The 57,671-nt window shown below is 37.4% G+C and carries 52 protein-coding genes and 1 pseudogene (1 of these 53 running past the window's edge); 43 read left to right on the top strand and 10 right to left on the bottom strand.

What is annotated here, in order from left to right; genetic code table 11:
* The 6 genes in view from G580_RS0104300 to G580_RS0104275 are tightly spaced (at most 18 nt apart) and all read left to right on the top strand, a layout consistent with a single transcriptional unit that may run on beyond the window.
* A protein-coding gene (locus G580_RS0104300; RefSeq protein WP_028841184.1) for a TldD/PmbA family protein crosses the window boundary here: on the top strand, positions 1-132 show its 3' portion. It extends 1,191 nt beyond the left edge of the window; the window shows 132 of its 1,323 coding nt (coding positions 1,192-1,323); the start codon falls outside the window, past its left edge; its stop codon occupies positions 130-132.
* Between the two features lie 18 nt (positions 133-150).
* Positions 151-1,527, top strand: a complete 1,377-nt coding sequence (gene purF, locus G580_RS0104295) for an amidophosphoribosyltransferase (protein WP_028841183.1) — start codon at positions 151-153, stop codon at positions 1,525-1,527.
* Position 1,528: 1 nt separating this feature from the next.
* A complete protein-coding gene (locus tag G580_RS0104290; protein ID WP_028841182.1) occupies positions 1,529-2,995 on the top strand; it encodes a menaquinone biosynthesis decarboxylase in 1,467 nt (488 codons plus the stop codon).
* Position 2,996: 1 nt separating this feature from the next.
* Complete coding sequence (locus G580_RS0104285) at positions 2,997-3,488, top strand: metallophosphoesterase (protein WP_028841181.1); 492 nt, start codon at positions 2,997-2,999, stop codon at positions 3,486-3,488.
* 14 nt (positions 3,489-3,502) lie between these two features.
* Entirely contained in the window at positions 3,503-5,200 is a 1,698-nt protein-coding gene (locus tag G580_RS0104280) for a proline--tRNA ligase (RefSeq protein ID WP_028841180.1), read from the top strand.
* Positions 5,201-7,000, top strand: a complete 1,800-nt coding sequence (locus G580_RS0104275) for a KUP/HAK/KT family potassium transporter (RefSeq protein WP_028841179.1) — start codon at positions 5,201-5,203, stop codon at positions 6,998-7,000. It begins immediately after the preceding gene.
* 4 nt (positions 7,001-7,004) lie between these two features.
* Here G580_RS0104275 and G580_RS0104270 read toward each other — a convergent pair whose 3' ends face one another.
* Together G580_RS0104270 and G580_RS0104265 are read right to left on the bottom strand one after the other, a co-directional pair.
* Positions 7,005-9,677, bottom strand: a complete 2,673-nt coding sequence (locus G580_RS0104270; protein ID WP_028841178.1) for a cytochrome ubiquinol oxidase subunit I — start codon at positions 9,675-9,677, stop codon at positions 7,005-7,007.
* Positions 9,674-10,717: a hypothetical protein gene (locus G580_RS0104265; protein ID WP_038041547.1), complete on the bottom strand. Its 1,044-nt coding sequence runs from the start codon at positions 10,715-10,717 to the stop codon at positions 9,674-9,676. Before G580_RS0104265 ends, G580_RS0104270 begins: the two co-directional genes overlap by 4 nt.
* A 295-nt stretch (positions 10,718-11,012) precedes the next feature.
* On the opposite strand from G580_RS0104265, the gene G580_RS0104260 reads away from it, so the two are divergent.
* From G580_RS0104260 to G580_RS0104215, 10 genes are all read left to right on the top strand, one after another.
* Positions 11,013-11,627, top strand: coding sequence for a prepilin-type N-terminal cleavage/methylation domain-containing protein (locus G580_RS0104260; protein ID WP_038041546.1), 615 nt, complete (start codon positions 11,013-11,015; stop codon positions 11,625-11,627).
* Positions 11,628-11,675: 48 nt separating this feature from the next.
* The gene (locus tag G580_RS0104255; protein WP_028841175.1) at positions 11,676-13,460 is read left to right on the top strand and encodes a prepilin-type N-terminal cleavage/methylation domain-containing protein; all 1,785 of its coding nucleotides are present in this window, start codon (positions 11,676-11,678) and stop codon (positions 13,458-13,460) included.
* Between the two features lie 14 nt (positions 13,461-13,474).
* Positions 13,475-15,115, top strand: a complete 1,641-nt coding sequence (locus G580_RS0104250) for a GspE/PulE family protein (RefSeq protein WP_028841174.1) — start codon at positions 13,475-13,477, stop codon at positions 15,113-15,115.
* Positions 15,115-16,314: a type II secretion system F family protein gene (locus tag G580_RS0104245; RefSeq protein WP_028841173.1), complete on the top strand. Its 1,200-nt coding sequence runs from the start codon at positions 15,115-15,117 to the stop codon at positions 16,312-16,314. The genes G580_RS0104250 and G580_RS0104245 overlap by 1 nt, the downstream gene beginning before the upstream one ends.
* Positions 16,315-16,495: 181 nt before the next feature.
* Positions 16,496-17,386 (top strand): ExeA family protein, encoded by an 891-nt coding sequence (locus G580_RS09945; protein WP_051173077.1) that lies wholly within the window; start codon positions 16,496-16,498, stop codon positions 17,384-17,386.
* The gene (locus tag G580_RS0104235; protein ID WP_028841172.1) at positions 17,383-18,696 is read left to right on the top strand and encodes a hypothetical protein; all 1,314 of its coding nucleotides are present in this window, start codon (positions 17,383-17,385) and stop codon (positions 18,694-18,696) included. Before G580_RS09945 ends, G580_RS0104235 begins: the two co-directional genes overlap by 4 nt.
* The gene (locus tag G580_RS0104230) at positions 18,693-19,127 is read left to right on the top strand and encodes a hypothetical protein (protein WP_028841171.1); all 435 of its coding nucleotides are present in this window, start codon (positions 18,693-18,695) and stop codon (positions 19,125-19,127) included. The genes G580_RS0104235 and G580_RS0104230 overlap by 4 nt, the downstream gene beginning before the upstream one ends.
* 3 nt (positions 19,128-19,130) lie before the next feature.
* On the top strand, positions 19,131-19,619 hold the full coding sequence (locus tag G580_RS11615; RefSeq protein ID WP_028841170.1) for a hypothetical protein: 489 nt from the start codon (positions 19,131-19,133) through the stop codon (positions 19,617-19,619).
* The gene (locus tag G580_RS0104220) at positions 19,555-21,141 is read left to right on the top strand and encodes a hypothetical protein (RefSeq protein ID WP_028841169.1); all 1,587 of its coding nucleotides are present in this window, start codon (positions 19,555-19,557) and stop codon (positions 21,139-21,141) included. The genes G580_RS11615 and G580_RS0104220 overlap by 65 nt, the downstream gene beginning before the upstream one ends.
* Before the next feature lie 3 nt (positions 21,142-21,144).
* Entirely contained in the window at positions 21,145-21,981 is an 837-nt protein-coding gene (locus G580_RS0104215) for a tetratricopeptide repeat protein (protein ID WP_028841168.1), read from the top strand.
* A 6-nt stretch (positions 21,982-21,987) separates the two neighbouring features.
* Here G580_RS0104215 and G580_RS0104210 read toward each other — a convergent pair whose 3' ends face one another.
* The 8 genes from G580_RS0104210 to fdnG all read right to left on the bottom strand — a co-directional run bounded on the left by G580_RS0104210 (position 21,988) and on the right by fdnG (position 32,192).
* Positions 21,988-22,419, bottom strand: coding sequence for an ACT domain-containing protein (locus tag G580_RS0104210; protein WP_028841167.1), 432 nt, complete (start codon positions 22,417-22,419; stop codon positions 21,988-21,990).
* Positions 22,420-22,434: 15 nt separating this feature from the next.
* Positions 22,435-23,739, bottom strand: a complete 1,305-nt coding sequence (locus G580_RS0104205; protein WP_028841166.1) for a phenylacetate--CoA ligase family protein — start codon at positions 23,737-23,739, stop codon at positions 22,435-22,437.
* 36 nt (positions 23,740-23,775) lie between these two features.
* Entirely contained in the window at positions 23,776-24,195 is a 420-nt protein-coding gene (locus tag G580_RS0104200; protein ID WP_028841165.1) for an ACT domain-containing protein, read from the bottom strand.
* Positions 24,196-24,220: 25 nt separating this feature from the next.
* Entirely contained in the window at positions 24,221-25,486 is a 1,266-nt protein-coding gene (locus tag G580_RS0104195) for a phenylacetate--CoA ligase family protein (protein ID WP_051173087.1), read from the bottom strand.
* Positions 25,487-25,550: 64 nt separating this feature from the next.
* Complete coding sequence (locus G580_RS0104190; RefSeq protein WP_028841163.1) at positions 25,551-27,482, bottom strand: molybdopterin biosynthesis protein; 1,932 nt, start codon at positions 27,480-27,482, stop codon at positions 25,551-25,553.
* Positions 27,482-28,234: a formate dehydrogenase accessory protein FdhE domain-containing protein gene (locus tag G580_RS0104185; protein ID WP_028841162.1), complete on the bottom strand. Its 753-nt coding sequence runs from the start codon at positions 28,232-28,234 to the stop codon at positions 27,482-27,484. The genes G580_RS0104190 and G580_RS0104185 overlap by 1 nt, the downstream gene beginning before the upstream one ends.
* 128 nt (positions 28,235-28,362) lie before the next feature.
* Complete coding sequence (locus tag G580_RS0104180) at positions 28,363-29,091, bottom strand: 4Fe-4S dicluster domain-containing protein (RefSeq protein WP_028841161.1); 729 nt, start codon at positions 29,089-29,091, stop codon at positions 28,363-28,365.
* Between the two features lie 59 nt (positions 29,092-29,150).
* Positions 29,151-32,192, bottom strand: a complete 3,042-nt coding sequence (gene fdnG / locus G580_RS0104175; RefSeq protein WP_083960796.1) for a formate dehydrogenase-N subunit alpha — start codon at positions 32,190-32,192, stop codon at positions 29,151-29,153.
* Positions 32,193-32,491: 299 nt separating this feature from the next.
* On the opposite strand from fdnG, the gene G580_RS0104165 reads away from it, so the two are divergent.
* From G580_RS0104165 to G580_RS09915, 27 genes and pseudogenes are all read left to right on the top strand, one after another.
* Entirely contained in the window at positions 32,492-32,788 is a 297-nt protein-coding gene (locus G580_RS0104165) for a ferritin family protein (protein WP_028841158.1), read from the top strand.
* Positions 32,789-32,953: 165 nt separating this feature from the next.
* Entirely contained in the window at positions 32,954-35,002 is a 2,049-nt protein-coding gene (locus G580_RS0104160) for an LPS-assembly protein LptD (RefSeq protein ID WP_169357072.1), read from the top strand.
* Entirely contained in the window at positions 34,966-35,457 is a 492-nt protein-coding gene (locus G580_RS11265) for a 23S rRNA (pseudouridine(1915)-N(3))-methyltransferase RlmH (RefSeq protein WP_083960795.1), read from the top strand. Before G580_RS0104160 ends, G580_RS11265 begins: the two co-directional genes overlap by 37 nt.
* A gap of 98 nt (positions 35,458-35,555) precedes the next feature.
* Positions 35,556-36,758, top strand: coding sequence for a TolB-like translocation protein (locus tag G580_RS0104145; protein ID WP_028841156.1), 1,203 nt, complete (start codon positions 35,556-35,558; stop codon positions 36,756-36,758).
* Between the two features lie 44 nt (positions 36,759-36,802).
* Positions 36,803-37,420 (top strand): respiratory nitrate reductase subunit gamma, encoded by a 618-nt coding sequence (locus tag G580_RS0104140; RefSeq protein ID WP_245542839.1) that lies wholly within the window; start codon positions 36,803-36,805, stop codon positions 37,418-37,420.
* Positions 37,421-37,428: 8 nt separating this feature from the next.
* A complete protein-coding gene (locus G580_RS0104135) occupies positions 37,429-38,757 on the top strand; it encodes a (Fe-S)-binding protein (RefSeq protein WP_028841154.1) in 1,329 nt (442 codons plus the stop codon).
* Position 38,758: 1 nt separating this feature from the next.
* Positions 38,759-40,369 carry a sulfate respiration complex hexadecaheme cytochrome HmcA gene (hmcA, locus tag G580_RS0104130; RefSeq protein ID WP_028841153.1) on the top strand — a complete coding sequence of 537 codons (1,611 nt, stop codon included), beginning with the start codon at positions 38,759-38,761 and terminating at the stop codon, positions 40,367-40,369.
* 153 nt (positions 40,370-40,522) lie between these two features.
* Positions 40,523-41,464: a 4Fe-4S dicluster domain-containing protein gene (locus tag G580_RS09935; RefSeq protein ID WP_245542838.1), complete on the top strand. Its 942-nt coding sequence runs from the start codon at positions 40,523-40,525 to the stop codon at positions 41,462-41,464.
* 2 nt (positions 41,465-41,466) lie between these two features.
* Positions 41,467-42,663, top strand: coding sequence for an NrfD/PsrC family molybdoenzyme membrane anchor subunit (gene nrfD / locus G580_RS0104115; protein WP_028841152.1), 1,197 nt, complete (start codon positions 41,467-41,469; stop codon positions 42,661-42,663).
* Positions 42,664-42,820: 157 nt separating this feature from the next.
* Positions 42,821-44,908, top strand: coding sequence for a molybdopterin-dependent oxidoreductase (locus tag G580_RS0104110; RefSeq protein ID WP_028841151.1), 2,088 nt, complete (start codon positions 42,821-42,823; stop codon positions 44,906-44,908).
* A gap of 14 nt (positions 44,909-44,922) precedes the next feature.
* Positions 44,923-45,429 (top strand): 4Fe-4S dicluster domain-containing protein, encoded by a 507-nt coding sequence (locus G580_RS0104105; protein ID WP_028841150.1) that lies wholly within the window; start codon positions 44,923-44,925, stop codon positions 45,427-45,429.
* Positions 45,413-45,928 carry an NADH-quinone oxidoreductase subunit NuoB gene (locus G580_RS0104100; protein ID WP_028841149.1) on the top strand — a complete coding sequence of 172 codons (516 nt, stop codon included), beginning with the start codon at positions 45,413-45,415 and terminating at the stop codon, positions 45,926-45,928. The genes G580_RS0104105 and G580_RS0104100 overlap by 17 nt, the downstream gene beginning before the upstream one ends.
* Positions 45,925-47,130 carry an NADH-quinone oxidoreductase subunit D gene (locus G580_RS0104095; RefSeq protein WP_022855753.1) on the top strand — a complete coding sequence of 402 codons (1,206 nt, stop codon included), beginning with the start codon at positions 45,925-45,927 and terminating at the stop codon, positions 47,128-47,130. The genes G580_RS0104100 and G580_RS0104095 overlap by 4 nt, the downstream gene beginning before the upstream one ends.
* Positions 47,127-47,687 carry an NADH-quinone oxidoreductase subunit NuoI gene (gene nuoI / locus G580_RS09930; RefSeq protein WP_028841148.1) on the top strand — a complete coding sequence of 187 codons (561 nt, stop codon included), beginning with the start codon at positions 47,127-47,129 and terminating at the stop codon, positions 47,685-47,687. The genes G580_RS0104095 and nuoI overlap by 4 nt, the downstream gene beginning before the upstream one ends.
* A 3-nt stretch (positions 47,688-47,690) precedes the next feature.
* On the top strand, positions 47,691-48,074 hold the full coding sequence (locus tag G580_RS0104085) for an NADH-quinone oxidoreductase subunit A (protein ID WP_028841147.1): 384 nt from the start codon (positions 47,691-47,693) through the stop codon (positions 48,072-48,074).
* On the top strand, positions 48,056-48,538 hold the full coding sequence (locus tag G580_RS0104080; protein ID WP_028841146.1) for an NADH-quinone oxidoreductase subunit C: 483 nt from the start codon (positions 48,056-48,058) through the stop codon (positions 48,536-48,538). Before G580_RS0104085 ends, G580_RS0104080 begins: the two co-directional genes overlap by 19 nt.
* Before the next feature lie 21 nt (positions 48,539-48,559).
* Entirely contained in the window at positions 48,560-49,573 is a 1,014-nt protein-coding gene (nuoH, locus tag G580_RS0104075) for an NADH-quinone oxidoreductase subunit NuoH (RefSeq protein WP_028841145.1), read from the top strand.
* 9 nt (positions 49,574-49,582) lie between these two features.
* Positions 49,583-50,104: an NADH-quinone oxidoreductase subunit J family protein gene (locus tag G580_RS09925; protein ID WP_022855748.1), complete on the top strand. Its 522-nt coding sequence runs from the start codon at positions 49,583-49,585 to the stop codon at positions 50,102-50,104.
* Positions 50,091-50,396, top strand: coding sequence for an NADH-quinone oxidoreductase subunit NuoK (gene nuoK / locus G580_RS0104065; protein WP_028841144.1), 306 nt, complete (start codon positions 50,091-50,093; stop codon positions 50,394-50,396). The genes G580_RS09925 and nuoK overlap by 14 nt, the downstream gene beginning before the upstream one ends.
* Position 50,397: 1 nt before the next feature.
* Entirely contained in the window at positions 50,398-51,879 is a 1,482-nt protein-coding gene (locus G580_RS0104060; RefSeq protein WP_028841143.1) for a monovalent cation/H+ antiporter subunit D family protein, read from the top strand.
* Positions 51,876-52,025 carry a hypothetical protein gene (locus G580_RS11440; protein ID WP_156874783.1) on the top strand — a complete coding sequence of 50 codons (150 nt, stop codon included), beginning with the start codon at positions 51,876-51,878 and terminating at the stop codon, positions 52,023-52,025. Before G580_RS0104060 ends, G580_RS11440 begins: the two co-directional genes overlap by 4 nt.
* A gap of 14 nt (positions 52,026-52,039) precedes the next feature.
* A complete protein-coding gene (locus tag G580_RS0104050; RefSeq protein ID WP_028841142.1) occupies positions 52,040-52,291 on the top strand; it encodes a hypothetical protein in 252 nt (83 codons plus the stop codon).
* Positions 52,281-54,059, top strand: coding sequence for a Na(+)/H(+) antiporter subunit D (locus tag G580_RS0104045; protein ID WP_028841141.1), 1,779 nt, complete (start codon positions 52,281-52,283; stop codon positions 54,057-54,059). Before G580_RS0104050 ends, G580_RS0104045 begins: the two co-directional genes overlap by 11 nt.
* A 12-nt stretch (positions 54,060-54,071) precedes the next feature.
* Complete coding sequence (locus G580_RS09920) at positions 54,072-55,538, top strand: NADH-quinone oxidoreductase subunit M (protein WP_038041545.1); 1,467 nt, start codon at positions 54,072-54,074, stop codon at positions 55,536-55,538.
* A gap of 30 nt (positions 55,539-55,568) precedes the next feature.
* Positions 55,569-56,933, top strand: coding sequence for an NADH-quinone oxidoreductase subunit N (locus G580_RS0104035; RefSeq protein WP_028841140.1), 1,365 nt, complete (start codon positions 55,569-55,571; stop codon positions 56,931-56,933).
* A gap of 186 nt (positions 56,934-57,119) precedes the next feature.
* Complete coding sequence (locus G580_RS0104025) at positions 57,120-57,365, top strand: hypothetical protein (protein WP_028841139.1); 246 nt, start codon at positions 57,120-57,122, stop codon at positions 57,363-57,365.
* A 110-nt stretch (positions 57,366-57,475) separates the two neighbouring features.
* Positions 57,476-57,671, top strand: a pseudogene (locus G580_RS09915) (IS256 family transposase); the annotation flags it as partial.

The following is a 57,671-nucleotide window of genomic DNA, read 5'->3' as shown; positions in this document are numbered from 1 at the left end:
ATAGACATGGTAGGAGAGGATTTGCATTTTGAGCCTGGGGTTTGTGGAAAAGACGGCCAAGGGGTTCCTGTTTCAGACGGGCAACCTACCTTAAGAATCCCTGAGTTGACTGTCGGAGGTATAGTAGAGTAATAAGAGAGGTGAACAAAGATGTGTGGACTTTTTGGGATTTTTGGTGTAGAGGAAGCTGCTAACTATACATATTTTGGGCTTTATTCGCTTCAACACAGAGGTCAAGAAAGTGCTGGGATTGCGGTTTATGATGGAGAAACCGTAAGAGAGTGGAAGGCCTTAGGGTTGGTAAGTGAAGTTTTTAACGAAGAGGTGTTAAGAAGACTTAAAGGTAAAATAGCTATTGGTCACGTAAGGTATTCCACTACAGGTTCCAGTATTGTTCAAAACGCTCAGCCTTTTTGTATTAGTTTTGCTAAAAAAAAGATAGCTATTGCTCACAACGGAAATTTGGTTAATGCCTATCAGATCAGGTGTTCCCTCGAGGAAGAAGGACATATCTTTCAAACTACGATGGATAGTGAAGTTATTATTCATTTAATCGTGAGAAACCTTAAAAAAGGACTGGTAGAGGCTATTTCTGAGACGATGAGAAAGATAAAGGGGGCTTATTCTATTCTTCTTCTTTATGATGACACTTTAGTTGCCTTCAGAGATCCCTGGGGTTTTCGGCCTCTTAGTTTAGGGATGATTAACGGAGGTTATGTAATAGCCTCTGAGACCTGCGCGTTTGATCTTATCGGGGCTCAGTATTTAAGAGAGGTAGCTCCAGGGGAGATTTTGGTCATAACTCAAGAAGGGCCCAAGTCTTATTTTCCCTTTAAAAAAGAAAAGTTTCCCAAGAGCCACTGTGTTTTTGAGTTTATCTATTTTGCCAGGCCTGATAGCCATATCTTTGGCAAAACTGTATATCCTGTAAGAAAACAGTTAGGTAAAAATCTTTATAAAGAATGTCCTTTAGAGGCAGATTTTGTGATGCCCTTTCCTGATTCAGGTACTTATGCAGCCATCGGATATTCACAGGCAAGTGGTATCCCTCTTGAGTTTGGAATGATAAGGAATCATTACATAGGAAGGACTTTTATACAACCTTCGCAGCGTCTTAGGGATCTTTCTGTAAAGATGAAATTAAACCCGGTAAAGGAACTTATCAAAAATAGAGAAATTATTATAGTAGACGATTCATTAGTAAGAGGAACAACCAGTAAAAACCGGTTTAGAGGAATAAAGGAGCTTGGACCTAAAAAGGTCCATTTTTTGCTTTCTTGCCCTCCGATAAGGTTTCCCTGCTTTTTTGGGATAGATTTTCCTTCGAGGTCAGAGCTTATCGCAGCTAAACATAGTGTGGAAGAGATAAGAAAGTTCTTAGACATAGATACCCTTTATTACCTTAGCATAGAAGGGTTGGTTGATGCTTTAGGTGATCTAAGAAACAAGCTGTGCTTAGCCTGTTTTACCGGAGAGTATCCGATAGAGGTTGATTTTAGTTTTAAAAAAGACATCGCAGAGGTATAAAATGGCAAGTTTTAAAAGTTTACAAGAGTTTTTACAGGTGCTGGAACAGGAAAAGGAGTTGATAAAGGTTAAAGAAGAGGTTTCTCCTGAGCTTGAGATAACAGAGATTACCGACAGGGTTTGTAAAAAATTTGGCCCAGCCCTTTTGTTCGAAAAAGTAAAGGGCTATAAAATCCCTGTGGTTACCAACCTTATGGGAAGTTATAAAAGGATATGTTTAGCCCTGAGGGTAAAGGATCTTGATGAGCTTGGAAAAGAGGTTGCCGAGTTTATAGAGGTAACAAAACCTGGGTCTTTTTTTGAGAAATTAAAGCTTGTCCCGAAGCTTTTACGTGCCTCCAATCTTTTTCCTAAAAGGGTTGAAAAAGCTCCCTGTCAGGAGATAGTTTGGGAAGGAGATGAGGTAAATTTTTATAAACTTCCTATTCTAAAATGTTGGCCTAAGGACGGAGGTCCTTTTATAACACTTCCTTGTGTGATCACCAAGGATCCTGAAACCGGAACTTATAACGTAGGTATGTACCGGATGCAGGTGTTTAGTAAGAATGAAACCGGTATGCACTGGCAAATACATAAGACCGGGGCTAAGCACTATAGAAAAGCAGAAAGAAAAGGAGAAAAGTTGCCGGTAGCCGTAGCTATAGGCCCCGATCCTGCAATTATCTATGCGGCCACAGCTCCTTTACCTGAAGACATAGACGAGTTTTTGTTAGCAGGATTTTTAAGAAGGTCCCCGGTTGAACTGGTAAAATGTTTGACTGTGCCTCTTGAGGTGCCTGCAGAAAGTCAGATCGTCCTTGAAGGATATGTAGAACCTTTTGAAAGAAGACTTGAAGGACCTTTTGGGGATCACACCGGTTACTATACCCCTCCAGACTACTATCCAGTGTTTAGAGTGACCTGTATTACCTTAAGAAAAGATGCTATCTATCCGGCTACCATCGTAGGTAAACCTCCTCAAGAGGATTGCTTTCTTGGTAAAGCTACAGAAAGGTTGTTTTTACCTCTGCTAAAAAAGATCCTTCCCGAAATAATAGATATTCATCTTCCTTGGGAGGGGGTTTTTCATAACTTAGCCTTTGTGTCTATAGATAAAAGATATCCGGGTCATGCCTTTAAAGTAGCCTCAGCCTTATGGGGCCTTGGGCAGATGATGTTTACCAAAATAATCGTGGTGGTTGACAAAGAAGTAAACGTTCAGAACATAAGTGAGGTGCTGTTTTACATGTCAGGCAACGTAGACCCAGAAAGGGATGTCATGGTAGTTAAAGGACCTGTTGATGCCCTTGATCATGCAAGTCCTTATCCAGCCTATGGTTCGAAGATGTGTATCGATGCTACCAGAAAATGGAGAGAAGAGGGATATTTAAGGGAATGGCCAGAAGAGGCGGTTATGTCTGATGAAATCAAAACCAAGGTTGAAAAAGTTTGGAAAAAAATCGAGGAACAGATGAGGAGGATAAAGTAAGATGTTGGTCGGGGTTATCAGTGATACCCATGATAACATTTTTAACACAGAAAAGGCTATAAAGGTTGCTCAACAAAAAGGCTGTGAAATCCTTTTCCACTGTGGAGACCTGATTTCTCCTTTTATGATACCTCTGTTGGGTTCTTTTCAGAAAGAGGTGCATTTTATCGTTGGGAATAACAGAGGTGATATAGCCTTGATGTATGAACATCTAAAAAAATATCCGTGGATCAATTTTCACGGAGAACAAGTGTTTTTAGAGATAAAGGGTTTTAATATAGCGATGGTGCATTATCCTAAACTTGCCTATGTTTTAGCAAAAAGTCATGAGTTTGATTATGTTTTTTGTGGTCATACCCATAAGTTTGAAGTAAAAGAGATAGGAAGGGCCTTGGTAGTTAACCCAGGAGAGGTTTTGGGAAAAGAGGGAATTCCTACGATGGTAGTCCTTGATTTAACTTCTAAGACCTGGGAAAAAATAGACCTTCTGTAAGGAGGGCGTAAACCATGAGATTAAGCCGATATTTTATGCCTACCCTTCGCGAAGACCCTTCAGAGGCTGAAACTGTTAGTCATAAGTTGCTTTTAAGGGCCGGAATGATAAGAAAGTTAGCCTCTGGAATTTATAACTTTTTACCTTTAGGTTTTAAGGCCTTAAAGAAGATAGAACAAATAGTGAGAGAGGAAATGAATAAGGCAGGTGCTCTTGAAATACTTATGCCTTTGGTCCAGCCTGCTGAACTTTGGCAAGAAACAGGTAGATGGGAGCTTTATGGCAAGGAACTTTTAAGGATAAAAGACAGAAAGGACCATGATTTTTGTCTTGGGCCTACCCATGAAGAGGTAGTAACCGATATCGTGAGAAGGGATGTGAAGTCTTATAAGGACCTACCTTTAATCCTTTATCAGATCGCGGTTAAGTTTAGAGATGAAATACGCCCCAGGTTTGGTATCATGAGGGCACGAGAGTTTATCATGAAAGATGCCTACAGTTTTGATGCTAACGAAGAAGGTTTAGAAAAAAGTTATCAGAAAATGTACGAAACCTATCATCGTATCTTTGAAAACTGTGGTCTTAAGTTTAAGGCTGTAGAGGCTCATACCGGAGCTATAGGAGGGGATGTTTCTCATGAGTTTATGGTACTTGCAGAAACTGGAGAAGATACCATAGCCTTTTGTGAAGCCTGTGGTTATGCTTCAAACATAGAGTTAACCCCTGCCGAAACTTTAGAAACCTACCCTCAAGAATCACCTAAGCCTTTAGAGAGGGTTTATACCCCAGGGGTAAGGACAGCTAAGGAGGTAGCAGATTTCTTAGGTTTACCTGTGGCTAAAATTACCAAAACCTTAATCTATATCGTAGAAGAAAACGAGGCTGTAGCAGTTTGTATAAGAGGAGACCATGAGGTAAACGAAGTAAAACTTGAGAAGATTTTAGGTGGTAAACCCTTTAGGATGGCAAAGGATGAAGAAATAAGAAAGATAGCAGGAGCCAACCCAGGTTTTATCGGCCCTAAAGGGTTAAAGATAAAGATAATTGCCGATAAAAGTTTAGTTGGATATCCTAACTTTGTTATAGGTGCTAACGAAGACGAATATCACTATATTAACGCTAACCTTGGAGAAACCTTTACTCCAGACATAATAGCTGATGTCAGAAAAGCAACGGAAGGAGACCTTTGCCCTCGTTGTAGAAAGCCATTAAGTTTTTTGAAAGGGATTGAAGTAGGACATATTTTTAAGCTTGGCACTAAATACAGCCTTCCTATGAAAGCCATGTTTCTTGATAAAGACGGCCAGATGAAACCTTTTATCATGGGGTGTTATGGTATAGGGGTTAGCAGGGTGCTTGCGGCAACCATAGAACAGAACCATGACGAAAAAGGTATCATTTTCCCCTGGCAAATAGCACCTGTTCAAATAGGAATTATACCTTTAAAAGATAGTTTTAAAGAAAAGGCAGAAAGTTTATACCAGGGTTTAAGTCAAAAGTGGGATGTTTTGCTTGATGACAGAGATGAACGCCCAGGGGTAAAGTTTAACGACCTTGATCTCATAGGGGTGCCTCTGCAAATCATCTTAGGTAAGGCTTTTGAAGAAAAAGGAGAGGTAGAAATCAAGCAAAGGAAGACAGGAGAAAGGGTATATCTTAAGCCTGAGGAAATAGAAAACTACGTCCAAGGGTTTGCGAAAAAGGGAGCTTAGATGAGCCAAAAAATTGTTAAGGCTATAGGGCTTGTTTTTGGAGACATAGGAACAAGTCCTATCTATACCTTACCTGTTATTTTCCTTTTTCTGCCACCCACGAAAGAAAATGTTTTAGGCGTATTATCCTTGATCTTTTGGACTTTGATTATCATCCCTACCATTCAATACACCGTCTTAGCTATGAGTCTTAGTTTGCGAGGAGAAGGAGGCACTTTAATTCTTTCTGAGATTTTGCGTACTTTATTAAGAGGTCGTAAGAGATTTTTAGGCTCGGTGGTTTTTTTGTCTTTTATAGGTATTTCCTTTCTTATGGGAGATGGGGTTATCACCCCTGCCATAAGTATAATGAGTGCTGTAGAAGGAATTTCTTATATCCCTGGGTTAAGACCTTTAGAAAAAACAGAGGTAGTTTTACTCAGTGTGTTAATTGCTTTAGGTTTGTTTTATTTTCAGAAAAGAGGGACAGAAAAGGTTTCAGGGGCTTTTGGCCCTATCATGAGCCTTTGGTTTTTAAATCTTTTTATCCTTGGGTTTTTAAACTTGTTTTTGAGTCCTGAAGTTATCTTAGCGATAAACCCTTGGTATGCCTTAGAGTTTTTCAAACAAAACGGGTGGAAGGCCTACCTGATCTTAGGAGAGGTTATCCTTTGTGCTACAGGTAGTGAAGCTATGTATGCTGACATGGGGCATCTTGGGGCAAAACCCATAAAAAGAGCTTGGTATTTAGTTCTAACAGCCCTGGTGGTGAACTATTTTGGCCAAGGGGCTTTTCTTTTAAGACATCCGGAGTCGAAAAGCATTCTTTTTGAGATGTGTTTAAATACCTTTGCCCCAGCTTATGTGCCTTTTTTGTGTTTAGCGTTGATGGCAACGGTGATCGCCTCTCAAGCTATGATCAGCTGTATGTTTAGTGTGGTTTATCAGGCGATGTCTGCCAGATATTTGCCTTTAATGAGAGTAAAGTATACTTCTCCTGAGCTACATTCTCAGATTTACATAGGAACGATCAATTGGTTTCTTTTCTTAGCCGTGGTTTTTATCATGTTTGAGTTTCAAACCTCTACCAATTTGGCAGCAGCTTACGGTCTTGCAGTTACAGGAAATATGACCATTACAGGGATTTTTCTCATCACGATTTTTTATCTAAAAAAACGATATCCTTTTTTATTCCTTGCAGTCTTAACCACTTCTACCACCTTTTTATACTTTACTTCAACCCTTTTTAAGCTTCCTCACGGAGGATTTTGGGCTCTGGTACTTGCTGTAATTCCTTTTTCCATAATACTTCTTTATACCCAAGGACAAAAAAGACTATATAAAAGCCTGAGGTTTTTCAATCAGAAAGAATTTGTGACTAATTTTGCTAAATTTTATAAAGAAAATCCTAAAATCCAAGGCAAGGCACTTTACTTTATCCGTGACCCTGAACATTTTCCCCCCTACGTTATCGAAAACATCTTTGTTCATGGGATTCTCTATGAAGAAAACATCTTTGTTTCCCTAATAAGAAAAAACGAGCCTTATGGTATTACCACCAGTTTTTTAGAAGAAATCTGCCCTGGAGCTAAGTTTTTTGAGATTGCTTACGGTTATATGGAAAGGCTTAAGGTTGAAGATATCTTAAAAGAACAGGGTATAAACGAACGGGTTATCTTTTATGGCCTCGAGGATATCGAGACTCAACATCCTCTGTGGAAAATTTATGCCTTTATAAAACAAATTAGCCCCCATTTTGTTAAATTTCTCAACCTTCCTCCTGCCAAACTTCACGGAGTATTAACGAGAATAGAGCTGTAAGTCTTTATTCTAAGGCTTTTTTAGAAGGTAAAAGGTTGGTATTTCTAAAGGTTCTTATAAGGTTGGGATGATGAAAAGGTATCTTCATCTTTTTTACATGACATACTTCACATTTTAAGTTTGCACCTATAGGTAAGATGTTTTTCTGGTACTGTAAAGGTTGCAGGTTATCTCTACCCATACCATAGGGGTTAAAAGCTGGATATAATGCATGGGGAGAGCCATGACAGACAAGACAAGGTAGTTTTTGTGTGTTATCCTTTCTTACTCGGAAAAGGCCTGAGACATCTTCAGTCCAGTTATTATAACCCTTAGCCTCTTGAGCTGGTTTTTGAAAGCCTTTATGGCAGTTAAGACAGTCAGGTTGCTGAACCCAGGGCTTTCTTGGTGTTATCTGGTCTTTAGGTATTGGGGGGTTGAGATGTGCAAGCAAAAATTTGGAGGTTTTTGTGTTCGTTTTCTTGAGAAGAGATGTGGCATGAAGATCTATATTTCCATGACAATCAACACACTCTAACCCTAATTTTTTATGAATATCTCTGTAACATTTGGTATTTCCTTTGGGATGATCAGGATGACATAAATAACAGGCTTTTTCATCTTTATAGGGCATATAGTTTGCATGCCATCCATGCATGGCTGCTGAAAAACTATTATGACCCTTTATTCCCTCACTCCCTACGATAAAATCGGCATGACATTTTTGACAGAAAACAGGTTTCCCTTGAAGAGCAGATTTATAGAAGTTGGTTTGATGGTTTTTATCATGGGCTTTAAGTATGTTAATGGCTGTTTGATCAGAGATACCGGCTACACCATTCCATCTTGGGCCTCCTTCATGACACACATAGCAACGGAACTCAGTCGCTACAGGAGAAACGGCTTTGGTGCGCTGTAAAACTTTGCCTGAAACTTTATCTACAGCTTCTATCTCAAAAACAGGATAAGGGTTGTATGTTCCGTCGTTTTTATAAGGTAAAACAGGGATCCCCTTAGCTATAAAAATTTTTCTTTTTTCATCCCAATCAAAAGTGCCGTTAAGCCCTTTGCCAGTTAACCCTAAATCCTTAGGAATGGTTTGGTTAAAAAATTCTGTAGCATAATCCCAGAAAAGGACATGTTTAGAGGGTGTTTCAAAACCAGGTTCAACTTTGTAAACTAATTGAACTTTTGTGTTGTCAAGCATTTCAGGTTTAGGCCCTCTCTTAATAACCAAAGCTTCAAAAGTGCTTCCAGGATATAAGAAACTAAACCATCTGTCTGCATCGGTAACACATTTCATACCCAGAGGACTAAAAACAAAGATAACATACTGGTCTTTTTGTGGGTCAAAGGTAAAAGGTTGAGTTTTAAGTTCTCTGATAACAGGTTTAAGTTCAGGGGGATTTTCAGGTTTTCTTAAAAGTTCTTTAACAATAAATGCAGCAAGAGCTTCTCTCTCTTTTTCTGTACCTATAAATTTAGGCATATAACCAAGAACTTTTCCTTGTCCATATAACTGGGAAACCATTCCAAAGTAGGTAAAACCCCGGGCTTTTTCAACCACATCGTTTCTTAGCCCTTTTATGGTGTGGCAGGATAGACATTGTAGGTTGAAAATTTCTCTCCCCGCCAAAATTTTATTGTCTTCTGTAACTTCTTTAACCATAGCCCATCTTGCATGTTTTAAAAAACCTTCGCTGTTAAGTTTCTTTTCCTCCTCAACCCTTATCCCAAAAGAATAAAGATAACCATATATTACATAAGGTCTTCGTGCATACTCCCTTATATGTTCAAAACTACCTAACCATAGCAACCCTATAAAAAGAAGGAGAAAGGCTAATAACCTTTGTAACCCAGGATTGACTTTTACTAAAAAAGCAAGAGAAATTAGATAAATCAACGCAGAGGAAACATAAAGAACTTTTTTAGCCATCAGAACCTGTCTGTTAAACAAAAAGTTAAACAATTTAGATAGTTCTGGGACGGTTAGAAAGTACCAAATACTTGAAAAGAATATAAAAGGAAAGGCTACATAAAGCCATTTTACGTTATATTTTAAAAGAAAAGGTCTTTTCTCCTTGGGAGAGAAAAATAGAGTACTAAAAATTCCAAAGATACCAGCCAACATAAGGCTGATACCTGTTCTAAAAAATAGACTTGGAAAGCTTGAAGGATTAAAAAAACCGTGCCAAGGATTTCTGGTTTCTAACCATTTTCCAGGAGTTAACATAAAACAAATAATACCGTTTATGACAAATAAGCTCATCCAGGCAGAGATGGCGTATAGCAGCGCTACCCTAAGACGCAGTTTGTCAGACAATTCATCGAACTTGTAGTGGTATATCAAAAGAGCTACTATTTCCACAAAGAAAAACACCCATTCTATAGCCCAGAAGAAAACAAACTGATTTATAAGGATTGAGGTAGCCTCAGGGCTTGCAATCCCTATGATAAACCAAATACCTACTCCAGAAACCCCGCCCAAAACCATCGTGATCAAAAGGAAAAACCAGGTATGTTTACGCACAAATTCTCGTAAGTCTTGATCGTTGGTCAACACAGAAAGTCTGTCTGTATACCAGAGAAAGATTCCTCCTCCTACGGCAAAGTGAGAAATAAAAACATGAAAAACCGCAATAATTGCTACCCAAAGCCCAGGATTTATAAAATAAGTTTCCCAAACAGGATAGTTCATACTTTTCTTTCTCCCTGCTTAGAGAAACTATTTTTTAAAAAGTAATACACCGTAACAATCCCTAACCCCAAAAACAGTAAAAACACCAAGAAAACATCCATTTGAGGAGAAACTTGCAACAGTTCTGTTTGATAATAAGAAGACAACTGAAGGGCTCTCAAGTTAAACCTGTTTACTACCATAAAAATAAGGGTAAGTATAAAAAACGATGTAGTTAGTTTTAAGTGATGCTTTTTGCTAAAATATAGAGAACCGATAACACAAACAATGCTTAAGTAAAAAAAGAAAGCAACTTTTGGGTCATTGCCTAAAAATAAGCCTCTTATCTCTGAAGGTAGAGATAATAGAAAGGCTATTCCTACTCCTATTTGCAACAGGGTTAAGTAAAAAAATAGGTTTAGCCCTTTTATAAGGCACATTTTATCGTTTTTATAATGTCCCAAAATCCCTAAGCTCAAACCGCTTACAGCCAAAGACCCTACCAAAAAATGTAGATATTTAAAATATAGATAAGGTATATCTAAGGGCAGATAGGTGCCTTTTCTATTAGCAAAATAGACGTGCCACTTTTCGGGGTTTTCCAGAAGTGTAAGGTTGCTTATTAAGATAAAGACTATATAAAGAAGGATAAAAGCTTGAATAAAAATAAAAGGTTTGAAAGGCTTTTGAGAAGAACTTTTCTTAGAGATGAGGTAAGAAAGATAGTAGACCAAGATAACAGAAGGGATGATAAGCATCCAATAGGTAGCAAGTATGATAGAACTTGTAAAAAATAGAGGTCCATAGACTACCTGAAGGAAAAGAAGGGCAGGGATGGCCATGTTGATAGCTAAAGCAAACAGAATCGGTTTTTTCTTAAGAAAAAGACGAGCAGTTTCCGGAAGGAAGTCTTCTTTTAACTGTTGGTATGCAAAAAACATCGACCATCCTAAAATAAGATTGATAAGCAAGATATGGAGGAGAAAGAAGGTATGCTCTAAGAAAATTAAGAATGAAGAATAAAAAGGAAGTTTTTCAGGATAAAAAACCAAGTTTTCCATATAAAAAATTTTAGAAGAACCTCTAAAAAAGGTCAAGCTATTTTTATACCCTAACTTTCCTTAAGTCTTTCTTTAAAATTTAGATTATAATTAATGAAATACTACCCATTTTTTCCCTCTCTATCCTTTAAAAATTGGTTATTAGGAAGGGAATTTTAACTTTAGGGACAGAATTTTGATCTAACTATTCTTAATTTCAGGGATAATTTTTTTGATCGAACGCGAGGTCTTGACAAAGTATTGAGCAATAAATAAAATGAAATAAAAATTTTTAAAAATTGCAGGAGGTGATACTATGAGGCGTAAGGTGCGAGGGTTTACGTTGGTTGAATTGGCGATTGTGCTTGTGATTATTGGTATCATATTAGGTGCCATATTTAAAGGACAGGAGTTAATATATAATGCTAAGATTAAAAGGATTCAAAGCCAACTTAAAGAGTTTACCGCAGCTTTTTATACCTATTATGACAAGTATGGATATTATCCAGGCGATGATCCTACAGCTTCAAACAAATTTACAGGTGCACCGAATGGGAATGGCAATGGTTGGGTAGAGGGAGGTTATTGTGATACTGCTGGTGAAGAATCATGCAATCTATGGAGACATTTAAAGTATTCTAATATTATTTCTGGTGATCCTACGGATAATAATCCAACCTCTATGGTGCCAAAGCATGTGTTTGGTGGACCTATAGATATGTTTACCGGAACTTACACTGTTGGTGGACAAATAAAGTCAGGTTTATGGATTACCCTTAGAAATTTAGAAGCTCAAGCAGCAGCAGCCATTGATAGAGCTATGGATGACGGTAAATGTACCACTGGATCAATAGCAAGATATGCTGGTGCTACATGCAATGGTAATGACTATCCTTCTTCTGGATATTTAGATATTTGGATGAATTTTTAAATAATCTAAGAGGATACCTGAAAACCTTAAGTATCCTCTACTCAAAACATGAAAAGCTTTGAGATAAAGAATACAAAAGGTTTTACTCTTATAGAAATTGCTATCGTGTTGATAATCTTGGGATTTCTTATTGGTTTAGGTGCAAGTTTAGTTGGGGTTCTTACTAAAAGAGCTAAGCTTACAGAAGCCAAAGAAATCGTTAATGCAGCTGTGGAATCTGTGATAGGTTTTGCTGCTCGTGAAAACAGACTTCCTCTTTCTACAGAGTTTACCCAGATAGTAAGAAATCCTTATGACCCGTGGAATAAACCACTGGTTTATTTTGTTGACCTAAATTTAACCAGTAATCCTAACAACCCATCAGAAGGAATTTGTGGAAAAAGGACTTCCAATTTGGTAGTATGTTTAGATGCAACCTGTACAAATCGGATTGAAAATGTAGCTTTTATAGTGGTAAGTGGTGGTCCAAATTATAATGTCCAAACTGGTTCTAATGCTACTTCTTGTCCTTCAGGTAAAACATGTTATATAGTTTATACTCAGGGAACCCCTAACATAGATGGTTATCCATACGATTTGGCAAGACCAGAAGAGTATGACGATGTAGTCAAATGGATTACTTTAGAAGAAATGAGAATAAAGATAGGTTGTCAAGGAGCCCAACTTAAGATTTTGAACAACGAACTTCCTTATGGGTATGTTGGTTCTCAATACAGTGCTACAGTTTATGCCCAAGGAGGTGTTCCTTTTTTAGTAGGAAACGGGAAGTATAGATGGTGTGTTCAGGTTAATGGTACATTACCTGGTATTAACATAAATCCTAATGCTACTTCAAACGATTGTTTGAGTCTGGATGAAACATCCTGGGGACAAGCTGATGTTTTAACTTTAACAGGATCCCCTTCACAGCAGGGAAGTTTTTCTTTAACCATCTTTGTAAGAGATAACCAAGACCCTAACGGAGGGAACGATAACATCGCCCAAAAGACCTTGGTGCTTACGATAAATCCGTCAACTTCTTCTTCTACAGGAGGACCTCAAGGAGCTATGGTGTCCTTTGATAACAACATCAATCAATTTTTACAAACGGAAAACAATCAAAATGCAGTTAATGTATTTGGTAACGTTTTACAATTAGGAGGAAACCAAGGCAACACTTTTGGTTGTTTTTGGTTCCCCTCTTCTTATCAGCTCAATGGCAAAACCATGAGGGCTTATTTTGAGTTTAGGTTTCTCAACCCTGATACCTCATCTGATTCAAGAAATTACGCAGATGGTTTTACTTGTGCTGTGGTTGCTGAGAGTATGCCTACAAATGTCTGTGGGGGTACTGGAGAGAGGTTAGGTTTTGATGGTTTGTCCTATGATTCTGTGGCGGTTGAATTTGATATCTATCCGAATGGAGGAAGGAACGATCCAGGGACTTATAATCATATTGCCATCGTTAAAAGAGGCAGTGTGACACACGGTAGTTCTACTACGATGGGCTCAAATCCTTTATGTAATAATCAAGATCCAGGGTGTCGTTATACCAGCAATCCTACCTGGTTAGAGGATGGCGTGAAACATTCGGTAAGGATAGAAATTCACACAAAGTGTAATCCAAACTGTAATAACTGTGGTTCCAATCCTCAAAACTATGCCCTTATCAAAGCATGGGTTGACTGCATTAATTGTAATGATTTAACCCTTGATTACTCGTCAACCCCTACAATTTATCATTGTTTTCAATTACCTTCTTCTATGAGTTCGGTCAAGTTTGGGTTTACTCAGGCAACCGGAGGTAGCACTCAAACTGTTGAAATTAGCAATTTTGGGATAGGATTTTATTAAGGGTTCAGGAAGGTATGGAAAGAAAGCCTATAGGGCAGCTTCTTAAAGAGGAAGGGTACATTACTGAAGAGTACATACAGTTTGCTTTACTTGAACAAAAAGCTACAGGAGAGAAATTAGGAGAGGTTTTGGTAAGAACCGGTCTGGTAACAGACCTTGAAATTGCTATAGTTCTTGCTAAGCAATCTCGACTGCCTTTTGTAGATTTATCTCAGACTAACCCTTCTAAAGAGGCTTTAAATAGTATTTCACCTTCTTTTGCAAGAAAATATGGGGTTCTTCCGATAAGGATAACCACAGACAGAGCTCTTGAATTGGCTATATCTGACCCTTTTAACTATCAATTAATCGAAGCAGCATCAAGAGTTTCAGGATTAAAAATCTCTCCGGTTGTTGCTTCTTCTGCACAGATTAATAAAGCTATAGAAAAATTTTATTATTTTTTAGAAAATCCGGTTGAATCTCAGATTTCTACTATAGTTGAAAAATTAAAAGTTAATCCTCAAGCAGATTTTAATGCGGAAGAACTTTTAGAGAAAATTTTGATTTTAAGTATAATGAAAAGGGCTACAGACCTACATATCAGCCCTACAGAAAAAAGTGTCCGTGTTTATGTTAGGATAGATGGAGTGCTTGAACCTTTAGTGGTTTTTCCTAAGGCTGTATACGGTAAGTTAATAAACGTAATCAAAATAAAAGGTCTGATGGATATTGCAGAATCAAGGCTTCCTCAAGATGGAAAAATGCAGTTCTCTTTTTTAGGGGAAACTTTTGATATAAGGATTTCGAGTGTAAGAACTCCTTTTGGAGAAAATTTTGTTTTAAGGTTTTTACCCTCAGGAGCCTATGTCCAGCATCTTTCATATTTAGGATTTTCTGAGGATCAGGTTGAACTTATTAAGAGGATAATGTCCTCTCCTTATGGGATGTTTTTGGTTACAGGTCCTACAGGTTCTGGTAAGACGACTACCTTGTTTGCTTGCCTTAGGACACTTAATCTTCTTGAGAAAAACGTACTTACGGCAGAAGATCCCATAGAATACGGGTTGCCTTTAATAAGGCAGACCCAGGTACACGAGGACATTGGTTATAATTTTGCTAAAGCTATAAGACACTTTTTAAGACAAGACCCTGATGTAATCTTGGTAGGGGAGATAAGAGATGAAGAAACTGCTCAGATGGCAGTAAGGGCTGCTCTCACAGGTCATCTTTTCCTTTCTACCTTACATACCAACAATGCCCTTTCTACGATTTTTCGTTTGAGGGACCTAAACATCTCCTCAGATTTATTGGCCTCAACCTTAGTAGGTCTTTTAGGGCAAAGATTAGTTAGAAAAGTCTGTCCTTACTGTAAAGAAGAATATCTCCCACACCCTAAACTACTCGATTATTATGAGCTACCTAAAGACGGTATCTATTATAAAGGTAAAGGGTGTGAAGCCTGTAGGTTTAAAGGATATCTTGGAAGAACGGTGATAACAGAAATCGTGTATATAGACGAAGATTTTATTAAACTTCTTTCTAAAGAGGCTACTTTCCCAGAATTTTTAGAACTTATGAAGGCAAAAAATATTAAGACGTTACGGGAAGATGCCAAAAACAAGGTTTTACAAGGAATAACCACGGTTGAAGAAATAAGAAGGGTGATTGGTTAATGCCAGTATATAAATATCAGGCTTTGAACCAAGAGGGGTTAAAGGTAAAAGGAGAGGTTGAAGCTTTAAATTTAGAAGAATTCTTTAATTATCTTTCTAAAGAAGGGCTTATCCTTTTAAAATATAGAACAACCTTTTTAAGTGAAAAGTTTGCTTTTAGAAGGATAAAAAGGAGAGATTTGGCTGAGTTTTGTCATAATTTAGCTTTTTTACTCTCTGCTGGTGTGCCTGTTCTTTCTGCTCTTAAAGATTTGCAAGAAACGGTGGTTAATCCTCTTTTAAAAAGAAAAATAGCTCAAATCATAGCTGATATGTTAACAGGAACTCCTCTTTCAGAAGCAATAAGTAAAACCCGTATCTTTCCACCTGTAGTAAATTTTTTGGTTAAAATAGGAGAAGAGACAGGAAGACTTGGAAAAACCTTAGACGATGCAGCTAAACATCTCTATAGGGTAGACGAAATCATTTCTCAGACCAAAAGAGCTATGATGTATCCTGTATTTGTCTTATTTTCTATTTCTTCAGCTTTTCTTTTCTGGTTACTATATGTATTACCTAAAATTTTAGATGTTTTTAAACAGATGCAGATTAAACTACCTTATACTACCATCATCCTGATAAAAGTTGTAGAAATGTTCCAAAGGTACTATCTTTTGATTTTATCTATCCCTGTATTATTAATCATTTTAGGATTAGGGCTTTATAGAAACCCTAAAACCCAAGTATTTATAGAAAAATGGTTGCTTAAGATTCCTATAGTAGGATTTGTAAAAAGATCCAGTTTTCTGGCTTTCTTTTTTGAATATTTTTCTTTACTTTTAGAAACAGGGGTAGATATTTTAAGAAGTTTTGATTTAATGTATAATTCTTTAAGGACCCAGCTTACGAAACAAACAATTTTAAGAATAAAGGAAAAAATAACCGCTGGCATATCTTTAAGTGAAGCTTTAAAACAGGAAAAGATTTTTAATCCCTTTGACATTAGAGTAGTTGATGTGGGTGAAAAAACAGGAAGACTTCCTGAACAAATGAAAATACTGGCAGACTATTATTTTACTCAAATACAAAACTTAATTCAAACTATAAGTAAGGTTCTTGAGCCTCTTATTATCAGTATAGCTGGTATAGTTTTTTTGATCATAATCATCGCACTTATAGGCCCTATATATGAACTTATTTCTCAACTTGGGAAGCTTTAGGTTATATGATACTGTTTTTATTATTAGCACTTATCTTGATAGCCTTAGGGTATTTTTTTATTTTGAGCATCGACCCTAATTTAAGCTATGAAAAGGTGTTGTTTCAAGTTAGGACAGGACAAATTTGTGTAATTTTGGGGAGTTTTTTGTTAATATTCTATATTTATAGAAGATTGTAAGTATGAACCTTGGAACTAAGGAAGAAGAAATCTTTAACTATTTAACCTTTTTTGGGCTTAAAGAGCCTCCTTTTTCTCTTACCCCTGACCCAGCTTACTTTTTCCCTTCGTCTAACCATATAAAAATTATAGAAATATTAAAATATGGGATTTTTAAAAAAGAGGGTTTTATAGTACTTACTGGAGCCCCAGGTCTTGGTAAAACTTTAATCATTAAACTTCTTTTAAATTTTTTACCTGAAGACTACCAAAAAGTTTTTCTCCTTACTCCTACTCTTTCGCCTCAAGAAATCATATCAGCCCTTTGTCGAGCACTAAACCTTTGTGTTGAGGAGGATTTTTCTCTTTCTAAAGAAACAACGTTAAACTTATTATATAAAGCCCTGAAAGAACTACAACAACAGGGTAAAACTCTGATTATCATCATAGACGAAGCCCAAAATCTTCCCATAGAAACCCTTGAAGAACTTAGACTTTTAAGTAATTTCGAGACAGAAAAGAACAAGTTAATACAGTTTTTTTTGGTTGGACAGCCTTTATTAACCGACAAACTAAGGAATGATAAGCTATATCAGCTATCACAGAGGATTACCATATGGGAAAATTTAACACCCTTTAACTTAGAAGAAACCGGAGAGTACATCAGATTTCGCTTAGCTAAGGCAGGACATCCTGTGATAATTTTTGAAAGGGGTTTTGAAAAACTTTTATATAAAATGACACAAGGTATACCAAGGCTTATAAATAAGCTTATGGATAGGACTTTACTGGTAGCCTATGCAGAAAGGTCTCAAAAAATCAAGAAAAAACATCTTAAGATAGCCAGAGCCTCTTTCCCAGATGAAGTTTTTCCTATAAAAACAAGAACTTTTTTTGGGATAAGGACTAAATGAGTAGAAAAAATATGTGGATTGTAACACCTTTAAAAGAAGATTTGTTTACAGGATTTTATTTTAGTAAAAAAACTAAATGTTTCGAGTTTTTTCCTGAAATAGATCTTATTCAACTGAAAAAACAAAGAGTTTATTTGGTGTTGGATTCTCAGGTTTTTTTGGCAGACCTTTTAAACATTCCAGGTAAAGTATCTGAGTTTATTAAAGTACAAGCAGAGAATCGAGTTAAAGAGAGTGGGGTTTTTTTAACTACTCCCAAGGTAGTCTATAAGGTTGTCGAAACCTTAGAAACTACTTCAAAAGTCTTTGTTTTTGGTATAGAAGAAAAGGATATTAATAATTATTTGGAAAAGTTAAAAAATATTCAGGCAAAAATAGAATTAATTACCCATAAAGTTCTTTGTATTTTCTGTTGTTTTCAAAGGATTCTTTTTTCAGAGAAGATGGGTTTCCCTGTATTACTGGTTATTTTTGATAAAACCAGAATTTGGTATATAGTAGCTTCTAAACAAGCTCTTCTTTATGTAAGGTTTACAGTAATAGATGAATTTCTTGGAATTTCTTCCCAAACGATTTTAGAAAACGTTTTGATGGTGAAAGATTATGTATATAGGTTTTTTCAAGAAGATTTAAAGGGTTTAGCCTTTTTAGGTAAAGGGATAGAACAGATAAACTTAGAGGAAATTTTAAGAGAAAGTAACTTACCTTTGATCAACTTTGACTCCAAACTTCCGGTTGAAGTCATGGAATATCCAGAATTTTTTGGAGCAACAGTATTAGACCCTGTTTTTAACTTTTTGCCTTTTTCAGAAAAACTATTTTTAACTCAAATAAACTGGGTTGAAAGGTTAATGCCTGTTTTTTGGGGATTAACAGGGATTAACCTTTTATTAGGACTATTCCTTTATAAACATAATTTAGAGTTACAAAAACATATCGATTCTGAAGTTTTGTCTGTAAAAAAGATAATCAACGAACTTAGTTATAGAATACCAGAAACTTCGCTTCCAAAAATCAAAACCTATCTTGAGTTAGAAAAAGAAAAAAGAACTACTTTAAGACTGGATGAATTTTTACTATGGCTTTCTCAAATTTGGGATAGTGACTTTATTTTAAAAAATGTAACAATAGGAAATAATAAAATTATAATAGAAGTTGAAATAAAAGGAGACTTGATGATTGCCCAAAAAAAGGCAGAAGACTTGATTTCCCATTTTGAAAAACAATTTGAAATAGAAAAAAGTAGCTTTAACTTTTCAGGAAAGGAAAATAAAGGCATTTTAAAATTAGAAGCGGTTATAAAGAGATGAGAGAGCAGTTAAAAAACTATAAAAAACAAATTATTTTGTGGTATGTGAGCTTACTGCTTTTCTTATTTTCTTTGCTGTTTTTAAGTTATCAATTGGGAAGGTTATTAAATAATCAAAAAAATTATAACACCCTTATACAAAACAAACAAATTTTAATCTCTCAAGTTCAACAAGTTTACTTTCTTATGACTGAGGTTAATCCAGAAAAGTTTATTCCTCTCCAGAATATGCCTATATCTGTCTCTATTGAGATAAAAAATCTTAATTCTTTACTTTCTATTCTTTCTTCTTTATCCTCTGAGAAGGGAAGCTTGTTTAGGATAAATGAAGCTACTATTTCCTCTTGTGAAAAAAAAGATAATGCCACCTTGAAGGATTGTTTTTATATAATGAACATTACTGGAGAAAAAATAAAATACATTTTAGATTAAGTTATGAAAGAGAAGTATAAGATATATCTAATTTTTTGGGGACCCTGTGTAGTATTGTTTTTGAGCTTTTTAATCTATTTACTTTTTACAAAGAAACAACTTGAGTCAGACCTATATCGTGCAATCACTTTGTCTTCAACCTATATAGAGATTATCCATGAGTTTAATAATCTACGCTATTTGACCCCGCTTAAATTAACAGAAAGATACACCATAAATAAAGATCCTTTTTTACTTCCATTCCAAGATTTTCCCAAATCTTCGTCTTTATATACGTCTTCGTATACTTTTGTTGAAAAACCAAAAATGACTTTAAATATGATTTATATAGAGGGGAAGAATAAAAAATGTGTAATAAACGGAGGAGTGTTTGCAGAAAAAAGCAAGATTAACAAGGATATAAAGGTTTTGAAAATAGGAGACTATTATGTGGATTTACAGGTTAAAGGACAGACTAAAAGAGTTTTTTTGGGAGCAACTGTTAGTTTTTAGTTTTGTTTTTTTAGTAAGTTGTGCGGCTAAAGACTATGAAGTGGAAAAAAACTCTTCTGATTTTTTAAAACTTCATTCTTTTAACGAAACTCAAAAACCTGCTTCTAATTTTTCTAATTCTTCGCAAGCCCCTTCAAAACATAAGGTATTAACCCCGTTATATAAAGAAGTTTCTCCACTTGAAACCAAGGTGCTTAAGGTTTCTTTTAAAGATGAGAACTTTGACAACGTTCTTTATTTTTTGGCTAAAGAAGCAGGTCTTAACATAGTGATTTCTCCTGAGGTGTATAAATATGTTCCTCAGGAAAATAGAAAAATAACCTTTCAGTTCCAAAACCAACCATTAAAAAATATCTTAGAATCTATTGTTGAATCCTTAGACTTACACTATCAAATCAAAAAAGGAGTTCTTTATATTACTCCTTTCGAAGAAAGGACTTTTCATTTAGATTTTTTACATTTAGTTCAGGAAAGTGAGTTTAATTTAGGAGGAGATGTGCTGGGTGGGGCAACAGGGATGGGAACTTCTTCAGGCAGTTCTACCGGAGGAACTTCTTCATCTGGTAATTCTGGGTTGAAAGGAAAATACGAAATAAAAGGACAATTAGAAAAAAAACATATAGATGTATATACCCAGATAGAGAATTCACTCCAAGATCTAATTAGTGAAGAGGGACTTTATACCCTTAATAGACTTACAGGTACTCTATACGTCAAAGATAGATCGAGCCATCTTAAAATGATTGCTAAATTTATAGAAAACTTAAAAACAAAGTATAAAAAACAGGTAGTTATTGAGGCAAAAATTATAGAGGTAGTACTAAATAAAGAACATAATCTTGGTATTGATTGGTTAGAAATCGCTAATTTACCTTTAGGCCAAAATTCGATACATTTGGACGAGCTAACCTCTCGTTTAACCACAAAAAATAACGAACCCACCATATCTCTTTCTTTTAGGGGGACACCTAATCTCAACCTGATTTTAAACGCATTAAAGCAGTATGGGAATATAAATCTACTTTCAAACCCTCGTTTAAGAGTTATCCATGGACAACCTGCTTTGATAAGTGTAGGTAAATCTGTAGAGTTTGTAAAAGAAATTACCAGAAATTTGGTTTCAGCTCAACAAACAGCCCAGGTCCAAACTAATATAGAAACATCTTCTATTTTTGAAGGGGTTTTGTTAGCTGTAACACCTTATCTTACAGAAAATGATGAGATTTTTCTTCACGTAGTACCTATAAAAAGCGACATTATTGCTTTAAAAAGAGAAGATTTTGGCCAAGATACCTCTATAACTTTACCAGAAGTAAACCTTCGAGAAGCTACCTCTATAATAAAAGCAATCCCAGGGGATATAATAGTTTTAGGAGGACTTATTCTTGAAAAAGATACAACCAACGAGAAAAAAATTATGGGAATAGGGGATGTACCTATTTTGGGGAACCTTTTTAAAACCAAACAGAGTTCTAAACAGAAAACTGAGCTGGTAATAATCATAAAAGTAAACTTAATATAAAAAATGAGTAAACTTTACGATATTTTGCAAAAAATAAAAGACAGAGAAACTCCAAAAGAGGATTTAAACAGACAGACTTTAACAAGAATAAGGCAGTTTTTGAAAATAAGACCTATGGTTTTGTTCCTGGGATTTTTAGGATTAACCGTTATTTCAGGAATAGGACTACTTTTTTTAAGTTATTATATTAAATTTTCTCTTCCTTTAAACAAAAATAAAAACCATACTTTTGTCAATCAATTTTCTTCAATACCAAGGAATAACCTTCCTAATAACACAGCCTCTTTATCGACAGACACAAATCTTTCTTCTATGACTAAAACCATACCCTCTAACCCCTCAGGAAAACCTAATAGACCATCTTCTATGATGAACAAACCTCAAAAAAAAGTCTATAACTCTTATCCTTCAAGTCTTCCAAGCCCTTCCTATTCGTCTTTTTCTCAAAAACCGAATAAAGAACAACCTGTAGAAGGCTTTCTTATGACCCAAGAAGATTTGTTGAATAACCTTTTAATTATGGCTGAAGAAGAAAGAAAAAAAGGAAATTATCGAAAAGCAATCTTTTATTACAAAAGTTATCTAAAAGAAAAAAAGGACCCTTGGGTGATGAACAATGTAGGAGCTTGTTTGATGGAAGCTGGAGAGCTTGAGGAGGCTATAAATTTTTTTAATAAGGCCTTATCTTTAAACAAGGATCCCATGATACATTACAACTTAATAATAGCCTATTTTAAAAAAGGAGACACTACCAAAGCTTGCATAGAATTGAAAAAATTAGAAAACAATCCTGATTTACACCAGCAAATAACTCTTCTTAAAGAATTTTGCCAAAAATAATCACACTTAAAGTTCTTTGATTTCTTCCCAGGATAAAAGATGAACCCCTTTTTCCTGTAATAAATCTATGGTTTTATCTAAGTTGTTAGTCCTTAAAACCACCACTGCTTTTTCTCCAGATTTTTCTACAAAAGCATAGATATACTCTACGTTTATGTCTGCATCGTAAAGATGTTTAAGTACTCCTGCCAGTCCTCCAGGTTCATCTTTTATCCCTACGGCAACCACGTTGGTTATCTTAGTGGTAAATCCCGCTTCTTCTAAAACTTTTTTAGCCTCCTCAGGTTGTGGCACTATCATTCGGAGGATTCCAAACTCAGAGGTGTCGGCTATAGACAAAGCCCGGATGTTTATCCCGTGGTCTGCTATAGCCTTTAAAGCTTCATAAAGCCTACCTTTTTTATTTTCTAAAAACACTGATATCTGTTTAATCTTCATACCAATCCTCCTGGTTTATTTAAGATTACGTTTGTCGATGATCCTTTTGGCTTTACCCTCACTTCTCGGGATAGATTTAGGTTCAACCAACGTTACCTTAACCCTTACCCCAACCGTTTGTTCTATCTTTTTTTCTAAACGTTTTCTTAGGGTTTCTATCGTTTTTACGTCGTCTGAAAAGATTTCCTTAGACATCTCTACTTGTACCTCCACTTCATCCAGATAATGAGGACGAGTAAGGATGATTTGATAATGAGGTTCTACGCCCTGCACCTCAAGGATAGCCTGTTCTATTTGATACGGAAAGATCATCACCCCTCTTACTTTTATCATGTCGTCAGACCTTCCTTTAATCCGTTCTATCCTTGCCAAGGTCCTTCCACAGGCACATTTTTCTCTATGGAGGGTGGTGATGTCCCTTGTTCTAAACCTTATCATCGGCATACCTTCTCTGGTTAAACTGGTTAAAACTAACTCTCCTTCTTGTCCCTCAGGAAGAGGTTCTCCTGTCTCAGGGTCTATGATTTCTGGGTAAAAATGGTCCTCCCACACATGAAGGCCTTGCTGAGCAGAACATTCATGGGCTACTCCAGGCCCGATAATCTCCGTTAAGCCATAGACGTTGTAAGCTTTAATCCCCATTCTTCTCTCTATTTCCCTTCTCATTTCTTCGGTCCACATCTCTGCTCCAAAACTTCCTATTCTAAGCTTTAGGGTTGAAAGGTCTATACCCATCTCTTCTTTTGCATACTCAGCCAGGTAAAGAGCGTAAGAAGGGGTACAGGCTATAAAGGTGGTTCCAAAGTCTTTCATCAGTTCTATCTGTCTTTTTGTATTCCCGGCTGAAGCAGGAACTACCGTTGCTCCTATTTTCTGGGCTCCATAATGAAAACCTAACCCTCCGGTAAATAGACCATAACCATAGGCTATCTGAACGATATCGTCCTTGGTAGCCCCTACCATAATCAAACAACGGGCCATCACCTCAGCCCAAAGGGCGATGTCTTTAACCGTATATCCGGCAACCACAGGCTTTCCGGTGGTGCCACTTGAGGTATGGATTTCCACTATCTCTGATAGAGGTACGGCAAACAATCCAAAGGGATAAGCCTCTCTCATATCATTCTTACTGGTAAAAGGAAGGTATTTAATATCTTCCAAAGACCTGATATCTTCAGGCTTAATCCCTGCTTCATCAAACTTTTTTCGATAAAAAGGAACCTTTTCGTAAACTCGTTTGACTATCTCTTTTAACCTTTGAAGCTGGATTTCTCTTAATTTCTCTGGTTCTATACATTCTAACTGTTTGTCCCAAAACATCAGACTTCCCCTCCTTCTACACATGTTTTATATGTGTTAGACAAGCTTTAAAAGCTCAAACCCGTTGTCTTTGAGTTTTTTTAGGGCTTCTTCAAAATTTTCTACCTCAAAAATAAAATAGGCTTTTTCCCTACTTTCTGCTACATAAACCAAAGCATTTTCTATGTTTATTCCTTTAGAAGAAATAAACTTTACTACTTCATAGAGACCACCTGGCTTATCTTTCATCTCTATTCCTAAGGCAGGGTTTAAGGCTACCACAAACCCATTTTTTTTGAAGAGCTCATAGGCTTCTTTAGGTTTGTCTACTAAAAATTTTATGATACCAAAATCCCTGGCATCTGTGATAGAAAATCCAAGTATGTTTATATATGCCTCTGCCAGCAGTTTGGTAATTTTTTCAAGCTTACCAGGTTTGTTTTCCACAAATATAGAGATAATTTCTACCTTGTACATAAAAGCCTCCTAAATGTTTTAGAATTTATAAAGTCCTTTTATCTATCACCCTTTTAGCTTTACCTTCACTTACAGGCAAGGTTCCAGGTTCTAATAATTCTACCTTAGGTTTAACCAAAATGGCTTCTCTCAGTTTTTCTACAATCTCTTCTTTTAGTTTGAGCAACCTTTCTATCCTTCCGTCAAAAAATTCTCTGTCTATTTCTACCCTTACTATCATTTCATCGTAGTTTTCAAGCACTATTTGATAGTTTTCAGCTACTCCTTTGATACCCATCAACACTGATTCTATTTGCTGAGGGAAGATGTTTACCCCTCTTACGATGAACATATCGTCTGCACGTCCTAAAATCCTGCTAATTCTTCTATGGGTCCTTCCACAGGCACAAGGTTCTGTAAAAAAGAACGTGAGGTCCCTTGTTCGGTAGCGAATAAGAGGCATCCCCTCACGGTTAAGCGAAGTTAACACCAATTCTCCTATCTCACCTTCCTTAACAGGCTCTCCGGTTTCAGGATTTATGATCTCTACCAAAAAAGCGTCTTCCCATATATGTAGTCCCTCTTTATACACACACTCAAACCCTACTCCAGGGCCTCCCATCTCAGACAAACCATAACAGTTGTAAACATCAATTCCTAATAGTTCTTCTATCTTTTTTCTGGTTTCTTCACTATAAGGTTCTGCTCCTAAATAGGCTCTTTTAATCCTTAGATCTCGTTTTGGGTCAAGGCCTTTATTTAAGATTACAGAGGCTACATAAAGGGCATAGCTTGGGGTCATGTGAAAGCAGGTTGTACCAAAGGTCTTCATAAGTTCTATTTGTCTTTCTGTATTTCCCGGACCCGCAGGAATTACCAAAACCCCTAACTTTTCAGCCCCATAATGCATTACCAAAGCTCCGGTAAAAAGTCCATAAGTCATAGAGTTTTGAAGCACATCTCCTCGAGTTGTGCCTGTCATAACTAAATTCCTTGCGATCAACTCTGCCTGAGCGTCTACATCCTTTTTGGTAAAAAATAACGCCTTTGGTTTTCCGGTGGTACCACTTGAGGTGTGTAGTCTTACTACCTCTTCTAAAGGTACGGCTAAAAGCCCATAAGGATAGTCTACAAACAAGTCATCCTTAGTAGTAAAAGGTAATCTCACCACATCTTCTAACGACTTTATGTCTTCAGGTTTTACCTTTGCTTCTTCAAACTTTTTACGATAATGGGGTACCCTTTCATAAACTAACGTTACCACCTTTTTAAGTTTTTCTAACTGCAGGGCTTTTAGATCTTGTTGAGGCATAGTCTCTATCTTTGGATCCCAAAAGTTTACCTCCACCTTTCCACCCTCCTAAGGTTTATCAATTTTAGTTTTCGTAAATGATTTTTCCCATATGCCTTACGTCGTATCCTCCTAAGTTTACCACCATCTTTTTAAACTCTTCGTCATTTCTGATTATGTCTAAAAAGGCCTGAACCATCTCTAAGTCTAAAAATTCCTTGGGAATAAGGATATCATAACGTTCTTCTGCTAAAGGTATAAAATCTAAATCTAAAGCCTTAGCCGCCGCATAAATCCCAAGCCCTACATCAGCCCTTCCACTCGCAACCGCCTGAGCTACTCCCATATGAGTATATTCTTCTTGGTCATAACCTCTTATCTGAGAAGGATTTATTCCTAAATCCTTCAAATGTTTGTCAAGAAGAAGCCTTGTTCCTGAACCAGCTTGTCTGTTGATAAACACCACATCTTCTCGAGTAAGGTCAGAAAAACTAAAGATGTTTTTAGGATTACCTTTTTTTACGATAAACCCTTGTATCCTGTAAACTAGATTTACCAATACTACCGAACGTTCAGGCAAGATTCTTTTAATAAAAGGTATGTTATATTCTCCGGTTGTTTCATCTAAAAGGTGTGTGCCTGCAAGATGGGCTTCTCCTTTCTTGATAGCTATAAGACCTCCCATAGATCCTACATGAGCTGAAGAAAGAGAAATATGAGGATATTTCCTACGTAAGAAGTTGTAGACCACATCAAGGGTATTGTCATGGCTTCCTATACACACTAAGGTGTAATCTATCTCTTCTTTGTTTCTCCAGAGAAACACCTCTACCTCTTTCCCAGGAGAAAATCCCTCAATACCTGCTGGGATCCATAGATAACCGTCTGCCCTAACCACTGACATAAGTAATCCAGCTCCTCTCCCCAAAGGAGAAACTATGTACTTTTCTCCTACCTTTCCCACCTTTACCCTTACAAATTCATCTACTCCTACAGGAGAAGAAAGTTGACGAGAAAGAAGGCCTTTGATCTTTTCTTCCTTGGGTAGTTTAGCCCCTAAGTAAAGCTCAATAAGAGGTCTTACAAAAAGTTGATAACAAAAGATGGCTGAAACTGGATAACCAGGTATTCCTAAAACAGGTTTATTTTTACAAAAACTTGCGATAAAGGGCTTCCCTGGTTTGATAGCTACCCCGTTAATTATAACCTCTCCTAACTCACTTAACACCTTATAGGTAAAGTCTTCCTTACCATAGCCTGAACCAGCATTTAAGAGTACCATATCATTTTCTATCAAAGCTTTTTCTATAGAAGATTTTATAGAAAACTCATCATCTTTAGCTATAGGATAAACTTTAACCTCAGCTCCGTCTTTTTCTAAAAGTCCTTTCAAAACAGAAGAGTTATATTCTATCAAGCTGGGTGGGTTAAGACCTTCTTTTTCAGCCTCTTCAGGAGTTAACAATTCAGAACCTGTAGGAATAATGCCTACCTTGGGTTTTTTTCTTACTACAACCTCTAAGATACCACTTGCCAACATAGCCCCGATTTCAAAGGGTCTTATAAAATGATTTTCTGGAATGATCATCTCAGTAGCCACGATGTCTTCTCCCACAGGACGGACGTCATGGTAAGGGGGATAAGATTTGTATATCTCGATAAAACCTTCTTTAACATTAACCTCTTCTACCGGAATAACTGCATCAAACCCCTCAGGTAAAGGGTCACCTGTCTCTATCCAGAGGGCTTGCTCTCCTATTTTTAAAAGCACAGGGTCTTTTTCTGTAGCGTTAAAGGTATCTTTAGAATGAACAGCATAACCATCCATCGCAGCTGAATGGAAATAAGGAGACGAACGTTTAGCAAATACAGGCTCTGCTGTGACCCTTCCTAAGGCTTCTTTAACCTTTATCTTTTCTACAGGAAGAGGATGAAATACCTTTTGTTTAAAGTTTTGCACCAAAATGTGTAATGCTTCCTCAAGACTTAAGATTTCATGAAAAACCTTTTTTCCCATTACTTAATCTCCCTTATCCCTAAAACGTTAGGAGACCTTCTAACAAACCCACGTTCTTGGGCAACCACATCTAAAGGAAGGCTTATTAGGTCTATAAGATAAGGGTCAGGATATTTTAAATATAGGGACATGGTTTCTTTAAAACTTTTTACATAACTTTTGCAGTCCTTACAAAGTTCAACCCTTATTTCATCTTCATCTACCAAGAGGTCTATCTTTTCACAGTTGGTATGACCACAATAACTGCATCCAATCCTTGGTCCTTCTTCTTTATAACCACAAACAGGACAAAGAAAATAACGTTTGTTGTTTTCATCTATAACCGATAAAGAAAAAAACTTCCCACACACAAGACATATTTTCTGATCTTCTGAATTGAGCTTACCCTTTCTAACTTCTAAAGCAAGTTTTCTAAAAAGAGGCATACTTAATAAAAAGAGCATTCTTGTTATCTCTTCCTCAGCAACTTCTTCTTCAGGGAAAGCTATTTCCCATAATTTTTTAGGATAAAAAAAAATCTCTTCTTCTTTTCCTTCTAATCCCTCTTTTAAAAAAGAAATAAATTCATAGGGTACCTCAAAGGTTTTCCCAAAAATTTCTAAAAGTTTACCCAAGCTTTCTGAAGGATTCTCGGTTTTAAGAATTTTTTCACATTCTTTGTTAAACCCTGCTACCTTGTCATATAAACTTAAAACCTCTTTTAAATGTGGTTTTTCTGTGATAAGTTTTTCTATCCAAATCTTTAAATCCATTTTTTTCTCCTTCTTGTTTTGGATTGATTTTTTGACCACATTACTTCTATAATAACTTAAGATAAAAAAGAAAAAAGGGGGAGAAAATACCTCCCCCTTTCTGTAAGATTTTAGTTTTTTTCTTTTTTCTATCCTTTTATCAACCCTATGTCTTTAAGCACAGAAGGTGAAAGGGCAACTCCTTTCTCGATGAGGGTTCTTAGCATCTGTCCCATAGCGATCAAGTTTTCCGGTTTTTTCGGATTTTCTGCTAAGTTATACTCTTTAGGAGAAGCCTTTAGAGCATACACTACCCCCAAGCCTCCTAACTCTGTTTCTCCATAAAGTACAGAGTATCCTTCTGCTTTAGCCTCTTTAATCAATTCTTCGCGGTTTCCATACTTGATGGCTTCAGTAGGACAGGTTTTAGCACAAGCTGGACTAAGCCCAGCTTTAACCCTGTCGATGCAGAAATGGCACTTAGAAATCTTTCCGTTTTTATCATACCTTGGTATGTTAAAAGGACATGCGGCTTGACAGGCCTGACATCCGATACACTGGTTTTTATCATAATAAACTATACCGGTTTCAGCATCTTTTTTAAGAGCCTTTACAGGGCAGATTTCTACACAGGCAGGTTCTCCACAGTGTAAACACCTGTGACTTACGAACAACCATTGAACTTCCCCTTTTTCGTTTACTTTTTCGATAAACCGGATACGGTTATAGGTATATCCGGTGAGGTCTGGTGGGTTTTCATGAGTTCCGTTGTTTTTGGTCTCTTCTGCTGGAAGGTCATTCCAAGACTTGCAAGCCACCTGACAACCTCTACATCCTACACAAAGGTCTGGAGTTATTAATAAAGCTTTGCGTGCCATACTTTTCCTCCTTTTAATTTTTTCAAGGAGGTAGGTTCCCCTACCTCCTTTTTATTGGGCTATGCCTTTCTTATGTTTACGATAAAACACTTTGTTTCTTGTATAAAGGTATTTGGGTCAACCACGTTAGGTGTAATAAGGTTAGCACTATCCCCTCCATTCTTAGGGAACTTCCATCCATAATGCCAGGGGATGCCTATCATATGACACTTCTTCCCCTGAACGATAAGTGGCCTTATTCTTTCTGTAACGATAGCTATTGCCCATATTTCTCCTCTCGGACTGGAGACTATTACCTTATCCCCGCTCTTTATGCCTTTTTCCTTAGCAAGCTCTGGGTCTATCTCTGCAAAAATCTGAGGTTCAAGCTCTAACAACCATGGAGTATGTCTGGTCATAACACCGGTCTGCCAGTGTTCAGTAACCCTGTAAGTGGTACCTACATAAGGATATTTAGGATCAGTACCTACTACAAATTTGTCATCTGGACTATCGTAAGTTCTGGCTACAGGATTAAAATGGACTTTCGGATAAAGTAGGTTCTTAAAAGGTGATTCAACAGGCTCATAGTAAGTGGGGAAAGGTCCATCAGCTAAACCAGCTCCAAATATAGTTCCTACACCAGAGGGTTTCATGATAAAAGGTAATACTCCTCCTTCCATCGCTAAAGGTGGTTGTGGGCCATCAGGAACATCTCCGACCCATTTTTTATTCTGTGCATCCCATTTAATAACAGGTCTTTGTGGATCCCAAGGGTTGCCCATAGGATCAACACTTGCCCTGTTGTAAATAATCCTTCTGTTAAGAGGCCAACACCAGGCCCAGTTAGAATACAAACCAAGACCTGTAGGATCTTCTTTCCCTCTTCTTTTCATCATGTTGCCTGCTTCAGTAAAAGAAGCAGAGAAAATCCAGTTTCCACAGGCTGTTGAACCATCATCAAGTAAGAACACAAAAGATGGAACCTGTTGTCCTTTTTTGTAAGTTTTTTTGTCTATAGGATGAGAAACCACATCTTTGGTATAGTAACCGTTAATCTCTTTGGCTACCTTTTCTATGTCTACATGTTTGTCCCCATAATTCCAGTTAAGTTTGAGTATTGGGTCAGGGAAAACCCCTCCTTGTTTCTGATAAAGTTCTTTAATCTTATGATAAAGCTCATTCATGATCTCGGCATCAGGCATACACTTTCCAGGAGGTTCAACAGCTTTATACCTCCATTGAGCTAACCTTCCAGAATTAGTGATACTACCTTGTTTTTCTACTGAAGAAGCACAAGGTAAGAAAAACACCTCGGTCTTAATCTTCTTAGGATCCATCCCAGGCCCTTTCCAGAAGGAAGAGGTTTCATTGTCCCAAAGGTTTACACAAACCAGCCAATCAAGCTTAGACAAAGCCTTTCTGACCTTATTAGCGTTAGCACTGGAGCAGGCTGGGTTTTGTCCCCAGGCAAAAAATCCTTTAATCTTCCCTTTATACATGGCATCAAAGATGTCATACCAGCTATAAGTAGTATTATCGTCAAGTTTAGGAAGATAACCATAACAAAAATCGTTTTCTTTGGTTGCATTATCTCCATAAAAAGCCTTAAGCAAGCTCACGATGTATTTAGGTCTGTTTTTCCACCAGTTGAGACTCTTGGGTTCTGCGGTTTTTGGGGTATTTACCTCTATATAAGTTTTTAAATCAACCCAAGAAGCCTTTGGAGTGGGTAAATATCCGGGTAACACATGGAAAAGAAGCCCCATATCTGTTGAGCCTTGGACGTTACTTTCACCTCTTAGGGCATTAACACCACCTCCAGCCATTCCTATGTTACCAAGAAGTAGTTGAATGATAGACATCGCTCTTACGTTCTGAACTCCTACGGTATGCTGGGTCCATCCCATCGCATAACAAATAGTGGCGACTTTGTTGGGCTTCCCAGTTGAGGCGATGATCTTATAAGCTTCAAGAATTTTTTCCTTAGGAGCACCTGTTATTTCTGCTACCATATCTAAGGTATATCTACGATAGTGCTTTTTTAAAAGCTGAAATAAACAATTAGGGTCTTTAAGGGTTGGGTCTTTTTTAGGAACCCCTTTTTCGTCTAACTGGTATTTCCAGGTAGCTTTATCATATTTTCTGGTTTTTGGGTCATACCCTGAAAAATATCCATCTAAGTCTTCGGGACCTTTAAAGTTGGGATCTACTAAATAAGAAAGGTCGGTATAGTTGATTACATACTCTTTGAAGTAGAGTTCATTATCTATGATATATTTGATAAGACCACCTAAGAAAGCTATGTCAGTGCCTGGACGGATAGGAACATACAGGTCTGCTTTAGAGGCTGTTCTGGTAAACTTGGGGTCTATGACTAAAAGTTTAGCTCCTTTTTCCTTTTGGGCCTTCAATATCCATTTCATCGATATAGGATGGTTTTCAGCAGGGTTACCACCCATAACGATGATTACATCAGCGTTTTTAAGGTCAACCCAGTGGTTGGTCATTGCGCCACGTCCGTACGACTCTGCCAGAGCCGCTACGGTAGCGCTGTGTCATATTCGCGCCTGATGCTCGATGTAAACTAATCCTAAGGCCCTCATCAGTTTTTGTAAGAGATAACATTCTTCATTATCCAAGGCAGCTGACCCTACATGAGCAATAGCTTCAACTCTGTTTACCACTCGCCCTTTTTCATCTTTAAGAATAAAATATTTATCTCTTGTAGCCTTAACCCTTTTAGCTATCTCAGAAAGAGCCCATTCCCAAGAAACCTTTTTCCATTCGGTAGCTCCTGGAGCACGATAAAGAGGTTCTGTAACCCTGTAAGGATTGTTGGCCATTTGCAATAAAGAAGCTCCTTTAGGGCATAGGGAACCCTGATTGATAGGGCTATCTGGATCACCTTCTACCTGTACTACCTTGCCTCCTTTTGTATAAACAATTATACTGCATCCTACAGAACAATAGGGACAAATAGAGGTACTTTCTTTAGCGTTTTTGATTTTGAGTTCTGTAGCTGCATAAGACTTAACAGGGGTAAGGTCTATTGAAATAGAACTTAAAACCAGAGAACCTAACGACAATTTTAAAAAGTTTCGCCTACTTATTCCACCCATAACATACCCTCCTTTTTATTTCCTTCTTTAATTATTTAGTATGATTTTTTATTTCTAAAATCAAGGGTTATAATGATTAATTATAGTTAATTTTTAAAAATAATTGTTTGATTTTTTGAAGTTTTTGTGTTAAAATACAAATTTTTTGTATATTCGTTAACAATCAAGAAAACTAAACTTAGTGTTTGCAGTGGTTTTTTAGTTATAATTTAATGAGATTCAACAACTCTCTTTTTAGCTTGCTTTTTAGAAAAAAACAAGCTAAAATAGTTATAATATCTTAAAATAGGAGGATTCCTATGCTTTCAAAGATACCTTTTGACCTTTCAAAGATTGATCCAGAGGACTTAGATAAACAGATTCTTAGGATAGCGATCATAGCTGAGCTTGATGCCATCAACCTTTATGAACAGCTTGCTTCTTTAACTGAAGATGAAAACTTACAAGCTGTACTTCTTGACATAGCCAGAGAAGAAAAGACACATGTAGGAGAGTTTTTATCGATGCTTTTAATCAAAGATGAAGAACAGGAAGAAGAGCTCGAGGCTGGCGAAGAAGAAATAAGCGAACTCTTAGAAGACGAAGAAGAAAACTAACGATCGTTTAGGATTTTTACTCTAAAGCTATCTTTTATCATGGGATTTTGGGTTAAGTTGTTTTTTTCAAAGGTATTTTTATGGATAATTTCGGCCTGCTTCTTTTTTGTCCCTGTTCAAGCTTTTGGTTCTGTTTCTAAACCTTTGGAGGTTACTGCTCAAAAGGTGGAAGCCTTTAATGATTTTAAAATTTTGGTAGCTGAAGGGGATGTGGTAATTCAGACTAACAGTATGCTCATCTGGGCTCAAAAGGCTAAATACGAAGTTTCTACCCGCTACTTAATCCTTTATCAGTATAAAATTTTTGATTTTACCAAAAATGCAACCTTTGAAGGAGATCAGGCCTTTTTAGATTTGAGAAACGAAGAGTTTTGGGGAAAAAACATCTTTATGTTTTTGAAAAAGGAAGGGATCAGGATTAAGGCTAAGGATTTACATAAAAACGCCTTAAACGAATACCTGGCTAAAAGTGCTTTGGTTAGTTCCTGTGAGTTTGATTGTGAAAATGAAAAAGACTTTCCTCCCTGGAGCTTAGAAGTTCGAGAGTTTGTTTTGACCCCAGAAGGGATAAGTAAAGGAGAGGCTACCAAGTTTAAGATTAAAAAACAAACTGTGGTTTCTGTGCCTAAAACAGCCTATGTTCCCAAGGTAACCCTCCCGATGGTTCCTCAAAGAAGTACAGGTTTTTTATTTCCTAAAATAATTCAGGGGAATAGATTAGGGTTAGGACTTCAACTACCTTTTTTCTGGCCATATACCGACCAGGTTGATTTTACCTTATCGCCGATGTTTCTTACCAAAAGAGGTTTATTGTTAGATTTAGAAAGCCAGTTCAGATTGATAGAACCTTTAGAAGGGGTTTTTAAATTGAGATATCTAAAGGATAATAAAAAAACTTTACTTGGCGATACAGAAAAAGAGGAAGAGAAAAAACATAAATGGTGGTTTGTAGGGAAAATCGATTACACACCTAAACCAAATCTTGATTTCCATCTGGACATAGATGTGGTCTCCAATAAAGACTTTTTGGAAGAGTTTGACATAGGAGAAAATGGCTTTTCCTCTTCAAAGACTTTTTTTTTAGAAAGGTTTCATCGCACTTTAGAAGAAAAAAATCAAGAATATAGAACATCTCGTTTTTGGGCTCAATATTATCGTGGTAGTCTTTATTCAAGGATAGAAAGTTCCTATCTTGACTATCATGGAGCTTCTGATAAAGACACGGTTTTACAACCTCTTTGGGGTTTTCGTCTAAATTTGTTGCCTTTTAAGACCATAGGAAACCTTATGACAAACTTTAGCTTGGTACATAACTATAGTTTTAGAAAAGAGGGGTACTATGGGCACAAACTAAGCTCAAACTTAGAGATAGCTTATCCTTTTAAAACCTCTTTTTTGTTGAACGAGTTTAAGGCAAGTTATTTCCTAAACCATTTTATCCTTGACGATTCTACAGGTTTTTCAAAAAACAGTTTAAACAACCATTACTACGATGTTTCTTTTACCACCTATACTCAGATTTTTAAGTTTTATGAAGTACCTTTACCTTTAAACCGCAACTTAACCTTTTTACACGTCTTAAAGCCATATGTAACCTATTATTTTAAGAAAAAACCTTCGGAGACAAACATACCTGTTTTTACCTATGAAGACCTTTCTGATGAAGAGATAAATACCTTAGAATATGGGTTATGGCAACTTTTTCGACTTAAAAACCAGCCAGACTTTTTAAGGGTAAAAGTTTATCAACAGTATCAGTTTAACGTAGAAGAAACTCCTACCGCTACCTCAAGTGAGAAGAGAAAGTTTTCAGACTTAGGCCTTCAGGTGCTGTTAAATTACACCCCACACCTTTCTTTAAGATACGATGGAAGTTATAACTTTTATGGATTAGGTTTTAAAAAACACTCCTTTGACCTTGGGTTAACTGATTGGATGGTTGACCGTGTAGGCCTGACTTTCCAGGATGATAAAGCCTGGAATACAAGACAACTTACCCTTTCCCTTTCTCACCGATTTTTTCAAAGGTTGCAAACAGACTTTTATCTGAGTAGAAATTTAAGGCTTGAAGAAAATACCGAGATGAGGTTGGGTCTTTCTTATGTACATGATTGCTATCTATTAGGAGGAGGTGTTTCAGTCACCCCTAAGGACACAAAATTTTTCTTTAGGGTAGAATTAAAAGGTTTAGGAGGTTATGGATTAGAAAAATAAAGGTTTTAGCCCCTGGGCCTTTAAAGTTTAGTTTTATAGAAGAAGGAATTTCTTACTATGCCAAAAAAATTGCCCCGCTATGTCCTGTAGAGGTATGTCTACCTAAGGTTAAAGGTAGGATAGAAAAAAAGGAAGAAAGACTGAGGATAGAAGAAAAAGTTTTAAAAAAGCATCTTTCTGAAGACGAAATTTTGGTGGTTTTGGATGAGAGAGGACAAACTCTTAATACCATAGAACTTGCCTCTAAAATCGAAAAATGGCTTGAGGCCTCAAAAGATTTATGTTTTTTAGTAGGAGGTCCTGAGGGAATATCTCCTGAGTTAAAACATAAAGCCCATTTTCTTCTTAGCCTTTCTCCTCTAACCCTTAACCACGAAATAGCTATTTTGGTGTTGATGGAAGCCCTTTACCGAAGTTTTACCATATTAAAGAAAATCCCTTATCATAGGACATAATAAACAAAAAAATCAGATAAAAAATACAATTTTTAGCTAAAATCGTCGAAAAACACTCTTGACTTTTATTCTCATTATCGCTAAATACTTTAGCTAAGATGTCCTGGGTAGACCTTCGAGTATTAGAAAAATATGCAAATTTTTCAGAATTGGTGGTTAACTCTTTAGGAGATAAAATAGCCACGGTTGTTGAGGATGAAGAAGGACAAAGGTTTATTTGGGTTAATGGTAAGACCATAGATGAGCCTTTTGAAAGGGTAAATTTACTTCAGTTTACACCTAACGGAGATTTGATAGCTTCTGTTCAAAAAGACGGGTTGTGGACAGTTTGGAAAGAAGGTGTTTTATGGGAAGAGTTTTTTGAATATCTATGGAACCTAAAAACAGATAACTCAGGGCAGAAGGTCTTAGCTAACGTTAAAATCGACGGAAACTACACGGTTTGTGTGGATGGGATTCCCTGGAGTCATAGTTTTTATGATACCAGAGATCTTTTTGTGTCTCCTACAGGGGCTAAAGTAGCTACTTATGTGAGGTTAGAAAATTATCCGGTGTTAGAGATTTTTAACTTTGCCAAAGGAATGTGGTCGCTTGCGGTAAACGACGTTTTTTGGGATAAAAAGTTTTTAGCCCTTTTTGGTTGTTGCTTTAGCCCTAAGGAGACAAGGGTAGCTACAGCTGTAAGACTTACTGACAGAAGCTTTACCATAGTGGTAGATAATGTGTGTTGGGAAAAAAGTTTTTACCAGGTTTGGGAACCAAGGTTTTTAGATGAGAATCAGGTGGTTGCTCCTGTAAAAACTTCTCGAGGATGGGAGTTATACTGTGATGGTAGTCCTTTTTGGGAAAGGTCTTTTACCCAGTTATGGAATCTTAAGGTTTTTCCTGAAAAGAAGATGGTGGCAGCGGTTGTGGCCTTAGAGCTTGGAAAGTGGACCTTAGCAGTAGATGGGAAAACTTGGAAGCCAACCTTTGGACAGATGGTGTTAGAGCCCCATTTTAGTCCCGATGGAGAAAGGATAGCCGTGGTAGTAAGACATCAAAACCGATGGGGATTGGTGGTAGACGAGGTTTGTTGGGACCTTATTTGGGAAAGGATAGGAGACTCTGTATTTAGTCCTAAGGGTAGTAAAATAGCAGCTAAAGCCGAAAAAGATGGAGGATATTATCTCCTGGTAGAAAATAAGGTTTTAGAAGGCCCTTATACCTATTTATGGGATCCAGTGTTTTTAGAAGAGGATATCCTGTTGATAAAAGGTATAAAAGAGAAGAGCTATTTTACGAAAGAAATTAAGGTGTGAAACTTATGACGTTTTTTGAGATAGTAAGAGGCCCTTTGGCTTGGGTGTCTTTTTTGGTCTTTTTTTTAGGTTTAGTTTATAACCTCTATAACTTTTTTAAAAGAGCTCAAAAAGATAAAGTACTCTATGGATATTTTAGTCTTAAACATACGCTTAGGTCTTATCTATTTTGGCTTTTACCTTTTGGTAGCTACAGCATGAGACAAAGGCCTCTTTTTACTGTGATAAGCTATGTCTTTCATGTAGGGCTTTTGTTAACCCCTCTCTTTTTTTTAGGTCATATCGAAATGTGGAAGGAATCCTGGGGGATAAGCTGGTGGGCTTTACCTAATATTGTTTCTGATTTTTTAACAGTCTTAACCATTATCTGTGGAGTTGTTTTACTTTTGAGACGTTTTTTGGTTAAGGATGTTAAGTATCTAAGCACCCCAGTAGATTATGCTCTTTTAGCTTTGGTGATCTTAGTTTTTTTAACCGGGTTTTTAGCAAGATATCAGATGTTTTTACCCTATCAGGTTATAGCAGGTTTACATATTTTGTTGGGAGAGGTGATGTTAATTTTTATTCCCTTTACCAAGTTTTCGCATATCTTTTATTTTTGGTTGATTAGAGCCTATACTGCCTCAGAGTTTGGTGCGGTTAGGCGGTCAAAGGACTATTGAGGAAAAACATGGAAGGGTTTGTAAGAAAACCGGTTTCTGATATAGGGATAGACAAAACGATAGAACGATTAGACCAACAAAAGATTAAAAGGGCTATCGAGAGGGTTTTAAACGAAGAGGTTACGGTAAGATTTAAGATCTTTTTAGAAACTTGTATGCGCTGTGGTATGTGTTCTGCGTCTTGTCATCATTATCTTTCTCATGACAGAGACCCAAGTTATGCGCCGGCCTCAAAAGTAAAGCTCACCTTAGGAGACTTGGTTGCTAAAAAAGGCAAAATAGAAAAAGCCGATTTAAAGCGATATGCAAGGATTGCTTTTACCGAATGTAATCTTTGTCGCCGGTGTACTCAGTTTTGTCCCTTCGGTATTGATATTGCCTATTTGATCTCTTTGGTGAGAAGACTTTGTGGGGTTTTAGGGGTAGCTCCTCAGTTTATTCAGGACCAGGTCTACAGTCATATGTCTTCTTACAACATGCTCTGGTTTAAACAGGATGAGTGGATAGACACGATACAATGGATAGAGAACGAGCTAAGGTATGAGATAAAAAATGCAAGGATCCCTCTTGGGAAAAAAGATGCAGACATTTTGTTACTTATTCATGGTCTTGAAGCTAAATACATGACCCCTTTGCTTTCTAACATGCTTAAGATTATGCTTGTCTCAGGGGTTGATTTTACTTTACCTGACACAGACGGTTGGGATTATACCAATAAGTCGCTTTATATGCATGATTTTGAGACGATGACGTTGGTAACCAAAAGGCATTATGAAATAGCCTCTAAACTAAGGGTTAAAAGGATTTTGATTACAGAGTGCGGACATGCCTATAGAGCAGCGCTTTATGAATCAGCAAGACTTTTAGGCTGGAAAGAGGCCCCTATACCTTTTATCCATGCGGTAGAGTTTTTCTATGAGATTTTAACCCAGGGAAAGATAAAGATCGCTCATAAGGTTAAAGAAAAGGCTACCTTACAAGATCCTTGCAACATAGTGAGATACAGAGGGTTAGGACAAAAACTCAGATTTATAGTTAGGGAACTTTGTGAAGATTTTGTGGAAATGACCCCTAATCAAGAATACAATTATTGTTGTAGTTCAGGAGGAGGGATGGTTGATGCAGGGCCTCCCTGGAAGGGGGCAAGGATAGAAGGAGGAAAAGTCAAGATAGAACAGATAAAAGAAACAGGGGCATCTTTAGTGATAGCACCTTGTCATACCTGTCATAAGGGGATAGAAGATTTGATTGAGCACTATAAAGTAGAGGCCCATGTTAAATTTTTGGCAGACCTGATAGCAGAACATATGGAAATCCCTGAGAGGTTAAGACCTTAGGATGAAGAAAGAAACAGTCTTGTTGATTTTAGGGTTAGGTTTGACGGTTTTATTCTGGTGCTGTTTGAGTAATCCCTTGGCTTTAACTGAACCCTTTAGAAAAGTGGAAAAAACTTTAACTCCTACAGAGGTCCAGAAAAATCTTCTTCTTATTAAACATCCTGAGGTTTTTGGGAGGTTAGAGTATGCCCCTGTTTTGTTTAACCACCTAAAACATGTTAAGGCGTTAGAAAAAGAAGGTTGTGGGATTTGTCACCCGGTAGATAATAACAAGAATCTACGTTTTGTTTTTCCTAAGGAGTTTTTATCTGTTAAAGATCCAGAAAAGTTAAAAGACCTTTACCATCAAGCTTGCATTAAATGCCATCAACAGAAAAAGCTTGAGCAAAAACCTTATGGTCCGGTAAGACTTTCTTGTGGGGATTGCCATGTAAATATTTATGCGTACAAAGATATAAACTATCCTAAGTTTGATTTTGATTTTGTTTACCATGAAACCCATGTCAAAGAGTTAGACCAAAAATGTGAGAAGTGCCATCATACCTATGATTTAGAAGAACGTGATAAAGGGAAGGCTCTAAAATATATCAAAGGTAAAGAAGAATCTTGCTACTATTGCCATGATTTTACTAAGAAGAAAGGTCCTGAGTTAACCAAGATATTGAAGATAGCTCAAGAAAAAAGTTTAAACCTTTCTCAGGCCTTTCATGGGTTATGTTTGAACTGTCATGTAGAATTAAAAAAGGATGGGAAAAAGGGTGGTCCGATAATCTGCAGTGATTGCCATAAAGGAGAAAAAAGGAGTTTGGAAGATCTGTCTAAAGCTCCAAGGCCAGAGAGAGGACAAAAAGAGATTTATTGGATGGAATTCCCTAAAGCTTCTAAGATGAAAGCAGTAGTGTTTAATCACCGAATTCACCAGTTTACAGCCCAGAAATGTAGAGATTGTCATCATGAAAGACTTGAAGGGTGTCGGAATTGTCATACCTTAGAAGGTAGTCCTAAAGGGAATTTTGTAAATGCTGTCACAGCTTTTCATTCAGTATTTTCAGACAGAAGCTGCCAGGGATGTCATCAAAAGGAGATAAAGGCAAGAAAAGAATGTTTAGCTTGTCATCATCTTGACAAAAAAGAAACCTCTCGCACAGAAGTTGCTTCTGAAACTACTTGTGTTAAATGCCATATAGGTAGAGCGAGGTCTGATATTAAAAATTTAAAACCCTATTCAGGAGAGATAAAATCTCAAATAGAAATAGAGGTTTTATCCAAGGAGTTTGAAAAGGCAACCATGCCTCATCAAAAGATAGTGAAAAGTTTGGTTGCTAAGACCTCAGGCAATAGACTTGCGGTATACTTCCATGATAAGGAAGAAACCCTGTGTAAAGGATGTCATCATAAAACGAACCCTGAAGGGAAAATAAAAGGACAAGAGGTTAAATGCAGTTCTTGCCATGGAATAAGTTTTGATGCTTTACACCCTGAAAGGCCAAGACTACAGGCAGCTTATCATGGACAGTGTATTAAATGCCATGAGTATTTAAAGATAGAAAAGGCTATGAGTTGTGATAGTTGCCATATACCTAAAAAAGAGAGAGGTTTACCTAGTTTTTAGGGAGAAAAAATGTATATATGGGAAAAACTTTTTAGTTATCATGGTGCGGAATATGTGATTTCTGGAGCCGCGTTTTTTATGTTCATCCTGCTTTTTTTATGGTTTAAGCCTAAGAAAAAGTTTTAGGAAATGGGTATGAAAAGAAGGGATTTTTTGAAAGGTTTTTTGAGCTTACCTGGGATTTTGGGAATAGGTTCAGCCTCTAAATTTATCGAAGAAGAAAGAGGTTTTAAAACCACCCATACCCAGGCCAACGCTAAAAACTGGGAGATCTACCTAAAAAGAAAAGAGAGCAAGTACGAACCTAAAGAAGGAAGTTATGGCGTACTTTTTGATGCTACTAAATGTATAGGGTGTCGTAGATGTGAATGGGCCTGTAATGAATGGAATAAAAACCCTAATCAGCCGATAGAAAATTTTGAAAGGTCAAGATTTGAAATCAATTCAGTTTTTGAAAAAATTAGAAGACCTTCTGCCGGTGCTTTTACGGTAGTAAATCGGTTTGATGTTGACGGAAAAGTTATCTATGTAAAAAAACAATGTATGCACTGTTTAGACCCAGCCTGTGCTTCTTCGTGTTTTGTTGGGGCATTTACAAGGACAGAAGAAGGGGCGGTGATCTATAATCCTACGGTATGCGTAGGATGTAGGTATTGTATGGTTGCCTGTCCTTTTGACATTCCTGCCTATGAATACTATGACCCTTTAACCCCACAGGTTACTAAATGCACGATGTGCTTTGACAGGATGGTTGAAGGCAAAGTACCTGCCTGTGTGGCTGTTTGTTCGGCTGATGCCTTGAAGTTTGGGAAACGGGAGGAGTTATTAAAACTTGCTTATAAATTGATTGCAGACAACCCACATAGATACTATCCTAAGGTCTATGGGGAGGACGATTTTGGTGGGACAAGCTGGTTATATCTCTCTCCGGTGCCTTTTAAAAGGATAGGATTGCCTACTGGACTTAAAAACAGCCCGGCGGTTTATACCAGAAACTATCTTTTTGCCGTAAAGGTGTTAGAAATTTTAGCCTCTCCGGTGCTGGTCTACTTAGCTTATAAGGCTATGTCTAAGAAGGGTAAAGACGAGGAATAAAGATGGAAAAGTTTGATTTAAAGGGATTTAAACAAAAGTTGCTCTTAGCTCCAGATTTTAAGTCTTATGTTTTTGGGCTCTTTACTCCTTGGAATGTGATAGCAGGAATAATTTTGCTTTTTGGTTTTTACGCGATGGTTTATAGGCTTATTTTTGGCCTTGGTCCTGCGACCAACTTAAATAACGACTATCCTTGGGGGCTGTGGATAGCCTTTGACATTTTAGCAGGTATCGCCCTTGCAGCTCCTGGGTTAACCTTAGGAACTGTGGTATATCTTTTTAGACTGAAAGATTACAAGAGTTTTGCCAGACCTGCCATCCTTTCAAGCCTGTTAGGATATGTTTTTGCGGTTATAGCCCTTCTTTTTGACCTTGGAAGGTATTATCGGGTGTTTTATCCTATCGTTTGGTCCTGGGGTTTAGAATCGGTGCTGTTTTTAGTTGGTTGGCATTTCTTTCTGTATATCATCATCTGTGTGGTTGAGTGGTTCCCTTCCTTTTTTGAATGGTTAGGGCAAGAAAGGTTGAGAAACTTCTTTTCTTCCTTGGGGATTTGGGCTACGGCTTTTGGGGTGATCATAGCCGGTGGCCATCAGTCAGCCTTAGGAGCACTTTTTTTGATAGCTCCAACCAAGCTACATCCCCTCTGGTATTCTCCTTTGTTACCTTTGTTTTTTCTTATTACAGCAGTGTTAGGTGGAATGGCTGTGGTGGTAATAGAAAGTTCGATTACTCATAGATATTTCAAACATCAGCTAAAAAGGTTTGACCAAAAGGCATTTGATAAGAAGACCCTTGGTCTTGGAAAAGCTTTGGCTGTGGTTTTGACGTTATATCTTCTTCTTAAGGGATTAGACCTTTTTCATCAAGAAAAACTACATTATATAAGTTTAAGTTCTACCTATGGAGTCTTTTTTGTGTTAGAACATTTGCTTTTTGGTGTAATTCCAATGATTTTACTTTTATGGGCTGTAAAGGAAGAAAAACCTTTTTGGGTGAGGGTATTGTCTTTTTGGATAGCCTTAGGGATAATAGTTAATCGTCTGACAGTCTGTTTGATTGCCTATAACTGGTATATTCCTTGGTCTCAAAAATACTATCCTTCCTGGATGGAGGTTGCTCTTTCTCTTTCGATGGTTGTGTTAATCATCTTATCTACCAGGTTTATGATAAGAAGACTTCCTATCCTTTCAGACTAATCGTTGTCCTTTTTGGGACAACCTTCAGTCCAAATAGGTAATCGGTTAGTAGAAAGACTCTTTATTAGGCAAGTAAGTTTTTTTTCTGTTTTTAGGCATAAATTTTGTTATTAAACTCTATAAAAACTTGGGGTAAAAAGTAGGCAGGGGAGGGTATATGAAAAAACAGGTGTTTTCTGTATGTGGGATGTGTTCTGCAAGGTGTCCTATAAGGGTTGAGGTAACAGATGGAAGGATTACCTGGATAGAGGGTAATCCCTATGCAGCTGGTATTGAGGGGGCACTCTGTGCCAGGGGCTCTGCTGGGTTGGTCCATCTATATGATTTTGAGCGTCCGCAAGGTCCTATGGTAAGAGTAGGGGAGAGAGGGTCAGGAGAATGGAAAAGGGTTTCCTGGGAGGAGGCGTTGAATTACATTGCCAACCGACTTTCTGAGATTATCGGTAAATACGGACCTAAGTCTGTGGCTCTTTTAGACCGAGGAGGTGGTCTTTTTGGAGAAATGCAAAGGGTTTTTATCAAGGCCATAGGTTCTCCCAACTATTTTAACCATGATGACCTTTGTAGAAAAGACGCAGATTTAGCTCTTCAAAGTTTAATCGGTATTCAGAGAAATCAAATAAGTTATGATTTTGCCAACGCCAGACATATAGTGTCTTTTGGTAGGGCCTTTTTTGATGCAGTTGTGGTTAAAGAGGCTAATAATGTATTAAAAGCTTTAGAAAAGGGAGCTAAGCTTACTTATTTTGACCCAAGGGTAAATGTAACTGCCACCAAGGCAACACGATACTTCAAAATCAGACCTGGGACAGACTATGCTGTAGTGCTGGCTCTGATCCATCAAATTTTAAAAGAAGATCTATACGACAGAGATTTTGTAAATAATTATATGACAGGTATTACAGATTTAGAAGACTTTATAAAACCTTATACTCCTAAGTGGGCTGAGGCAGAGTCTGGAGTTCCTGAGTACCAAATCATAAAATTGGCAAGAGAACTTGCGGAAGCTAAGCCAAGGGTGATAATCTATCCTTACTGGTTCGGTGCAAGGTATACAGATTCTTTCTATTATGCCAGGGCAGTCTGGATATTAAACTTTTTACTTGGAAATTTGGAACAGAAAGGAGGTTTGATTTTAGCAAAATCTCCTAAAGAAGTAGGAGCTCAACCGTTAAAAAGTCTTTTAGACCCCATTCCAGCCCCTCAAGATAAACGAATTGAAGCTGAATTAGGCAAAGGATTTTTATATGACGGCGCCGGTCATATCTTACATCTATACAAAGCGATCAAAACCGAAGAACCCTATCCTATAAAGGCGCTTTTTGTATATAGGTATGATCCCTTTGCCGGGATACCTTTAGAAGACATCAAGGAAATCACCAGGAAACTCGAACTTTTAGTCCATATTCCTGTAGATTATGGGACTACCGGTTGGTTTGCTGATGTTATCCTTCCAGAATCAACCTATCTTGAAAGGGATGACATCGTTGGTTTACAGAGAGGAGCTAAACCTGCCTTTATCTTAAGAAGGAAGGCCATCGATCCGGTTTATGATACCAAGCCTAGGTGGTGGATTTTTACTCAGTTATGTAAAAAGCTTGGTTTGGAAAAATACGTCCCCTATGAAAGCATTGAGGACATCTGGAATTATCAATTAGAGGGTACAGGAGTAAAAATCGAAGACTTTGAGGCTAAAGGTTTTGTTTCTCTCTGTAAGGAGCAGGTCCTTTATTCTCGGGATCAGCTAAAGTTTAAAACTCCTTCCGGAAAGATCGAAATAGTATCTTCTAAGATGCAAGAAAGAGAGGTTCCTGACTTTTATCCCTATAAAACTCCAGAGAAACCTAGGGTAGAAGAAGGAGAGTTTAGACTTATTTTTGGAAGGGCAGCCATGCATACCCATGTTAGGACCCAGAATAATCCTTTATTAAATGAAATCAAACCAGAAAACGAACTCTGGATAAACGACGAGGTAGCAGGAAGATTAAGGATTAAAGATGGAGATTGGGTAGAGGTTTCCTCAGGAGACTATACAGGAAAGATCAAGGCCAAAGTAACTCCTTTTATCCATCCTGAGGCAGTATTTATGGTAAGAGGATATCAAAACGACATCCCCTGGCTTAGCAGGGTTTATGGTAAAGGGCTTAACGAGGGAAGATTGCTTAAAGGTGCTTTTGATAAATTTGCATTAGGAAGCCATACAGGTGTTCTTTTTGAAACCTTTGTAACAGTAAAAAAAGCTTAAGAAGGAGGGGAGTTATGAGCCTTTATTATATATATCAGGATCACAACAGATGTATCGGTTGTTTTGCCTGTGAGGTTCACTGTAAAACCAACAAAGGGTTAGGCCCTGGTCCAAGGCTTTGCAGGATCATCCCAACTGATATCAAAACTATAAACGAACAGGTGGTTCAACGTTTTATCTTTATGCCCTGTTTTCATTGTGAAGATCCCTGGTGTGTAAAAGCCTGTCCCACAGGAGCCATGCAGAAAAGGGCTAAGGATGGGATAGTTTTTATAGAACCCAATCTTTGTGTAGGTTGTAAGAACTGTATCACTGCCTGTCCTTGGGGTATTCCTCAGTTTAACCCAGAGACCGGAAAAGTAGTAAAGTGTGATTATTGTAAAGACAGGATTGACCAGGGACTTTTACCTGCTTGTGTGTCTAAATGTACTACCCATGCTTTAAAGTGGGTTTCAGCTCAAGAAGCTTCCACCCTAAAAAGAGAAAAGTTTGTAAAAGAAGCCTATGTTAACCTCTATTAAGATGAAAGACCCTACGGTTGAAATAGCAGACGGGGTAAAATTGATAAAAGGGACTGATAGTGTCCTTCTCACCACCCTTGATAAACTCATAAACTGGGGCCGGGCAAATTCGCTTTGGCCCCTTACCTTTGGGCTTGCCTGCTGTGCGATAGAGATGATGGCAGCCGGTGCCAGTCATTATGATTTTGATAGGTTAGGGGTTCTTTTTAGAGCCTCTCCTCGTCAAGCAGATTTGATGATAGTAGCCGGAACGGTTACCTATAAAATGGCTCCGATTGTGAGAAGGCTTTATGATCAGATGCCAGAGCCTAAGTTCGTTATTGCGGTAGGTAGCTGTGCCTCAACCGGAGGAATTTTTCAAACCTATAGTGTTTTGCAAGGGGTAGACCAGATCCTTCCGGTAGATGTTTACATACCTGGTTGTCCACCAAGGCCAGAGGCTTTTTTCCAGGGGATTATAAAATTACAACAAAAAATTTTAGAAGGTTATAACAAATGAAAGGGTATGTTTTAGAACAGATAGAACCCTCAAAGTTTGTTTTACAGATGGGTCCTCACCATCCAGCTACCCATGGAGTGTTAAAGCTTTTTTTAGAACTTGAGGGGGAAAGGGTTGCCCGCTGTAGGCCTGAGGTAGGGTATCTTCATCGAGGTATAGAAAAGCTTGCTGAGACTAAAACCTATCCTCAAGTTGTACCTTTAACCGATAGGTTAGATTACATCGCAAGCATGATAAACAACGTAGGTTATTGTGTGGCTGTTGAGAGACTTTTAGGGATAGAGCCTCCTCCAAGAGCTAAGTTTCTCCGTACTATGGTCTGCGAATTGTCAAGGATTAGCAATCATTTACTTTGGTTAGCTACTCATGCCCTTGATATAGGTGCGATGACAGTCTTTCTTTATTGTTTTAGAGAAAGAGAACAGATCCTCTGGTTTTTAGAAGAAATTTGCGGAGCAAGGCTTACCTTTAGTTATCCAAGAATAGGAGGAGTAAGGATTGATGTAGAAGAAAAAACCTTAGAAAAAATAGACAGGTTTATCGATGGATTTTTTCAAAAAATAGATGAATACGAGGGTTTGCTTACAGAAAACAGGATTTGGATAGCCCGTACCAGAGGGGTTGGAGTTATAAATCCTGAAGATGCTATAGCTTATGGTCTTACAGGTCCCAGTCTTAGGGGTTCGGGAATAAACTATGATGTAAGAAAACATTTCCCTTATGACGCATACAGTGAGGTAGATTTTGAGGTCCCGGTAGGAAAACACGGAGATACCTATGATAGATATTTATGTCGTGTCCAAGAGATGAGGCAATCTGCTAAAATAGTTAAACAATGTATTCAGAAAATGCCAGAAGGAAGTATCCTGGCAGAAAACGCTATAGAGTTAGACCTTCCCCCTTCTGGTAAAAAAAAGCTTCATCCAGAAGGTTGGTCTACCGGTGCTTTTATTTCTTTTTTAAAAGAGAAGGAACCTCTTTTACCTGAAGGGGAAATCTATTCAGCAGTAGAAGGGGCAAAAGGAGAACTTGGGTTTTTTATCATAAGTGATGGCTCAGGGAGACCTTACCGGGTAAGGATTAGGGTGCCCTCTTTTATACATATTTCAGCCATTCCTAAGCTTGCAGAGGGTCAGTTTTTGGCAGACGTGGTAGCCATCATCGGAACCCTTGATATCGTTATGGGAGAGGCTGATAAATGAAACAACTGTTAAAAAAGATCTTGTTGATAGACCTTATAAAAGGGCTTTTAATCACCTTAAGAACCATTTTTACCCAGCCGGTTACCATAAGATACCCCAAACAAAAAAGAGAGATCGCTCCAGGTTTTAGAGGAAGACATGCCTTAGTTAGAGACCCTGAAACAGGTAAAGAGAGATGTGTGGCCTGTTTAAGATGTGCAAGAGTTTGTCCTTCTCAGTGCATCTACATCGGATACAAGGAAGATGAAACCTCAGGAAGAAGAGTGCTTACTAAATATGAAATTGAGGCCTTTAGATGTGTTTATTGTGGATATTGTGTAGAGGTATGCCCTGTAAATGCTATCGTCCTTACTGAGTTTTATGAGTATGCAGCATACGATAAAGAGGAAAATTACTTTACCAAAGAAAAGTTACTTCAAAACTGGGATGAGTTTTTAAGTCTTTATAAGCACCAAGAATATATAAACAAATTCTGGTATCTAAGAGGGATAGAAAGGATAAGACTTCCTTATGAAAAAAGGTTTCCTACCCCTATCAGGATTAAAAAGGAGGGTTAGCCTGTGACCCCAGGTACTTACTTACCGATAAAATACTTGCCTGTTTTTTTGATGTTAATTTTTGCTACCATTTTTAGTGTGGCCGCGATTTTTATAAATCAATTGCTTAGTCCAAAGAAAAAGACCGCTGTGAAACTTATGGCCTATGAATCAGGTAATTTGCCTTCAGGAGAGGTAAGAGAAAGGTTCTTCATCGGTTATTATGTGTTAGCTATCCTTTTTGTGGTGTTTGACGTGGAGTTGGTCTTTCTTTTTCCTTGGGCCTTAACCTTTAATAGCCTTGGTTTCCTTGGTTTCTGGGGGATGCTGTTTTTTATCTTTCTTATTTTGTTAGGCTATTTTTATGAGATCAAAAAGGAGGCTTTGGAATGGTTGAAGAGATCTTAAAGGACCTTCAACAGCAATTTAAAGAAGAAATTTTAGAGATAGGAGAGTTTAGAAAACAGAAGTTTTTGGTGGTAAAAAAAGATAAAGTAAAAGCTGTTTTAAGGTGGCTTAAAGAGAATTGGAGTTTTAACTATCTGCAAGACCTTTTTGGGGTAGATTTTTTAGGGAAGATCCCTCGTTTTGCGGTAGTTTATCAGCTTTATAGCCTTCCTAATAAGGTTCAGCTTAGGATAAAAGCCCTTATCGATGAAGAAGACCTTACCATAGACAGTGTAGTAGACCTTTGGCCTGTTGCCAACTGGTTAGAAAGGGAATGCTATGACATGTTTGGGATCGTTTTTAAAGGGCATCCAGATTTAAAAAGGATTTACATGCCAGAAGACTGGAAAGGTTATCCTTTGAGAAAAGATTATCCTGTTAAAGGGGAAGGCCCCTGGGATGGAGTAAAGGACCTAATCCGTTAGACTTAGGGAGAAGGACAAACCATGGATAGAACTTTAGATTTTTATCAGTTTGGTTTTTTGGTTTTAAAAACTGTATTTATCTTTGCTATAACCTTGGTGCATGTGGCCTTTACCACCTATGCTGAAAGAAAGATAATCGGAAGAGCTCAGGCACGTTTTGGTCCAAAAGAAGTAGGACCTCATGGTATTCTTCAGCCTTTAGCTGATTTTTTAAAAATTTTCGGAAAAGAAGACATAATCCCTCAATCTGCCTATCAACCGGTATTTAAGATAGCTCCGATCATAGTTTTTGCTTTTACCGCGGTTAATCTTACGGTCATCCCTTTTGAGCAAGGTTTTATTTTAGCAGACCTCAACGTAGGAGTTCTTTTTATTCTGGCTTCAGCCAGTTTGGCTGTATATGGTATTATCCTTGCAGGCTGGTCCTCTAACAGCAGATATTCCTTTTTAGGTGGACTAAGGTCAGCTGCTCAGGTGCTAAGCTACGAAATCGCTCTAACCTTAAGCTTAGCCTCGGTAGTTCTTATGGCAGGATCTCTTAAGCTGAGCGACATCGTCGTTGCTCAGCATAACTCCTTTTTTGGTTTTTATGCCATACCTCAGATAATAGGTTTCGTGGTTTTTGTGATCGCTGCCTTTGCTGAAACCAACAGAACCCCTTTTGACCTTCCTGAGGCAGAAACCGAGCTGGTTGCTGGGTATCTAACCGAATATAGTGCTTTTAGGTATGCCTTGTTTTTCCTCGGAGAATATACAGCTATGTATATCATGGCAAGCCTGGCAGCGCTGTGTTATTTAGGTGGATGGACCGTTCCTAAATATGTGATGGCTATTCTTCCTTTTTTGAAGTGGATACCAGGATGGGTGTGGTTTTTGTTAAAGGTGTATCTTTTTATCTTTCTTTATATCTGGGTTAGGGCTACTTTCCCAAGATACAGGTTTGACCAGTTATTAAGTCTTGGATGGAAAGTTCTAATACCTTTGGGATTTGTGAACCTTTTTATTACCATCTTGTTTAAAAAGTTGTTTGCATAGGAGAAAAGGATGGTTCTACAAGGTCTTTTTCTTTATTTTGCCTTGATGATTTTAGGGACAGGGATTTTAGGTATTACTCAGAAAAATCCTGTAAAAAGTTTGCTCTGGATTTTATTAACCTTTGTGCATTTAGGAGGGTTGTATCTTTTACTTAATGCAGAATTTTTAGCGGTGGTACAGATTATAGTTTATGCAGGGGCGATCTTGGTGATGTTTTTGTTTGTCATCTTTCTGTTAGACCTGAAAGAGGAAGAAAAAGGTGAGGTGTTTTTAAAGTCTTGGCAGTTAAGAGTTTGGGCTATTCTTTTGCTGGTGTTTTTTTTAGTAATAGGTGGTTTGAATTATAAGATTTTTTATCAAGGTCCTTATACCATAGAGTTTATAGAAAAGGAAGGACACAGTAAAGCCTTAGGCTTGGTTCTTTTTAGCGACTATGTTTATCCTCTTATTTTGTTAGGGTTTATCCTTTTAGTACCCCTTATTGGGATAGGAATTATGCTTTTTGGGAGGAAGACTAATGGTTCCTCTTAGCTGGTATCTTATTGTAAGCTTTTGTCTTTTTGGGATAGGTCTGGTAGGTTTTCTTATCAGAAGAAACCTGATAATGTTACTTCTTTCTATAGAGATTATGCTTAATGCAGTCAATCTTTCTTTAGTGGCTTTAGGCCATTATTTACAAGACATAAGACCTCAGGTTATGGCGCTTTTTATCATAGGGTGTGCTGCTGGAGCTGTAGCTGTGGGTCTTATTCTCTTGGTTATAACCTATCGTAATAAAGCAACCTTAAAAGTAGACGAATTCAATTTATTGAGGGAAGACTAAGATGGTAGTAGAAACCTCTATCACACCTTTACTCTGTGTGCTGGTTTCTCTTTTAGCTATACCCTTTATCATCGCTACCGGAGAAAGGAATCCTAACTTAAGAGAATTCTGGTCTGTTTTGGCAGGTATAATCAAATTTATCTTGGTTTTATCGATGGTCCCTGAGGTAGTTTCAGGAAAGATTTTAGAGTTTGAAGTTTTCTCTATACTTCCTGGGATCTCTTTGAAGTTTAGAGTAGATGCGATGGGACTGCTTTTTGCCCTTGGAGCCTCATTTTTATGGATCATTACTACGTTTTATTCTATAGGATACATGAGGGGCCATCACGAACAAAAACAAACTCGATTTTATGCTTGTTTTGCTGGTGCACTTTCTTCTACCATAGGGGTTGCCTTTTCTGCCAACCTTTTTACGATGTTTTTATTTTACGAAGCCCTTACCTTTGTAACCTATCCTTTAGTGGCTCATCATGAGACACAAGAGGCTCGAGCCGGGGCGAGAAAGTATGCCATTTATTTGATAGGTTCTGCTAAGCTGTTTTTGGTAGCAGCCATAACCATCACCTATCTTTTAGCAGGTACCCTTGAGTTTCAAAAAGGAGGAATCTTCCCTAGCCATATAGTAGAGGCTCATCGAGGACTTTTAAGTGTACTTTTTCTTATGTATTTTTATGGGTTTGCCAAGGCTGCTGCGATGCCTTTACATGGTTGGCTTCCTGCGGCGATGGTGGCTCCTACTCCAGTTTCTGCCCTTCTTCATGCGGTAGCGGTGGTAAAAACCGGGGTTTTTACCGTGTTAAGAACCATATTTTTTGTGTTTGGTCAAGAAACGATGAAACTTCTTTATACCACGGATTTGGCTCTTTTTATAGCAGCTTTTACCATTACCACTGCTTCGATCATTGCCCTTACCAGAGATAACTTAAAAGCAAGGCTTGCCTATTCAACCGTTAGCCAACTTTCATACATCTTACTCGGTGCTCTTTTGCTTACCTATCATGGTACTATCGGAAGCATTATCCATATCTCTAACCATGCCTTTGCCAAAATAACCCTCTTTTTTTGTGCTGGCTCTATCTATGTTTGTGCTCACAAAACTGAGGTTAGTCAACTCGACGGTATAGCGAAAAAACTACCTATTACCATGGCCTCTTTTACGATAGGAGCACTTGGTATGGTAGGTATCCCTATGGTAGGAGGCTTTATTACCAAATGGTATCTCCTTCTTGGTACCATAGAAGCCCATAATTTTTGGACCTTAGTTGTCCTTCTTTTTAGTTCTTTACTTAATGCAGGCTATTTTTTTCCCATAGTTTATAGAGCTTATTTTAAGGAATATAAGGGAGAAGGGCATGAAACCCATCATCCAGTCAAAGAAAACCCTTTTATGGCTACTACCCTTTTGATTACAGCTATCATCAGCGTTATTTTAGGTCTTTATCCGGACTTTTTAATAAACCTTGCTAAGGAGGTTATTAGGTGAGCTTGCCTCAGGAAAATGGAGCCCAAGAAAGACAAATACTAAAACATAACCCCTGGCCAGGATACAAAAGGGCATTTTACATAGTTTTTACCATTGCTGTTTTGTATTTGTTTTTCATCTTTTATCTGGGATACAGGCCTCACTAAAGGGGGGTACCTTTATGCAAGAAGAAAAAAAAGGTTTTTTTGATTATCAGGAAAACGTTAAGAGGTTTTTAAGAGGGTTTTATCTATTTTTGGTGCTGGTAGTTTTAATAGACCCTTTTATCCATAAACATGCTTATTTCGGTTTTGATGGTTATCCTTCTTTTTATGGAACCTTTGGTTTTGTAGCCTGTGTGTTGTTGGTGTTAGCAGCAAAGCACATTTTAAGGCCTCTGGTAATGAGGAGGGAAGACTACTATGATGATTAACATACCCCCTGCACTCATCCTCATCTTTGGAAGTTTGTTAATCCCTTTTTTAAGAGGTAGGCTTAGGAGCGTTTATATAGTAGGATTACCGCTTTTGACTTTTTTCTATGTAATTAGTTTGTCAGAGGGTATCTCATGGGTTTTTAAGGTGCTTGATTTAGAGCTTGTTTTAAAAAGGGTAGACAGGTTGTCTTTGCCTTTTGGGTATATTTTTTCTTTAATTTCGGTTATAGCTGCCATCTACAGCCTTCATGTTAAAGACAACCTTCATTTAGTATCTGCTTTTATCTATGCAGGTGCAGCTTTAGGGGTGGTTTTCGCAGGAGACTTAGCTACACTTTATGTTTTCTGGGAGATTATGGCCTTAGCTTCAACCTTGGTCATCCTTACAGCTAGGAATAAAAAAGCTATTTCTGCAGGTATGAGGTATCTGTTGGTTCATTTAGCCGGAGGTTTATTGCTTTTAGGAGGTATGGTACTCTGGTTTAAACAAACAGGTTCTCTTAAGTTTGAATATATCGGGTTGAATTATCAAGATTTAGCTTCTTGGCTTATCTTTTTGGGTTTTGGGATTAACGCTGCCTTTCCTATCCTTCATGCCTGGCTTCCTGATGCTTATCCTGAGTCTACCGAAACAGGAACGGTCTTCCTTTCTGCTTTTACAACCAAGACAGCAGTCTATGTTTTGGCAAGAGGTTTTTACGGGACAGAGCTTTTAATCTATATAGGGGCTTTGATGACCGCTTTTCCTATATTTTATGCCGTGATCGAAAATAATCTCAGGCGAGTGCTTTCCTATAGCCTTATAAACCAGGTTGGATTTATGATCACAGGTATTGGGATTGGGACCCAACTTTCTTTAAACGGTACAGTAGCCCATGCCTTTTGCCATATCCTGTATAAAGCCTTGCTTTTTATGTCTATGGGGGCAGTGCTTTATAGAACTGGGAAGATTAATGCCACTGACCTGGGGGGATTATATAAGTATATGCCTCTTACGACGATATTCTGTATCGTTGGTGCAGCTTCTATTTCTGGTGTTCCTTTAACCAGTGGTTTTGTTAGTAAGTCTATGATAGTTTCTGCCGCTGGTGAAGGAGGAATGCTATTTATATGGTTGACGCTTTTATTTGCTTCTGCTGGTGTATTCCATCACTCGGGAATTAAAATTCCCTTTTTTGCCTTTTTCAGCCATGACTCTGGCTTAAAACCTAAGGAAGCCCCTACTCATATGTTGGTAGCCATGGGAATAGCGGCTTTTCTATGTGTGGCTATAGGTATTTTCCCTGGAACGCTTTATGGTATCTTACCTTATCCTGTAGATTATAACCCTTATACCCCAGCCCATGTAATCGATCAAACACAGCTTCTTGCTTTTTCGGCCTTAGCCTTTACCCTACTTATGCTTTCAGGCCTTTATCCTCCTGAAATCAGATGTGTAAACCTTGATACCGACTGGTTTTATCGCAAGGCCACAGCTGGGTTTTTGTTTTTGGCAGAAAAGGTGATCGCTAAGATAGACTACCAGATAATCGGTGAGGCTTACGAAAAAATCTTTGTAAGAGGTATGTTAGCCTTAGCAAGGCTTTCTAAAAAATTTGATACTTCTGGGGTTGACAAAAGTTATCATAACTTAGCCAAAGGATCTTTAAAGTTAAGTGAGATTATAAAAGTAATCCAAACAGGAAAGGTTTCAGATTATGCCTTTCTCATGATCATAGGTTTGATAACCCTTTTGTTAATTTTGGTTTTACCGATGCTTTCTTAAAGGGGTGAGTAGATGGGTGAATTAGGCTTTCCAACCCTTTCTTTTCTTATTTTCTTTCCTTTGTTAGGGGCTGCTTTGATCTTTCTGGTTAAAAAAGAGAGTTTGGCTAAGTTTATTGCCTTAGGGACTACCCTGTTAAACTTGGTCTTTGGTATTCCTTTGTGGACAAATTTTGACAAAACCAATCCACAGTTTCAATTTGTAGAAACCTTTTGGTGGATTCCTTTCTTAAACGCTTACTATAAGGTCGGGATAGATGGAATAAGTTTACTTTTTGTTATGTTAACCCTTTTAATCAGTGTTTTATGTGTGTTGTGTTCCTGGACAGCTATTAAACAAAGGGTAAAAGAGTTTTATGCTTTACTTTTGATGATGGAAACCATCATGTTAGGTGTTTTTTGTGCGTTAGACATGTTTTTGTTTTATGTCTTTTGGGAAGCGATGCTTATCCCGATGTTTTTGCTTATAGGTATCTGGGGTAGTCACAACAGAATTTATGCCTCGGTTAAGTTTGTAATCTTTACCTTTGCTGGTAGTGTGTTGATGTTAATAGGGATTATCGTGCTTTATTATGCAGGAGGAAAGACTTTTGATGTCATAGAGCTTTCTAAAGTTCAATTGCCTGTAAACCTTCAATACTGGCTGTTTTTAGCCTTTTTTGTAGCTTTTGCCGTGAAGGTTCCCATGTTTCCCTTCCATACCTGGCTTCCTGATGCCCATACAGAAGCCCCTACCGCAGGTTCAGTGATTTTGGCTGGAATTCTTCTTAAAGTTGGGGCTTATGGATTTTTAAGGTTTACCATTCCTTTCTGTCCAGAAGCAACCCTTGGATTAAAAGAGATGATGCAAATAATTTCTGTTATAGCGATTATTTATGGAGCCTTAGTCACCCTTATGCAAACAGACTTTAAACGTTTGATAGCCTATTCCAGTATAAGCCACATGGGTTTTGTTACGTTGGGTATCTTTACCCTAAATAAAGAAGCTATAGAAGGAGCGATCCTTCAAATGATCAATCACGGTATAGTAACTGGTGCACTTTTTATGTGTATAGGTGTTATCTACGAAAGAACACACACAAGAGACCTGGGTAAATATGGAGGGCTTGGAAAGGTTGTTCCGATTTTTGTGTTTTTTTATACCCTTTTTTCTGCTGCAGCCATAGGTTTTCCAGGTACTAACTCTTTTATAGGGGAATTTTTGATAGCCCTTGGTGTTTTCAAAGACTGGATTTTTTTAGGAGCCTTCTTGCCTATGGGATTTGTCTTGGGAACCGCTTATATGGTTTGGCTTTATTATCGGGTTGTATTAAAAGAGGTGCCTGCTGAGATTAAAGACCAACTTTATGACCTCAACCTAAGAGAAGTGCTAATGTTTATACCTTTAGTGGTCTTGGTTTTTATGATAGGATTTTATCCCCAGGTGTTTTTAGGTGTGTTAAAGGACTCGGTGATACAAATCATCAATTTTCTAACCTAAGGCCTTTAGAAAGAGTTTTAGGAGGTAACCATGATAAACTTAACTCCGCTTTTTCCTGAACTTCTTTTTATAGGATTTACTTTGTTTTATTTTGTATTAGGCCTTTGGATAAAAAAAAGGGTGGTTCATTCCTTGCTGGTAATCGCTTTTTCTGTTTTAACTTTGCTTACGTTGTTTCAGGTTCAGGGAGAAGCCTTTAAAGGGATGTTTGTAGCTGATTCCTTTAGCCAAACCTTAAAGTTGGTATTTTTAATAAACTTAGGGATTTGTAGCCTTTTGGGTATGAATTACTCCCAGATAAAGTATGAACTCTTTTATGAGTTTAACCTTCTTCTTATGCTTAGCACCTTAGGGATGATGTTTATGGTTTCTTCTAAGGAACTTTTAAGTGTTTTTCTTTCTTTAGAATTTATGTCCCTTTGTCTCTATCTTTTGGCTGGTTTTGTGGTAACAGACCCTAAGGCAAACGAGGCCTCCCTTAAGTATTATCTCTTAGGTAGTATGTTTTCAGCCTTGTTGATTTTAGGGATTTCTATTTTTTACAGTATATTTGAAGGAACAACTTTTAAGATTATCGCTGAGAACCTTCTTTTGATATCTCAACATCCGTTTTATCTTTTTACAGGAATTATATTGATCCTTTCTGCCTTTACTTTTAAGGCTGGGCTTGCCCCTTTTCATCAGTGGTCTCCTGATGTTTACGAAGGCGCTCCTACTCCGGTTACAGCTTTTATGTCTGTAGGCCCTAAGGTTGCTGCCATAGGGGTTATGGCAAGTTTTTTGACAGAAGCCTTGTCTCAAAAACCTGAACTATGGGTAGGCCCTTTGATTTTTGTAGCCCTTTTAACCGCGGCCATAGGTAATGTTTTAGCCTTAAGACAGGTCAATCTTAAACGTCTTCTTGCCTATTCTTCTATAGCCCATGCAGGCTATCTTTTACTTGCGGTTATAGCCTGCTCAACCTCAGGACTCAAAACTATTTCTTTTTATGCTCTTGTGTATACCTTTATGAACCTTGGGGCCTTTGCTACTCTTATTTCTTTTCCTCAAGGAGAAAGGATAAATGCTTTTTTAGGACTTTCTCAGGCTAACCTATTTTTAGCTGTATCCATGTTGGTTTTCCTTTTTTCTTTAACCGGACTCCCTCCTTTTGGTGGTTTTGTAGCTAAATTTTTTATATTTAAGTCTATCATAGAGTCTGGATATACCTGGGTTGCGGTAATTTCTATTCTTTTCAGCATCCTTTCCGCATACTATTATCTAAGGGTTGGGGTAAAGATGTTTTTCTATGAAGGAGAAATATCTCTACCTTCTACACCTCTGTCTTTAAGATTAATACTCGTTTTTACCTTAAGTTTTACCATAATCCTTGGGATTTTTCCTTTTTTGCCTTAAAGTATCTATAGTAATTTTTAAATCAAGAATTATTTTTTAAAGAAATATGTATAATATAAAAATATATGGAAAAAATAAAAAAGGAGGGATTGGTATGGCCAATTTTTCATTAATTAAACAGTTAAAAAAGAAACTTTTCTACATTTCTTTGATATTCTTTTTGATAACCGGCTTTTTTTGTATGTGATGACCAAGCATTTTATCTATGCTAAGGATACAGAAAAACTTATTGGGATTCTTGCGAACGCGTATAAGATAACCATTAAAGATGAAGGAGAAACTCTTGCATCCTATGCCTCTTTGTTGGCCAATAAAGCAGTCAGTGATGTTTATGTATCTTTACTTATGGAAGCAGGTACACTTTCTGAGGTAAATGATGTCAATAAAAAGATTTTTGAAAAGTATGGCCAGACCCTTGGGAGTAGAATATAAATTGTGTCTTTTAATAAAATATTTTAGAGGCATAATAAAAATTTTTAATATTTTTTAAATTAATGATAACATAAAACCTAAAAGACTAAACTAACCAGGAGGTCTGTAAAATGGAAAACTTAGACTTAGATTTAGAAAAAGTTTTAAGTGAAATCTCAAAAATTGAATCAAAAGAGGGTATCAAAATGGCTGCTGCACTCCTCTTAAACGCTCTCATGAAAAAAGAAAGAGAAATATTCCTTAGAGATAGTATTGATAATAAAGCTAATGGTTACTATGAAAGACAACTTGCCTGTTTCTTAGGTA

The organism is Thermodesulfobacterium hveragerdense DSM 12571 (assembly GCF_000423845.1).
In the GTDB taxonomy this organism is placed as follows: domain Bacteria; phylum Desulfobacterota; class Thermodesulfobacteria; order Thermodesulfobacteriales; family Thermodesulfobacteriaceae; genus Thermodesulfobacterium; species Thermodesulfobacterium hveragerdense.
The sequence above is the reverse complement of the archived record's forward strand: the minus strand, read 5'-3'. Positions and strand labels throughout refer to the sequence as shown.

What these genes read in the sequence shown, in the direction of transcription:
- G580_RS0104205 (WP_028841166.1), bottom strand. Translation starts at nt 23,739, where the DNA reads ATGTTTTGGGACAAACAGTTAGAATGTATAGAACCAGAGAAATTAAGA.
- G580_RS09925 (WP_022855748.1), top strand. Translation starts at nt 49,583, where the DNA reads ATGGTTCTACAAGGTCTTTTTCTTTATTTTGCCTTGATGATTTTAGGG.
- G580_RS0104025 (WP_028841139.1), top strand. Translation starts at nt 57,120, where the DNA reads ATGACCAAGCATTTTATCTATGCTAAGGATACAGAAAAACTTATTGGG.
- G580_RS09945 (WP_051173077.1), top strand. Translation starts at nt 16,496, where the DNA reads ATGAACCTTGGAACTAAGGAAGAAGAAATCTTTAACTATTTAACCTTT.
- nuoI (WP_028841148.1), top strand. Translation starts at nt 47,127, where the DNA reads ATGAAACAACTGTTAAAAAAGATCTTGTTGATAGACCTTATAAAAGGG.
- G580_RS0104135 (WP_028841154.1), top strand. Translation starts at nt 37,429, where the DNA reads ATGGAAGGGTTTGTAAGAAAACCGGTTTCTGATATAGGGATAGACAAA.
- G580_RS0104185 (WP_028841162.1), bottom strand. Translation starts at nt 28,234, where the DNA reads ATGGATTTAAAGATTTGGATAGAAAAACTTATCACAGAAAAACCACAT.
- G580_RS0104050 (WP_028841142.1), top strand. Translation starts at nt 52,040, where the DNA reads ATGCAAGAAGAAAAAAAAGGTTTTTTTGATTATCAGGAAAACGTTAAG.
- nuoH (WP_028841145.1), top strand. Translation starts at nt 48,560, where the DNA reads ATGGATAGAACTTTAGATTTTTATCAGTTTGGTTTTTTGGTTTTAAAA.
- hmcA (WP_028841153.1), top strand. Translation starts at nt 38,759, where the DNA reads ATGAAGAAAGAAACAGTCTTGTTGATTTTAGGGTTAGGTTTGACGGTT.
- G580_RS0104250 (WP_028841174.1), top strand. Translation starts at nt 13,475, where the DNA reads ATGGAAAGAAAGCCTATAGGGCAGCTTCTTAAAGAGGAAGGGTACATT.
- G580_RS0104165 (WP_028841158.1), top strand. Translation starts at nt 32,492, where the DNA reads ATGCTTTCAAAGATACCTTTTGACCTTTCAAAGATTGATCCAGAGGAC.
- G580_RS0104215 (WP_028841168.1), top strand. Translation starts at nt 21,145, where the DNA reads ATGAGTAAACTTTACGATATTTTGCAAAAAATAAAAGACAGAGAAACT.
- G580_RS0104100 (WP_028841149.1), top strand. Translation starts at nt 45,413, where the DNA reads ATGTTAACCTCTATTAAGATGAAAGACCCTACGGTTGAAATAGCAGAC.
- G580_RS0104280 (WP_028841180.1), top strand. Translation starts at nt 3,503, where the DNA reads ATGAGATTAAGCCGATATTTTATGCCTACCCTTCGCGAAGACCCTTCA.
- G580_RS0104220 (WP_028841169.1), top strand. Translation starts at nt 19,555, where the DNA reads ATGTGGATTTACAGGTTAAAGGACAGACTAAAAGAGTTTTTTTGGGAG.
- G580_RS0104180 (WP_028841161.1), bottom strand. Translation starts at nt 29,091, where the DNA reads ATGGCACGCAAAGCTTTATTAATAACTCCAGACCTTTGTGTAGGATGT.
- nrfD (WP_028841152.1), top strand. Translation starts at nt 41,467, where the DNA reads ATGGAAAAGTTTGATTTAAAGGGATTTAAACAAAAGTTGCTCTTAGCT.
- G580_RS0104235 (WP_028841172.1), top strand. Translation starts at nt 17,383, where the DNA reads ATGAGTAGAAAAAATATGTGGATTGTAACACCTTTAAAAGAAGATTTG.
- G580_RS0104200 (WP_028841165.1), bottom strand. Translation starts at nt 24,195, where the DNA reads ATGTACAAGGTAGAAATTATCTCTATATTTGTGGAAAACAAACCTGGT.
- G580_RS0104110 (WP_028841151.1), top strand. Translation starts at nt 42,821, where the DNA reads ATGAAAAAACAGGTGTTTTCTGTATGTGGGATGTGTTCTGCAAGGTGT.
- G580_RS0104095 (WP_022855753.1), top strand. Translation starts at nt 45,925, where the DNA reads ATGAAAGGGTATGTTTTAGAACAGATAGAACCCTCAAAGTTTGTTTTA.
- G580_RS0104105 (WP_028841150.1), top strand. Translation starts at nt 44,923, where the DNA reads ATGAGCCTTTATTATATATATCAGGATCACAACAGATGTATCGGTTGT.
- G580_RS0104285 (WP_028841181.1), top strand. Translation starts at nt 2,997, where the DNA reads ATGTTGGTCGGGGTTATCAGTGATACCCATGATAACATTTTTAACACA.
- G580_RS0104270 (WP_028841178.1), bottom strand. Translation starts at nt 9,677, where the DNA reads ATGAACTATCCTGTTTGGGAAACTTATTTTATAAATCCTGGGCTTTGG.
- G580_RS0104195 (WP_051173087.1), bottom strand. Translation starts at nt 25,486, where the DNA reads ATGCCTCAACAAGATCTAAAAGCCCTGCAGTTAGAAAAACTTAAAAAG.
- G580_RS09920 (WP_038041545.1), top strand. Translation starts at nt 54,072, where the DNA reads ATGGGTGAATTAGGCTTTCCAACCCTTTCTTTTCTTATTTTCTTTCCT.
- G580_RS0104060 (WP_028841143.1), top strand. Translation starts at nt 50,398, where the DNA reads ATGGTAGTAGAAACCTCTATCACACCTTTACTCTGTGTGCTGGTTTCT.
- G580_RS0104260 (WP_038041546.1), top strand. Translation starts at nt 11,013, where the DNA reads ATGAGGCGTAAGGTGCGAGGGTTTACGTTGGTTGAATTGGCGATTGTG.
- G580_RS0104080 (WP_028841146.1), top strand. Translation starts at nt 48,056, where the DNA reads ATGGTTGAAGAGATCTTAAAGGACCTTCAACAGCAATTTAAAGAAGAA.
- nuoK (WP_028841144.1), top strand. Translation starts at nt 50,091, where the DNA reads ATGGTTCCTCTTAGCTGGTATCTTATTGTAAGCTTTTGTCTTTTTGGG.
- G580_RS0104275 (WP_028841179.1), top strand. Translation starts at nt 5,201, where the DNA reads ATGAGCCAAAAAATTGTTAAGGCTATAGGGCTTGTTTTTGGAGACATA.
- G580_RS0104265 (WP_038041547.1), bottom strand. Translation starts at nt 10,717, where the DNA reads ATGGAAAACTTGGTTTTTTATCCTGAAAAACTTCCTTTTTATTCTTCA.
- G580_RS11615 (WP_028841170.1), top strand. Translation starts at nt 19,131, where the DNA reads ATGAAAGAGAAGTATAAGATATATCTAATTTTTTGGGGACCCTGTGTA.
- G580_RS0104230 (WP_028841171.1), top strand. Translation starts at nt 18,693, where the DNA reads ATGAGAGAGCAGTTAAAAAACTATAAAAAACAAATTATTTTGTGGTAT.
- purF (WP_028841183.1), top strand. Translation starts at nt 151, where the DNA reads ATGTGTGGACTTTTTGGGATTTTTGGTGTAGAGGAAGCTGCTAACTAT.
- G580_RS0104290 (WP_028841182.1), top strand. Translation starts at nt 1,529, where the DNA reads ATGGCAAGTTTTAAAAGTTTACAAGAGTTTTTACAGGTGCTGGAACAG.
- G580_RS0104190 (WP_028841163.1), bottom strand. Translation starts at nt 27,482, where the DNA reads ATGGGAAAAAAGGTTTTTCATGAAATCTTAAGTCTTGAGGAAGCATTA.
- G580_RS0104145 (WP_028841156.1), top strand. Translation starts at nt 35,556, where the DNA reads ATGTCCTGGGTAGACCTTCGAGTATTAGAAAAATATGCAAATTTTTCA.
- G580_RS0104245 (WP_028841173.1), top strand. Translation starts at nt 15,115, where the DNA reads ATGCCAGTATATAAATATCAGGCTTTGAACCAAGAGGGGTTAAAGGTA.
- G580_RS0104045 (WP_028841141.1), top strand. Translation starts at nt 52,281, where the DNA reads ATGATGATTAACATACCCCCTGCACTCATCCTCATCTTTGGAAGTTTG.
- G580_RS0104210 (WP_028841167.1), bottom strand. Translation starts at nt 22,419, where the DNA reads ATGAAGATTAAACAGATATCAGTGTTTTTAGAAAATAAAAAAGGTAGG.
- G580_RS0104035 (WP_028841140.1), top strand. Translation starts at nt 55,569, where the DNA reads ATGATAAACTTAACTCCGCTTTTTCCTGAACTTCTTTTTATAGGATTT.
- G580_RS0104255 (WP_028841175.1), top strand. Translation starts at nt 11,676, where the DNA reads ATGAAAAGCTTTGAGATAAAGAATACAAAAGGTTTTACTCTTATAGAA.